This window comes from Thermosediminibacter litoriperuensis (genome assembly GCF_008124715.1).
GTDB classification, from domain to species: Bacteria; Bacillota; Thermosediminibacteria; order Thermosediminibacterales; family Thermosediminibacteraceae; genus Thermosediminibacter; species Thermosediminibacter litoriperuensis.
Genome location: NZ_VNHO01000005.1, coordinates 1 through 57,671 on the forward strand (window position 1 = coordinate 1; position 57,671 = coordinate 57,671).

At 47.9% G+C, this 57,671-nt stretch carries 61 protein-coding genes, 1 tRNA gene and 1 pseudogene (1 of these 63 running past the window's edge); 7 read left to right on the forward strand and 56 right to left on the reverse strand.

Annotation, left to right across the window (positions count from 1 at the left end):
• Positions 1 to 296 (reverse strand): cobalamin B12-binding domain-containing protein (locus tag LZ11_RS02675; protein ID WP_187695048.1); only part of this gene is annotated, 296 nt, incomplete at its 3' end.
• Positions 297 to 498: 202 nt separating this feature from the next.
• Positions 499 to 1,302 carry a formate/nitrite transporter family protein gene (locus LZ11_RS02680; protein WP_148866371.1) on the reverse strand — a complete coding sequence of 268 codons (804 nt, stop codon included), beginning with the start codon at positions 1,300 to 1,302 and terminating at the stop codon, positions 499 to 501.
• A 165-nt stretch (positions 1,303 to 1,467) separates the two neighbouring features.
• Between LZ11_RS02680 and LZ11_RS12670 the strand changes: the two genes are divergently transcribed.
• Positions 1,468 to 1,881, forward strand: coding sequence for an ASKHA domain-containing protein (locus LZ11_RS12670; protein ID WP_281282696.1), 414 nt, complete (start codon positions 1,468 to 1,470; stop codon positions 1,879 to 1,881).
• 180 nt (positions 1,882 to 2,061) lie between these two features.
• On the opposite strand, the gene LZ11_RS02690 is transcribed toward LZ11_RS12670, so the two are convergent.
• The 5 genes from LZ11_RS02690 to LZ11_RS02710 form a co-directional block, all read right to left on the reverse strand.
• Positions 2,062 to 2,808: a GntR family transcriptional regulator gene (locus LZ11_RS02690; RefSeq protein WP_148866372.1), complete on the reverse strand. Its 747-nt coding sequence runs from the start codon at positions 2,806 to 2,808 to the stop codon at positions 2,062 to 2,064.
• A 20-nt stretch (positions 2,809 to 2,828) separates the two neighbouring features.
• Positions 2,829 to 3,482, reverse strand: a complete 654-nt coding sequence (locus tag LZ11_RS02695; protein WP_148866373.1) for a cobalamin B12-binding domain-containing protein — start codon at positions 3,480 to 3,482, stop codon at positions 2,829 to 2,831.
• Between the two features lie 296 nt (positions 3,483 to 3,778).
• Positions 3,779 to 4,657, reverse strand: a complete 879-nt coding sequence (locus LZ11_RS02700; protein WP_222927161.1) for an MFS transporter — start codon at positions 4,655 to 4,657, stop codon at positions 3,779 to 3,781.
• Positions 4,658 to 4,871: 214 nt separating this feature from the next.
• Complete coding sequence (locus LZ11_RS02705; protein ID WP_148866374.1) at positions 4,872 to 6,233, reverse strand: uroporphyrinogen decarboxylase family protein; 1,362 nt, start codon at positions 6,231 to 6,233, stop codon at positions 4,872 to 4,874.
• Positions 6,234 to 6,872, reverse strand: coding sequence for a cobalamin B12-binding domain-containing protein (locus LZ11_RS02710; RefSeq protein ID WP_148866375.1), 639 nt, complete (start codon positions 6,870 to 6,872; stop codon positions 6,234 to 6,236).
• A gap of 471 nt (positions 6,873 to 7,343) precedes the next feature.
• Between LZ11_RS02710 and LZ11_RS02715 the strand changes: the two genes are divergently transcribed.
• On the forward strand, positions 7,344 to 8,039 hold the full coding sequence (locus tag LZ11_RS02715) for a DUF1638 domain-containing protein (protein WP_187695049.1): 696 nt from the start codon (positions 7,344 to 7,346) through the stop codon (positions 8,037 to 8,039).
• Positions 8,040 to 8,149: 110 nt separating this feature from the next.
• Here LZ11_RS02715 and LZ11_RS02720 read toward each other — a convergent pair whose 3' ends face one another.
• The 7 genes from LZ11_RS02720 to LZ11_RS02745 all read right to left on the reverse strand — a co-directional run bounded on the left by LZ11_RS02720 (position 8,150) and on the right by LZ11_RS02745 (position 13,755).
• Positions 8,150 to 8,500 carry an ECF transporter S component gene (locus tag LZ11_RS02720; protein ID WP_222927162.1) on the reverse strand — a complete coding sequence of 117 codons (351 nt, stop codon included), beginning with the start codon at positions 8,498 to 8,500 and terminating at the stop codon, positions 8,150 to 8,152.
• On the reverse strand, positions 8,479 to 8,682 hold the full coding sequence (locus LZ11_RS12495) for an ECF transporter S component family protein (protein WP_222927163.1): 204 nt from the start codon (positions 8,680 to 8,682) through the stop codon (positions 8,479 to 8,481). Before LZ11_RS12495 ends, LZ11_RS02720 begins: the two co-directional genes overlap by 22 nt.
• Positions 8,683 to 8,702: 20 nt before the next feature.
• Positions 8,703 to 9,983 carry a [FeFe] hydrogenase, group A gene (locus LZ11_RS02725; protein WP_148866377.1) on the reverse strand — a complete coding sequence of 427 codons (1,281 nt, stop codon included), beginning with the start codon at positions 9,981 to 9,983 and terminating at the stop codon, positions 8,703 to 8,705.
• Entirely contained in the window at positions 9,970 to 12,021 is a 2,052-nt protein-coding gene (gene fdhF / locus LZ11_RS02730; protein WP_148866378.1) for a formate dehydrogenase subunit alpha, read from the reverse strand. The genes LZ11_RS02725 and fdhF overlap by 14 nt, the downstream gene beginning before the upstream one ends.
• Positions 12,005 to 12,223: a 4Fe-4S binding protein gene (locus tag LZ11_RS02735; protein ID WP_246110689.1), complete on the reverse strand. Its 219-nt coding sequence runs from the start codon at positions 12,221 to 12,223 to the stop codon at positions 12,005 to 12,007. Before LZ11_RS02735 ends, fdhF begins: the two co-directional genes overlap by 17 nt.
• 177 nt (positions 12,224 to 12,400) lie before the next feature.
• Positions 12,401 to 13,342, reverse strand: coding sequence for a YetF domain-containing protein (locus LZ11_RS02740; protein ID WP_148866380.1), 942 nt, complete (start codon positions 13,340 to 13,342; stop codon positions 12,401 to 12,403).
• Positions 13,339 to 13,755 carry a hypothetical protein gene (locus LZ11_RS02745; protein WP_148866381.1) on the reverse strand — a complete coding sequence of 139 codons (417 nt, stop codon included), beginning with the start codon at positions 13,753 to 13,755 and terminating at the stop codon, positions 13,339 to 13,341. Before LZ11_RS02745 ends, LZ11_RS02740 begins: the two co-directional genes overlap by 4 nt.
• Positions 13,756 to 13,905: 150 nt before the next feature.
• Here LZ11_RS02745 and LZ11_RS02750 point away from each other — a divergent pair, with 150 nt between their 5' ends.
• Positions 13,906 to 15,141, forward strand: a complete 1,236-nt coding sequence (locus LZ11_RS02750) for a D-alanyl-D-alanine carboxypeptidase family protein (protein WP_148866382.1) — start codon at positions 13,906 to 13,908, stop codon at positions 15,139 to 15,141.
• 51 nt (positions 15,142 to 15,192) lie between these two features.
• On the opposite strand, the gene LZ11_RS12855 is transcribed toward LZ11_RS02750, so the two are convergent.
• From LZ11_RS12855 to LZ11_RS02855, 21 genes are all read right to left on the reverse strand, one after another.
• Entirely contained in the window at positions 15,193 to 16,152 is a 960-nt protein-coding gene (locus tag LZ11_RS12855) for a resuscitation-promoting factor (protein WP_148866383.1), read from the reverse strand.
• A 105-nt stretch (positions 16,153 to 16,257) separates the two neighbouring features.
• Positions 16,258 to 17,613: an MATE family efflux transporter gene (locus LZ11_RS02760; protein WP_148866384.1), complete on the reverse strand. Its 1,356-nt coding sequence runs from the start codon at positions 17,611 to 17,613 to the stop codon at positions 16,258 to 16,260.
• Positions 17,614 to 17,783: 170 nt separating this feature from the next.
• Positions 17,784 to 19,118 (reverse strand): L-lysine 6-transaminase, encoded by a 1,335-nt coding sequence (gene lat, locus LZ11_RS02765; RefSeq protein ID WP_148866385.1) that lies wholly within the window; start codon positions 19,116 to 19,118, stop codon positions 17,784 to 17,786.
• A gap of 252 nt (positions 19,119 to 19,370) precedes the next feature.
• Positions 19,371 to 19,465: transfer RNA gene (locus LZ11_RS02770), tRNA-Sec, on the reverse strand.
• Positions 19,466 to 19,571: 106 nt separating this feature from the next.
• Positions 19,572 to 21,491: a selenocysteine-specific translation elongation factor gene (selB, locus tag LZ11_RS02775; RefSeq protein ID WP_148866386.1), complete on the reverse strand. Its 1,920-nt coding sequence runs from the start codon at positions 21,489 to 21,491 to the stop codon at positions 19,572 to 19,574.
• Entirely contained in the window at positions 21,488 to 22,894 is a 1,407-nt protein-coding gene (selA, locus tag LZ11_RS02780; protein ID WP_148866387.1) for an L-seryl-tRNA(Sec) selenium transferase, read from the reverse strand. Before selA ends, selB begins: the two co-directional genes overlap by 4 nt.
• A 19-nt stretch (positions 22,895 to 22,913) precedes the next feature.
• Complete coding sequence (locus LZ11_RS02785; RefSeq protein ID WP_148866388.1) at positions 22,914 to 23,549, reverse strand: helix-hairpin-helix domain-containing protein; 636 nt, start codon at positions 23,547 to 23,549, stop codon at positions 22,914 to 22,916.
• Positions 23,550 to 23,675: 126 nt separating this feature from the next.
• Positions 23,676 to 26,129 (reverse strand): leucine--tRNA ligase, encoded by a 2,454-nt coding sequence (gene leuS, locus LZ11_RS02790; protein WP_148866389.1) that lies wholly within the window; start codon positions 26,127 to 26,129, stop codon positions 23,676 to 23,678.
• 237 nt (positions 26,130 to 26,366) lie between these two features.
• The gene (gene rsfS, locus LZ11_RS02795) at positions 26,367 to 26,744 is read right to left on the reverse strand and encodes a ribosome silencing factor (protein WP_148866390.1); all 378 of its coding nucleotides are present in this window, start codon (positions 26,742 to 26,744) and stop codon (positions 26,367 to 26,369) included.
• A gap of 14 nt (positions 26,745 to 26,758) precedes the next feature.
• Positions 26,759 to 27,937 carry an LCP family protein gene (locus tag LZ11_RS02800; RefSeq protein WP_148866391.1) on the reverse strand — a complete coding sequence of 393 codons (1,179 nt, stop codon included), beginning with the start codon at positions 27,935 to 27,937 and terminating at the stop codon, positions 26,759 to 26,761.
• The gene (yqeK, locus tag LZ11_RS02805; protein WP_222927166.1) at positions 27,921 to 28,520 is read right to left on the reverse strand and encodes a bis(5'-nucleosyl)-tetraphosphatase (symmetrical) YqeK; all 600 of its coding nucleotides are present in this window, start codon (positions 28,518 to 28,520) and stop codon (positions 27,921 to 27,923) included. Before yqeK ends, LZ11_RS02800 begins: the two co-directional genes overlap by 17 nt.
• Before the next feature lie 6 nt (positions 28,521 to 28,526).
• On the reverse strand, positions 28,527 to 29,141 hold the full coding sequence (nadD, locus tag LZ11_RS02810) for a nicotinate-nucleotide adenylyltransferase (protein WP_148866392.1): 615 nt from the start codon (positions 29,139 to 29,141) through the stop codon (positions 28,527 to 28,529).
• A gap of 60 nt (positions 29,142 to 29,201) precedes the next feature.
• Complete coding sequence (obgE, locus tag LZ11_RS02815) at positions 29,202 to 30,470, reverse strand: GTPase ObgE (RefSeq protein WP_148866393.1); 1,269 nt, start codon at positions 30,468 to 30,470, stop codon at positions 29,202 to 29,204.
• Positions 30,471 to 30,531: 61 nt separating this feature from the next.
• The gene (locus LZ11_RS02820) at positions 30,532 to 31,218 is read right to left on the reverse strand and encodes a Spo0B domain-containing protein (RefSeq protein ID WP_148866394.1); all 687 of its coding nucleotides are present in this window, start codon (positions 31,216 to 31,218) and stop codon (positions 30,532 to 30,534) included.
• A 19-nt stretch (positions 31,219 to 31,237) separates the two neighbouring features.
• The gene (gene rpmA / locus LZ11_RS02825) at positions 31,238 to 31,531 is read right to left on the reverse strand and encodes a 50S ribosomal protein L27 (RefSeq protein ID WP_148866395.1); all 294 of its coding nucleotides are present in this window, start codon (positions 31,529 to 31,531) and stop codon (positions 31,238 to 31,240) included.
• Positions 31,524 to 31,862 (reverse strand): ribosomal-processing cysteine protease Prp, encoded by a 339-nt coding sequence (locus tag LZ11_RS02830; RefSeq protein ID WP_148866396.1) that lies wholly within the window; start codon positions 31,860 to 31,862, stop codon positions 31,524 to 31,526. Before LZ11_RS02830 ends, rpmA begins: the two co-directional genes overlap by 8 nt.
• Positions 31,859 to 32,173, reverse strand: a complete 315-nt coding sequence (gene rplU, locus LZ11_RS02835; protein ID WP_148866397.1) for a 50S ribosomal protein L21 — start codon at positions 32,171 to 32,173, stop codon at positions 31,859 to 31,861. Before rplU ends, LZ11_RS02830 begins: the two co-directional genes overlap by 4 nt.
• Before the next feature lie 92 nt (positions 32,174 to 32,265).
• Complete coding sequence (locus LZ11_RS02840) at positions 32,266 to 32,475, reverse strand: hypothetical protein (protein ID WP_148866398.1); 210 nt, start codon at positions 32,473 to 32,475, stop codon at positions 32,266 to 32,268.
• Positions 32,450 to 32,683: a NifB/NifX family molybdenum-iron cluster-binding protein gene (locus LZ11_RS02845; RefSeq protein WP_148866399.1), complete on the reverse strand. Its 234-nt coding sequence runs from the start codon at positions 32,681 to 32,683 to the stop codon at positions 32,450 to 32,452. Before LZ11_RS02845 ends, LZ11_RS02840 begins: the two co-directional genes overlap by 26 nt.
• A 155-nt stretch (positions 32,684 to 32,838) precedes the next feature.
• Positions 32,839 to 33,252 carry a DUF5320 domain-containing protein gene (locus tag LZ11_RS02850; protein ID WP_148866400.1) on the reverse strand — a complete coding sequence of 138 codons (414 nt, stop codon included), beginning with the start codon at positions 33,250 to 33,252 and terminating at the stop codon, positions 32,839 to 32,841.
• Between the two features lie 144 nt (positions 33,253 to 33,396).
• Positions 33,397 to 33,858: a DUF134 domain-containing protein gene (locus tag LZ11_RS02855; RefSeq protein WP_148866401.1), complete on the reverse strand. Its 462-nt coding sequence runs from the start codon at positions 33,856 to 33,858 to the stop codon at positions 33,397 to 33,399.
• Between the two features lie 262 nt (positions 33,859 to 34,120).
• Between LZ11_RS02855 and LZ11_RS13135 the strand changes: the two are divergent.
• Positions 34,121 to 34,252 (forward strand): annotated as a pseudogene (locus LZ11_RS13135) (integrase core domain-containing protein); the annotation flags it as partial.
• Between the two features lie 22 nt (positions 34,253 to 34,274).
• Here LZ11_RS13135 and cooS read toward each other — a convergent pair.
• Positions 34,275 to 36,188, reverse strand: coding sequence for an anaerobic carbon-monoxide dehydrogenase catalytic subunit (gene cooS, locus LZ11_RS02865; protein WP_148866402.1), 1,914 nt, complete (start codon positions 36,186 to 36,188; stop codon positions 34,275 to 34,277).
• A gap of 267 nt (positions 36,189 to 36,455) precedes the next feature.
• Here cooS and LZ11_RS02870 point away from each other — a divergent pair, with 267 nt between their 5' ends.
• Positions 36,456 to 37,133, forward strand: coding sequence for a DUF3786 domain-containing protein (locus LZ11_RS02870; RefSeq protein WP_148866403.1), 678 nt, complete (start codon positions 36,456 to 36,458; stop codon positions 37,131 to 37,133).
• Here LZ11_RS02870 and LZ11_RS02875 read toward each other — a convergent pair.
• From LZ11_RS02875 to LZ11_RS02890, 4 genes are all read right to left on the reverse strand, one after another.
• On the reverse strand, positions 37,106 to 37,792 hold the full coding sequence (locus LZ11_RS02875; RefSeq protein ID WP_148866404.1) for a TIGR00266 family protein: 687 nt from the start codon (positions 37,790 to 37,792) through the stop codon (positions 37,106 to 37,108). The two genes, LZ11_RS02870 and LZ11_RS02875, sit on opposite strands and share 28 nt — an antisense overlap.
• A gap of 223 nt (positions 37,793 to 38,015) precedes the next feature.
• Complete coding sequence (locus LZ11_RS02880; RefSeq protein ID WP_148866405.1) at positions 38,016 to 38,375, reverse strand: hypothetical protein; 360 nt, start codon at positions 38,373 to 38,375, stop codon at positions 38,016 to 38,018.
• Positions 38,376 to 38,629: 254 nt separating this feature from the next.
• The gene (gene ypeB, locus LZ11_RS02885) at positions 38,630 to 39,982 is read right to left on the reverse strand and encodes a germination protein YpeB (RefSeq protein WP_148866406.1); all 1,353 of its coding nucleotides are present in this window, start codon (positions 39,980 to 39,982) and stop codon (positions 38,630 to 38,632) included.
• Between the two features lie 19 nt (positions 39,983 to 40,001).
• Positions 40,002 to 40,496: a cell wall hydrolase gene (locus LZ11_RS02890; protein WP_148866407.1), complete on the reverse strand. Its 495-nt coding sequence runs from the start codon at positions 40,494 to 40,496 to the stop codon at positions 40,002 to 40,004.
• A 291-nt stretch (positions 40,497 to 40,787) separates the two neighbouring features.
• Between LZ11_RS02890 and LZ11_RS02895 the strand changes: the two genes are divergently transcribed.
• Together LZ11_RS02895 and LZ11_RS02900 are read left to right on the forward strand one after the other, a co-directional pair.
• Positions 40,788 to 41,105, forward strand: coding sequence for a hypothetical protein (locus LZ11_RS02895; protein ID WP_148866408.1), 318 nt, complete (start codon positions 40,788 to 40,790; stop codon positions 41,103 to 41,105).
• A 114-nt stretch (positions 41,106 to 41,219) separates the two neighbouring features.
• The gene (locus LZ11_RS02900) at positions 41,220 to 41,594 is read left to right on the forward strand and encodes a hypothetical protein (RefSeq protein ID WP_246110682.1); all 375 of its coding nucleotides are present in this window, start codon (positions 41,220 to 41,222) and stop codon (positions 41,592 to 41,594) included.
• A 23-nt stretch (positions 41,595 to 41,617) separates the two neighbouring features.
• Here LZ11_RS02900 and LZ11_RS02905 read toward each other — a convergent pair whose 3' ends face one another.
• The 16 genes from LZ11_RS02905 to LZ11_RS02980 form a co-directional block, all read right to left on the reverse strand.
• Positions 41,618 to 43,309, reverse strand: coding sequence for an Rne/Rng family ribonuclease (locus tag LZ11_RS02905; RefSeq protein ID WP_148866409.1), 1,692 nt, complete (start codon positions 43,307 to 43,309; stop codon positions 41,618 to 41,620).
• A 25-nt stretch (positions 43,310 to 43,334) separates the two neighbouring features.
• The gene (locus LZ11_RS02910; protein WP_148866410.1) at positions 43,335 to 44,009 is read right to left on the reverse strand and encodes a TIGR03936 family radical SAM-associated protein; all 675 of its coding nucleotides are present in this window, start codon (positions 44,007 to 44,009) and stop codon (positions 43,335 to 43,337) included.
• Entirely contained in the window at positions 43,987 to 45,843 is a 1,857-nt protein-coding gene (locus LZ11_RS02915; RefSeq protein WP_148866411.1) for a TIGR03960 family B12-binding radical SAM protein, read from the reverse strand. Before LZ11_RS02915 ends, LZ11_RS02910 begins: the two co-directional genes overlap by 23 nt.
• A gap of 37 nt (positions 45,844 to 45,880) precedes the next feature.
• Positions 45,881 to 46,747, reverse strand: coding sequence for a site-2 protease family protein (locus LZ11_RS02920; protein ID WP_148866412.1), 867 nt, complete (start codon positions 46,745 to 46,747; stop codon positions 45,881 to 45,883).
• 10 nt (positions 46,748 to 46,757) lie between these two features.
• Entirely contained in the window at positions 46,758 to 47,468 is a 711-nt protein-coding gene (locus LZ11_RS02925; protein ID WP_246110683.1) for a M23 family metallopeptidase, read from the reverse strand.
• A gap of 125 nt (positions 47,469 to 47,593) precedes the next feature.
• Positions 47,594 to 48,691, reverse strand: a complete 1,098-nt coding sequence (gene rodA / locus LZ11_RS02930; RefSeq protein WP_148866413.1) for a rod shape-determining protein RodA — start codon at positions 48,689 to 48,691, stop codon at positions 47,594 to 47,596.
• A gap of 74 nt (positions 48,692 to 48,765) precedes the next feature.
• A complete protein-coding gene (locus LZ11_RS02935; RefSeq protein WP_148866414.1) occupies positions 48,766 to 50,529 on the reverse strand; it encodes a cell division FtsA domain-containing protein in 1,764 nt (587 codons plus the stop codon).
• Positions 50,530 to 50,551: 22 nt separating this feature from the next.
• Positions 50,552 to 50,833 (reverse strand): cell division topological specificity factor MinE, encoded by a 282-nt coding sequence (gene minE / locus LZ11_RS02940; RefSeq protein ID WP_148866415.1) that lies wholly within the window; start codon positions 50,831 to 50,833, stop codon positions 50,552 to 50,554.
• 15 nt (positions 50,834 to 50,848) lie between these two features.
• Positions 50,849 to 51,655 (reverse strand): septum site-determining protein MinD, encoded by an 807-nt coding sequence (gene minD, locus LZ11_RS02945; protein WP_148866416.1) that lies wholly within the window; start codon positions 51,653 to 51,655, stop codon positions 50,849 to 50,851.
• 33 nt (positions 51,656 to 51,688) lie between these two features.
• Positions 51,689 to 52,297 (reverse strand): septum site-determining protein MinC, encoded by a 609-nt coding sequence (locus LZ11_RS02950; protein WP_148866417.1) that lies wholly within the window; start codon positions 52,295 to 52,297, stop codon positions 51,689 to 51,691.
• A gap of 106 nt (positions 52,298 to 52,403) precedes the next feature.
• Entirely contained in the window at positions 52,404 to 54,491 is a 2,088-nt protein-coding gene (gene mrdA / locus LZ11_RS02955) for a penicillin-binding protein 2 (protein ID WP_148866418.1), read from the reverse strand.
• An 18-nt stretch (positions 54,492 to 54,509) separates the two neighbouring features.
• A complete protein-coding gene (gene mreD / locus LZ11_RS02960) occupies positions 54,510 to 55,010 on the reverse strand; it encodes a rod shape-determining protein MreD (RefSeq protein ID WP_148866419.1) in 501 nt (166 codons plus the stop codon).
• A 3-nt stretch (positions 55,011 to 55,013) separates the two neighbouring features.
• On the reverse strand, positions 55,014 to 55,823 hold the full coding sequence (gene mreC / locus LZ11_RS02965) for a rod shape-determining protein MreC (RefSeq protein WP_246110684.1): 810 nt from the start codon (positions 55,821 to 55,823) through the stop codon (positions 55,014 to 55,016).
• 54 nt (positions 55,824 to 55,877) lie between these two features.
• Positions 55,878 to 56,912 carry a rod shape-determining protein gene (locus tag LZ11_RS02970; RefSeq protein WP_148866421.1) on the reverse strand — a complete coding sequence of 345 codons (1,035 nt, stop codon included), beginning with the start codon at positions 56,910 to 56,912 and terminating at the stop codon, positions 55,878 to 55,880.
• A gap of 40 nt (positions 56,913 to 56,952) precedes the next feature.
• Positions 56,953 to 57,645 carry a RadC family protein gene (gene radC / locus LZ11_RS02975; RefSeq protein WP_148866422.1) on the reverse strand — a complete coding sequence of 231 codons (693 nt, stop codon included), beginning with the start codon at positions 57,643 to 57,645 and terminating at the stop codon, positions 56,953 to 56,955.
• Between the two features lie 16 nt (positions 57,646 to 57,661).
• Positions 57,662 to 57,671, reverse strand: the 3' end of a protein-coding gene (locus tag LZ11_RS02980; protein ID WP_148866423.1) for a Maf family protein. 569 nt of this gene lie beyond the right edge of the window; 10 of the gene's 579 nt are visible here — the last part of the coding sequence; its start codon lies off the right edge, out of view; it ends in the stop codon at positions 57,662 to 57,664.

A 57,671-nucleotide genomic window follows, 5' to 3' on the forward strand; every position in this document is an offset into this window, starting at 1 on the left:
TTGTGGACGTCCTCCTTTACCGTCCCCAACACTATCTTTCCAACCTTTTGCACATCCTGCTGTTTTATCTTGGGCAATGTGAATTCCATTATGCCTTTGAAAATTTCTCCGCCAAGGATAAGTTCAGAAAGGAAGTATTCCCCTTTTTCAAACCTGCTGCCTATTTCTCCCATCGCGTCCCTGCATACTTCCAACAACTTCTGGGCGTCCCCTCCACCTTCCAAATACTCCTTCGCCTTTTTTACCGCCTCTTCTTCTTCCATTTCTACTATTTTTTGAAAAATTTCGTCTAACATTTTTTTAGGCCTCCTTTTTATTTTTAATTACAATTTTATAGAAAATTATACTTTTTATTAATTTTATCAACAATAATATTGCGTCCCGTTCTCCTTTTATTAATAATATTTATTTGTAAAATTATTCTTTTTATTTTTTCCGCCATTATTCTGATTTTTTAAAAAATAGTACTTTGAGGAAAGGACTTCAACCTTTAAGCATTTATCCCTTTATGCTTACCTTATAATCCTTTCTCCCCTCAGCAAAGTAAGCACGGGAATACATAAAAGGTATAACAACAGCTCCGCCGACTATATTCCCCAAAGTAACGGGAATAAGATTGTTTAAGAAAATCTGTGCCCAGCTTATATCCATTCCTCCGAATTTAGCTAAGGGCATGAAAAACATATTGGCGACACTGTGTTCGTAACCCGACAGTACGAAGAGCATTATAGGAAACCAGCAGGAGAATATTTTTGAAATTATATCCAAAGATGCCGTTGCCATCAACACCGCTAAAACCACTAATATATTGCAGAGTATCCCTCTTATGAAAGGCACCACGGGATCTTGGAAAATTTTATTTTGGGCAATTGAAAAAGTTAAATTTAACACATCACCTTGCAGCAGACCGCTTTTAGAAACTAAAAAAGCAAGAGTCACCGATCCCAAAAAATTAGCAAAATACACGGTACCCCAATTTCTCAAAAGAGCACTTACCGTAATTTCTCTTTTCAGCACCGCAAACACCATCAAGTTGTTGCCCGTAAAAAGTTCCGCGCCGCAAATTATAACAAGCATTAGTCCTACGGGGAATACCATTGCTCCAACAAATTTCATTAACCCTGCATCAATGTTTTTGATGGTCTGCATAATTGTAATGCTGGCAAATCCCCCAAATCCTATATAAACTCCTGCAAAAATACCTAAAAACAGCATCTGTTCAAAAGATAATCCTGCTTTTTTAACCCCATTGGATATGGTTAGATCGATAGTTTCTTGTGGTGATAAAAATCTTTTCTCCACACTCAAAACCCTTTCTTTAATAACATGTATATACATCTTATTTTGTAATATACTATACTTCCCGTTATTTGTCAATATTTTTCAATAATTATGAGCAGGAAAACGGTCGTTTTGTCAAGGCGGAATTAACTTGTATCTATATCTAAAACCAGTTCTGGTTGCCAAATTACTACCAGCCAGGCGGCTCTCCCCCTCCTCCTTGGAAACAAAGACAGAATACTCGCCGCCTCAACGGCAGCAGGACCGGCTCTAGAAGGAGCCGGTATACGGTTTGGTATGCGAGGAGCCACCGAGGCCGTAAAAAGGGCAACTCTTCAAAACGGAAACGTCACCGTTAAAGTAATAGAGGCGGGAAACCGCTCGGTATGTGGTTCCGGATTGATCGACGCCGTAGCGGAAATGCTGAGAGTGGGTATTATCAGAGAGAATGGAAAACTGCTGAATAAAGAAGAATATCTTCACACGTGCCCTGCGGAATACAGAGGACTGGTAGACCGGTTAGAAACAAAAAACGATATGAATTGCTTCGTTCTCGTTCCTGAAGAACAGTCTCAAAACGGTCAAAAGATATATATGTAGCAGGGGCTGGAGTTCAGCTTTTCATGTTGTCAAAAGAAATTCGTAACCGGCGATCTTCGAAGAAAAGTAACGCATATAGAGTTAGCTTCAAATCCACATTTCCAAAATGAGTACCTTAAAAATTTGAATTTCTCAAAGTGTAATAATTTATATCGTTAGAACTATCTTTCACCCGGTTTGTCAAGTTTCGGCCTCGTTTTTGTATTTTTCACATATTTTACTATCTGAAAAATAAGATTCGGCATACAGCTTGCAGTAATCCCCTCTAAAATACGTTATTCCCATTCCGATCGGCTTTCCTTCTCTATTATAGAGTTTCTGTTCTACCACCATTAAAGGCAACTCGTTATATATATTGAGATACTTTTTCGTTTCCTCGTCAGGCATTTGAGTATAAATTATCAGCTCTTTTTTTATCGCAAAAAGGGAAGTGCTTTTTGCAACCATCTCCGGAAAAGTAGCATACCGTATCTCTTTTTCGACAATCGGCATTCCCTTACAATAAGGCAGGTATTTTACGTCATAGGCTACAGGTTCTCCCCCGGTAAAAAAGAGCCTCCGGATTACAATTACCTTCCTATTCCTGGTGATCTGCAAACTATTTATTAATTTATAGTTGGGCAAAATTATATTGACTTCCAAAAGTTTTGTTTTGTCCACACTGTTGATAAAATTTTTCATTTCATTGTAATACAGTGTATATGTATCATTATCCGGCTCCCGAACAAAGTTTCCTTTCCCGGGGATAGAATATATATAACCTTCATTGGCAAGCAATGCCAACCCTCTCCTGACCGTCATACGGCTGGCTTTATATGCCCTGCATAAAGCATTTTCGGAATAGATAGCATCTCCCGGCTTAAGTTCGCCTTTATTTATTTTTTCTTTAATATCTTCGGCAATTCTAAGATAGATAGGCAATCGCATATTTATCCCACCGTACTCCATCATATTTTGCCAAGCATTTGTTTACACAATTTGACACCAGCAGAAGCATCATTGGCGTAACAATCAGCACCTATATAATCGCAGGCTTCCTTCGTTAAATGACTTCCACCTAAAATAATCTTAACATCGTTTCTTACTCCCGCATCAACCAATGTATCAACAATCTCCTTCATCGAGTCTATTGTAGACGTTAGAACACCGCTTAATCCTACAATGTCGGGTTTATATTTAATGACGCCTTGTGCGAACACCTCTTTTGATACATCGACCCCGAGGTCGACGGCCTCAAAACCGTTCACCTCCATCAAGCCTTTAAAGATGTCTTTCCCAATATCGTGCAAATCGCCCTTAACCGTTCCCACTATCACCCTTCCCAATATTTTACTATTCCTTCTACGAAATTGTACTTTCATTTCTTCCAATTCCAAAACCTCTTTGAAAATAAGACCGGCCATGATTAAATCAGCTATAAAATATTTTTGATCTTCATATAATTTCCCTACCCTTTTTACGCCTTCTTTTATCAAATCCAGCAAAAACAGCGGCTCCATTCCTGCCTTCAGCGCTTTGCTTGCCAATCGAATTACTTTCTCTTCATCCAATTCTTCTACAGACTTTATTATCAGGTCTTCTACAGTTATAAGATTCTTCATTAAGCCCCCTCCTTGTATAATTATATACTTTAAATTTACGTTCTTCAATTCCGGCGCAGAATTAAGTGCGTATAATTGTGCAAAAAGAAAATTTTAAAAAGATTGAGCCACTCCCCGCCCTCTGACAAAACTAGACCTAACTGGAGGGATGAGAAATGGCTCTCTATATATATACTTAAGCAGTGTGAAAAGAGTCGGCAGCGTTTTTGGAACGGGCCTTCACGCCAAGTTCAGGGAGGAACAAAAATACAACTGCAGCCAATAAAAAGCACACAGCAGCTAAACCAAACATAAGATTAAAATTTGTACCCGCCAAAGGGGTGATGACAAATGTTGGGATGCAAAAAGCTCCAATTAGCTGCATGGTGGCAATGAGTCCACCGGCGCTGCCGGCATAGACTGGACCTACTTCGGGAAGCAGCATGGGGAAGGGACGCCAAAAAACCGGCCTTAACGGGATCTATACCCCTCACTGCATATAGCGCATTGGGGAGAAAACCGGAAAAGGCCATCATTGCACCCATTATGAACATCATTGCTAAACCCACCAGCCATATACTTCTGCTTCTGGCAGCAACACCTAAGTAATTGATCACCGGCATGGCCTGCAAATCCGGTGCACCTTCGGGCTTATCCTTCATGAATAATATCCAGAGGGCGGCGATTACCGCACACATTACACCCGCGGTGATGAATGCGCTCTTCATGGAGGGGAACATCGCCGATGTAGCTGTACCGACGGTCATGGCAATAGTAGCGGAAGCCAAGACTACTCCCATGGCGCTACCGATTTTCTCCGGAGGAAACCATGCTCCCAGCAGTTTGGAGATATTGGCATTCAGGAAAGCCGAGCTGCAACCTGCCATGGCCATCAGGATTAACATCTGCCAAAAGTTTTTTGCTGTAAAACGAAAGGTGATCCCCACTATCGCAAAGAGGAAACCTACGGCAACGACCTTTTTCACTCCGAAGCGGTCTGCCATTGCCCCGGCTGCAATACTGAAGAAAATAGCCGGCAGCATAGGCGCTGATAGGATACTGGCATACTGGGAAGGTGTTAAATTGAGGGCGGGGATTAGTTTATATGCAAGCGATGGGATCTGAAACTGCGCATAGCATCCGATAAATATCGCCAAACACGTAATAGTCAGAATAACCCAACGGTACGAAGTCATCAATCGCATCCTCCTTTCCAAACTGAAAGGAAAATGCCATCACGCTTCTCGGTATTTACCTTTAAAATGGAGGGTGGTTTTTCCCGGGAAATAGCCGCCCGCGGTGTTTCCGCACTGAGCGTGATGGCAACTCGTTTTTTTTATTATCGGGTATGTATTTTTCTTTTTTAAGATGCAAAATACCGCCACATAAGATCATTAGTCTAAATTGTTTTTACACAAGAAGGAACATTAAATAATGGAAAATAGTTTCTTCCAGGTTCTGAAGTTTCGGTCTGCCAAAATCCGAAACTTCGGGATTCAATGCCTTGTATTGCTCCCAGGTCTTATAGTATTTGCTTTCAAGATTCCTTGAAGGTTCCACTTTATAATCTGCTTTATTAAATACCATGCCGGCAGTTTCACCCGCATTGCTGTAAACGGCGTAATCCCTTACGGTTTCGGCCACCGCACACAGGCATTCTAATTTAATATCGCTAAATAAAAGAGGACTTTTATCGAAGTTAAATATATATTTGCCGCCCGGAGCAAGAATATCGATGTACCTTTTGACTTCTTCCACACATTGTTCTTTAGTTTTAGTCTTAAGATTCATTACCGGATAAAGGCCCGTAATTATGTGCTTCTTGCCCAGCTTTTCCTTTATGAGCTTCGGATCACCGTATTCGAACCATAAAGTCGTATCAGTCGGAAGTTCATAGAGATAATCAAGGTATCTCGTCCAATCGTGCTCACAGAATATGGTGCAGTGAATACCCATTGATGCGTATTCATCCAGCAGCCTCTTGAAACTCGGCCAATAAAGTTTGGCAAAATCCTTTTCCCTCATGAACGGCGGCATGTGCAAGGGGATAAATACCTGGGTATAATTTGAAATTATCGGCGGCAAGCCCATTTTGAATACTATCGGATAGAGGGCGTCGCAGGCAGCCGCAACTTTTTCGGGCATTCTTCTTATATCCATGCTTATTCCCTTGAAACCCCTCAATTGATCTGACAAAAAATCAAACGGAGCTTCCGTAAAGCCGCCCGAAAGCAAGCCTCCTGGATAATACCCGTATTTTTCTTCCATTTTATTTATGATCATTCCCGATTGCATAAAATCGTTGTTGAACGCCAATATGCTTTTGGCAAAATTAATGGCACAATTTATTGGATCATCCGGATTAAACGCTTTGTACTGTCTCGGAATAACTCTTTCAAGTAGACAGTCATAAGGCTTTTCGATGAGATAGTCATAGTCTTCCGGAAGCATGCCCGTTACTTCTGGATGCTGAATAAATCCGTTCGAAGCCATTTGAAAGGACTGGGACTTGAGTATTTGATAGAAAGAAGGATATCTGAACGATCCCATAAAGACGCATACGTCTGAGTATACCGTCTGGCATATTTTGTCAACGGCTTCTTCTATAATGGCCGGATTCCACTGGGCTTCACACAAGTCCAGACCGCCAAACTGGGCTATAACCTCAAAGGGAAGGCTTATATTTACAGGCACTCTTTTCGGAATTTTATCGTCGTAGACATCGTGATATATGCTTATCCTTTCCTGCTGCAGCGCCTTTACATCCGTCATTTATTTCACCCACCCCTGGCATATTTTCACGCCTTCCGCGGCGTTGGTCGTAAATGCATCAGCTCCCACATATTCGCATGCTTCTTTTGTTACGGGATTACCGCCGATTATGATTTTAATCTTATCTCTCAATCCGGCTTGTTTTAGTCCTTCCACCGTGGCCTTCATGGATTCTATGGCGAGCGTCAGAACGCCACTCATTCCCACTATATCTGGTTTGACTTCTTTTACTTTTTCCACAAAGGCACTCACCGGCTGGTCGATCCCCAAATCGTACACCTCAAACCCGGCAGCCTCGGCCATACTGCGGAATATATTTTTTCCGATGTCATGCAAGTCTCCGTGAACCGTGCCCAGTACTATCGTCCCTACCTTCGAAGCACTTTTACCGCCTATGACAGGTTTTAGGGTATTGATGGCTTCCGTCAGCAGTTCACCAGCGAAAATAAGGTCGCCCACAAAGTATTCGCCTTTTTCGAATAAATCTCCGACTATTCCCATCCCTTCCTGACATGCGTTAACTATTTTCTGTGCTTCCTCTTCGGTGGGATTTGAATCAACGAACTCCGTAAGTATTTGTATTACCTTTTCCTCATCCAATTCACCTATTGCCTTTTTTAACTCGTCTAAATTTATCATGATTTATTCCTCCCCGTTAATATTGCATAATGCTAATTTCACAATTTACTGTATTTTTTCTGCTCATAATTACGATAGCCCTTCATGACTTTATATTCGCGTTTACCGCTCCTATGTACCACTATCGCCCCCCTTTGCGGAGCCCTTTCTTTAAACTTCAAGATATAAGTTGTATATACATGTTTTAAAACAAGTATATACTAGTTCGACTGAATTGTCAAGTGTTTTTAGAATTTAATTTATCATTATTTTAAATTGAAGAATACAAAAATACCTATTATGGATAGCGTCAAAAAATATATGCATCTAACATATTTATTAAACATATTTATTTCTTGAATTTTTATATTTCTTACTTGATAATATTATTAGGAGTGTATAATGTTTAAAAAAAATTTACGAGCCACTCTCCCCACAAAATCTTACACGCAGGGAGAACATGGCTCGTTACCGCGGGAGTGAGAAAACCTGATGAAAAATATCGTCATTGCTTGTCAGACGATATACGATGAATTGAACTTGGCAATTAATGAAACGCGTAGTGAATATCCCGTCATCTGGGTAGATTCGGAATACCACTCAGACCCCGATCGTTTAAGATTAAAGCTCCAGCAGGAAATAGATTCTCAAAAAAACGTCGACAATATAATATTGGCATATGGATTTTGCGGCAATGCCATATTAGGATTGACAGCTTCTACTGCAAATTTGATTTTCCCTAAAACCGATGATTGCATTTCCATGCTATTGAGTAAACCGGGAGAAAAGTCTCAACGTGTAAAAGATGCTTATTATCTGACCAGAGGCTGGATAAAAAGTCCCAGAAGCTTGATGATGGAATATAAAAATGCTTTGAAGCGTTATGGTGAAGAAAAGACGAAAAGGATATTCCAACGCATGTTAAAGAATTATAATAAATTAATGCTTATAGACACAGGGGCTTACAACGTAGCAGATTGTTGGAATGAAGCTCAAAAAATTGCTGGAACTATCGGGTTAGAGCTGGTCACAGAAAAAGGTGATTTATGGCTGTTGAAAAAAATGTTAACAGGCCCTTATGATGATAATTTTAGCATAATTAATAAAAGGGAAAAAGTAAATATCGCTCACCTGGGATATAATTTCAATGAGCAAACCAACTACCAAACATTAAAGCTCTCTCTTTAAGCGCGGAATGGGTCCACCGGGTATGGTCCATCTGGCCCCGAGCCGCTTCAAATCTATAGATAATTTTTCGCCTCGGGGCTGAAGACCAAAATTATCAATCATTATTCTACTTAATTTTTTGAAAGCACTGGCTTAAGGTTGACCCTTTTTAAAAGCAGCCTGGTAAATACGGTATATATAGGTACATTAAAAGCCTGGACCAGAAAAGCCGTGGACATTTTGTAGACCAGCGGAACACCGAACAGTTTATAAAGAAAATATGGGACGAGCAGAACCGATGTTATTATCTGCCCCACTGCAATAGCTAAAAACAGCTGCCAAAGAGCGGGTTGTTCATTTTTAAAAATTCGCATCACAAGCCCTGGTATTATACCGGTTAAGGCTGCTGTCACCGTAAAATGAGGCATATAAGGCCCCATGGGATTTATCCAGTAACCGATCAAATCCCCCACAGCACCCACGACACCCCCCCCGCTACCGGCCCCATTGCCATGCCTGCCAGTATAATAGGAAATCCTCCAAATCCGAGCCTTATAATCTCAACTCCTCCAATGCCTATCCGTATACTGGCTACTCTGGTAAGCACTATGTTAAGTACGATGAACATGGCAATATAGGTGATTTTTCTCGAGTTAAAATTCATTATACATCCTCCTTCTGGTATTATCTATTATCAGAATGTACCACATGCAGGAGCTCATGGGACTTCTCTGAAAGGGGACTGCCCAAAAATTCCACGTATACAGCTTTTATGGAGGGGTTATCCCCGGCCTCTATCTTAGGTAAGCCCAGTTCATAGTAGTATAACGCCTCTTTTCTTTTTCTCACCGTCTTTTGCCTCAAAGACCTTTTTGGAATTCGCGGCTGGCCTCCTCCCCCGATACAACCGTCCGAGCATGTCATTACTTCTATAAAATGATAATCCGAATTTCCTTTTTTAATCTCTTCCAGCACCGGTATTATATTCTTAAGGCCGTGGACTACTGCGGTTTTTATCTTCCTGTTCCCGATATATATTACGGCTTCTCTGAACCCTTCGCTTTTCCTTAACAGCTCAAAGGCACTGCTTTTCAAGGGTTTCCCGGCGAGTTTCTTTGCCACGGTCCTCAGTGCTGCTTCCATCACGCCTCCACTGGCTCCAAACAGGGCTCCGGCACCGGTGTACTCTCCAAAGGGAATGTCAAAATCCTCCTCCGGCAAGTCAGCCAGCTCCAACTGCCTGTCTTTGATCAATTGCGCCAGCTCTCTCGTCGTCAATACAGCATCCACGTCTCTCGCTCCGGACAAATTCATCTCGGGCCTTGCCGCCTCGAATTTTTTTGCAGTACACGGCATAGCCGAAAGCATAAAGATCCTCGCCGGATCTATACCCTCTTTTTCCGCCATATAAGCCTTTACCAGGGCTCCAAACATCTGCTGGGGCGATTTGCAGGAAGAGAGGTGATCCAGAAGATCGGGATAGTATTTTTCCATAAAAAGCATCCAAGCCGGGCAGCACGATGTAAACATGGGAAAAGGTCCGCCTTTTTCCATTCGTTCCAGAAATTCATGCCCCTCTTCCATAACGGTGAGGTCTGCAGCAAAGCACGTATCGTACACCCTGTCAAAACCCATCTTCCTGAAGGCTGAAGCCATCCGGCCCGGAACTATCGTACCGGGTTCCATGCCGAACTCTTCCCCCAGGCTCACTCTCAAAGCGGGAGCGCTCTGGACGACTTTAATTATACTGTCATCCTCCAGGACTTCTTTAACCCTTTCCAGATCTGACCGATCTTTTGCTGCGCCTGCAGGGCAGGTTACTACACACTGACCGCAGTTAACGCAGCAGCGTTCGTCAATCCCATGCGGTATTAATGGTTCGCCGGAACAGGCCTCCACGCCGCAAACCTGGGAACATAACGTACATCCTTTGCAAAGTTCCTGATTTATTTCAATTATCGCCATGCTTTTCACCCCCGGCGGAGATATTCACAGCACAAGCCTTTAATTGAGGTGTCTTGGCCACCGGATCCAGGACATCAATAGTCAAATAATTGGCTGCCGCTTCAGCAAAGTGAAACGGTACAAATACAACGCCCTGTTTTATTTTTTCAGTAACCCTGGCGGGGGCCTTTATTTCTCCTCTTCTCGACTTAATGTAAACTACATCACCGTTAGAAATCCCAAACTTTTGCGCATCCACAGGATTTATCTCAACAAAAGGCCCGGGACATTTTTTATTGAGAAAATCGATTTTTCTCGTCATAGTGCCCGTATGATAGTGATAAAGCACTCGCCCGGTTGTAAGTACGAGCGGATATTCTTCATCGGTCTTTTCGGCGGGAGGCGTGTACTTTACCGGGATGAATTTCCCCTTACCCCTTGCAAAGGAGTCCTTATGAAGATAAGGTGTCCCCGGATGGTCCTTATGAGGACATGGCACCTGAATACCCGGACCCTCCAACCTGTCATAGGATATTCCTCCGTAAGACGGAGTAAGGCTTGCAATCTCATCCATTATTTCGGAAGGATGTTTGTAAGTCATGTTATAACCCATGCGTGCAGCGAGTTCTACTATGATCTGCCAGTCCGGTTTGGAATTTCCCAAAGGTTCAACGGCCTTTCGCAGTCTCTGGACCCTGCGATCGGTCGTTGTGAAAGTTCCATCCTTTTCTGCAAAGGAACAGGCCGGAAGCACCACATCGGCAAATCTTGCAGTTTCCGTTAAGAATATGTCCTGAACCACCAGGAATTCAAGTCCTGCGAGTGCCTTTTCGACATGAGATAGATGGGATTCACTAACCGCAGGATTTTCGCCTATTATATACATAGCCTTAATTATTCCTTCTTCTGCGGCTTTAAACATTTCAGGCACAGTCAATCCTGGAGTATCCGGAATTTCAGCACCCCAGGCTCTCAAAAATTTTTCGCGGACATTCGGATCTGTCACTTTCTGGTAACCGGTAAGGACATCGGGAAGCGCACCCATATCGCAGGCCCCCTGGACATTATTCTGGCCTCTTAACGGGCAAAGACCCGTCCCGGGCCTTCCCACATTTCCTGTGAGCATCACCAGATTTGACAGGGCGATTACGTTGTCGGTGCTGCAGTTATGCTGTGTTATGCCCATGCAGTAGAGAATCATAGCCCTTTCCGCCCCGGCGTAAATGCGAGCGGCCCGCCGTATATCTTCCGCTTTTACCCCCGTTATCCTTTCCGCCCTTTCGGGCGTCCACTGGAGGACGTCTTGTTTCAGGACTTCAAAGCCTTCGGTGCGTTTTTCAATGAAATTTTCATCAAAAAGCCCGTCTTCTATTATCACATTTATCATGGCATTTATCAGAACCACATCGGTACCGGGCGAAAGACAAAGGTGGATATAGGCCCTCTCCGCAAGGTAGGTCCTCCTTGGATCTGCCACGATCAACTTTGCCCCGTTCTTTACGGCCTCAATTACCCTGGAGCCTATTAAAGGATGCTGTTCGGTAGTATTCGACCCTATCACGAATAAAACCTGGCTTTCGGTTATCTCTTCTATCGAGTTGGTCATCGCTCCGGCACCCATTGTCTTGGCCAGACCGGCCACAGTGGGGGCGTGTCAGAGGCGGGCGCAGTGGTCTATGTTGTTCGTAGCCAGAACGGCCCTGGCTAATTTTGACATAAGATAATTCTCTTCACATGCGGCTCTTGCCGAGCTTAAAACGCCAAAAGCGGCACCGCCGCTTTCTTCCTTTATCTTGCGGAATCTATCGGCGACAATGCCCAGGGCTTCATCCCAGGTGGCCTCTCTAAAAACTCCGTTTTCTTTGATAAGCGGTGTTTTCAACCTTTCAGGGGAATGAACGAATTCATGGGCCAGCATTCCCTTAATACAAAGCGTCCCCTTGTTTATTGAATCTTTGACCGCCGGAGATGTCCGGACAGTCCTCCCGTTTTTCACGTGAAGGTTTATCGAGCAACCGCATCCGCAGTAGGGACAAACCGTTTTAACATAATGAGTCAACACCGCCACCGCCTTTCAAATTAACTTCTTTCCAATTTATCGCTCTAAGCGGGCAGGCTTTAAAGCACAGCGAACACTCCATGCACATCTCTTCGGTGATCTCATATACCCCATTTTCTCCGAACCCCGTTTCCCCTATTGCATCGAAGGGGCACAGATTGTAACACGTACCGCACCCGATGCATCCGGCCTTATCTATCACGAACAATGCCCCGACCCCCTATTAAACTTTGTTATTACATTCACAATTTTATCCCTTCGTTATTTTATTGTCAAGCAACATTATTTGAATTGTAGTAATTTTTGTCAAAAATATTTGCCAAAAATGTAAAGCGGCATGAAGTAAAACCTCATGCCGCAGATTAAAAGCCAAAACCCGCTATACGGGCAGGTCTTTTTTGTAATAAAGGCCTATTTCGCTGCCCACGGCGCCCAGGCGTTCCCTTAGCTCTTTCACCTTTTTGAGCTCGTAACCCAGCAGCTTCGATATTTCCTCATCTCTCAACCCCAGAGAAACAGCGTCGAGGAATAAGTAAGGGTCAATGCCGAACTCCCTTTTTATTTCATCGGTGCTGATGCCCAGTTTGCTGTAAAACCCGTCGTGCTTTCTTACCCTTCTACTATGACCTTGGCCGAACCTGTCGATTTCGAGCTTTCCCTCTTCGTCGATCCAGGCCGCCTTAATTTCTGACAGGCGGTTGACTCCCTTTTTTCTCAATTCCACCAGCAGCCGGTCTATCCCCACACCGAGGGTATCCAGGTTGTTTTGTGCAACCCGCCCCTGATGGACCACCATTGTGGGGAATATACCCTGGGACGGCTTTAGCCCCAGGTATTTCGGGGTAACGGGCTCGCTGTCCTTTTTCTTCAATATGCTCAGCTTGCCGTTGGGCTCAATTGTGGCTTCCTGGACTTCATTTATGTCGGTCACATTTTTTTCGCGCAGCAGAATCAGCAGGTCAGCGATGGTTATGCGCTCTTTTTTAAGATTTTGTACTATGACTTCTCCGTCCTTGACAAGTACGGTGGATGTTCCCTGAAGTACGTTTTCCAATTTCCTGTTTTTCATTATAAGTATTGCCAAAAGATAATTCAATATGGATATCACGATTACAGGTATGATGCCGAAACTCAAAGGAATACTAAAATCCTCAAGAGGTATAGCAATAGCGGAGCCCATTATGATTATGAGTATGAGATCAAAAGGAGAAAGCTGGGCTATGGTCCTTTTGCCCATGATTCTGACGAGCACAAGGCTGATAGTAAAAAGTATTACCGAGCGGTAAGCAAGCAGCAGAAATTCCTTCAGCAAAGCATTCACTCCCGCATCGTCCTTTCCAGTACTTCTAGATTTTTAAGAAAAGCACCGAATTTATCGATCATCAAAAGGCCGTTTCCGGCATCACTAAGGGCTTCCACCGCCTTTAACATGCTCTTTTGAACCTGGAAGATCAAAAGCCCTGTGCTCTCGTAAACCCTCTGCCTTAAAGCCCTTACCAGATTTTTTACCCTTTCCCCATCCTCATCCTTGCCGTATTCCTTTAGGAATTCCGCTATCAATTCTATCTCGCCGAGTTTTTTGCTCAGTTCGATATGACCGGAGGATTTAACCAGCAGCTGCTGCAGGGCTTCGTCGAGGTCCGTTTCAATAGCCTTCAAGTCGTTTAACAGTTTATCCACCTGGGCTTGGAAGTTCATGATAGCACCCGCGGTTTTGACGGCCGTCCTTCCCATAACACGCCCTCCGAATAATTTACTGCTTGTTTTATTTTTCAGGATTTCAACGTTTTTTATTCAGGGCATTGGTCGCCCCCGGGCTTTGCTTTTCCCACTATTTTTGCTATACTAAAAAAGGTTGAAAATTTCGGGGCCGAGAGGTGTAAGATGAAACGGTTAATATGTTGTAAACTAATCCTTATCCTAAGTTTGTTAATAGCTGCAACCGGCAAAGCCGCCGCAGCGCCTTCCCCACCCTCTATTGTGGGTACTGCCGGGATACTCATGGACGTCAAAACCGGCAAGGTGCTCTATGAGAAAAACGCCCACCTCATGCTGGAACCCGCCAGCACCACCAAGATAATGACCGCCGTTATCGCTCTTGAAAAGGGTAAACTCTCCGATAATGTTGTTACCGGCAGAGAACCAACTCTGGCCGATGGAACCCGTATATACCTGGAGGAAGGGGAAAAACTCACCCTGGAACAGATGCTCTATGGCATGATGTTAAACTCCGGCAACGACGCTGCAGTAGCCATAGCCGAGCATATAGCAGGTAGCGTCCCCGAATTTGCAAGGTTAATGAACGAAAAGGCCAAAATACTGGGCGCCAAAAACACCAATTTTGTAAACCCCAGCGGTCTCCCCGACGAAAACCATTACACGACGGCCTACGACCTGGCTATCATAGCGCGATACGCCCTGCTGAATCACCCTGAATTCAGGAAAATAGTATCCACCAAAACCTTCAAAATACCCTGGCAGGGCAAGGAATGGGATAGGCTCCTGATAAATCACAATAAATTGTTGTGGAACTTTGAGGGAGCCGACGGGGTAAAAACCGGCTATACCCGTTCAGCCGGGCAGACTATTGTAGCCTCGGCAACCAGAAACGGGTGGCAGCTTCTAGCCGTGGTGCTTAAATCCCAGGGCAGAAATATATACAGCGACGCTCAAGCCCTGCTGGAGTATGGGTTTGACAACTTCGAAAAGAGGGATATTATAAATAAAGGTCAGGTCGTCGATAAGGTCAATGTAAAATACGGTACTCCGGTGGACTTGGTAACTGCGTCGGATTTTTCCACGGTTGTGGAAAAAGGAAGCGGTCCCATAGATATTAAGAAAAATATATTTGCCGGCGTAAAGGCTCCTGTTGTAAAAGATCAGGTTCTTGGAAATCTAGATTTTTATCAGGACGGCTTCAAAATCGGAAGTGTGCCCCTTGCCGCCGTCGCCGATATTCCCCGTAAGATTTACACCAGGTGGTGGTTCTGGCCGTCGGCCCTGATAACGCTAGTCTACGTTCCTTTCAGGATATCCGTCGGGATCAGGAGGTACAAGAGGCGCCTGCGAAGACCTAATTATCTTTACTATTACAAAAGTGAAAGAAAGAAAAGGTGGTAATGAAAAATAGGGGCTGTCCCGTAATTGAATCCGGGATAGCCCCTATTTTTTCTACTTTTTCAAGATATATACGGTCACCCAGCGCCTTCCGAACCGGCGGGCTAAGGATTCGGTTTCAACGAAGAGATCGATTCTATTGCCCTTTATAGATCCGCCGGTGTCTTCAGCCCTGGCAAAGCCGTAGCCTTCCACGTAGAGCTCGGTTCCCAGAGGTATAACTCCCGGGTCAACGGCGACGACGCCTACCCGGGGCATCGTGCCCGTCGCAGTGCGGTTGCCGGTATGAGTATAAGCCGTAGCCAGCATTTTCAGCTTTTTCGTATAGGCAAATTCAACCCCGCCGCGGGAAGCGAGCATCAACCCACCTTTTAACACTATCTCCGGTTTGGCCGGTTTCAACGTCACCCTCTCGGTGGTCTTTTCGACCACCTTTCCGTCTTCTAACCTAATCCTGGTTATGAGCTTTTCCTGGCCTTCTTCACCTTTCTGGACCAGCTTTGTTTGCCCCATGGGAAGGTTATTGTCCACCTTTGTAACCGTTTTAAAGGGAATCTTTTTGACCTCTTCTACAACCTTTTCTTCAACCCTGATAACCTTAATATCCGCCGGTCCTTCTATGTATGCCGTCCTGGAAGGTTCAACTTTGTCTTTATCTTTAAGTTCTATACCGGCCTTTTTTACAATGTTTTCTGCGGTATCCGGCTGCGTCTTTACATCGACTTCTCTTCCGCCGGCGATTATTTTTACGTCAAAAGCACGCTTTATATGTATTATACTGCCGTCACTAAGCTTAGATGAAATATCCGGTGTTACCACGTCTTGTGCTGAAACGGATATATTTTTCTCATCTAAAAGATCTTTTACTGTGGCGCTGAAGGTCTTAACTTCGATCTTTTTTCCACCATCTATTATAGTTACACTTTTCTCTCTGTAATAGTATCCCCAGAGGGCTGCCGCAATTCCTGCTGTGACTACCAGGATCAGTATAGCCCGTGGAGACCTTTTCAGCAATAAAACTCCTCCTTTAAAATGTAATTTTTAAAAAACCCTGTTATAAGCTTACATTATTATTATATAATATGTGTCAAGCCATCATATATATACAATTTTGTGAAATCACATCTTAATTCGTTTCCAGTAGCCCTTTTTAAACCTGTACACCATTAAAAGCGCCTCAATGAAATACTGTATAACCGTTGCCGCCCAGACGTATTCAAGTCCCGCCTTCAATACAAACACAACGGTAAAAATCAGGGGAAGTCTCACCAGCCATAAGGTAACAAGGGTGACTCCAAACGGGCTCTTCGTATCACCGGCTCCCCTCAAGGCTCCGGATAGAGTCATCGCCACCGCTATGGTAGCCTGCTCAAAGGCGCCGATCCTCAAGCAGCGGGCCGCGAGATCTCCAACCTCCGGTATATTTGTAAAAAGGCCTGTGATTCGCCCTGGTACGAGAAAAAACGCCGCCCCTACAGCGCTCATGAGCATAACGGAGAGTCTAGTGGCTTCCCAGGCTGCCGTTTCCGCCGCTTTCTCATCCTTCGCCCCGAGGCTCTGCCCCACCACTGTGGAGGCAGCCACAGAGAAACCGTATCCCGGCATGAAAGACATGGATTCAGCAGTCACCGCCACCTGATGGGCCGCAAAAGCCGCGGTACCCAGGCGGTTGATCCAAATGGAGGAAATCAGCCGGCTGGCGCTGTAAGAAAGTTCTTCCATTGAAGCCGGTACGCTCAAGGAGATAATGCGGCCCATCAATTTTAAATCGATGCGGGACAGTTTTTTTATGTCGAGTTTTATGCAGCCGAATCCTGAGGTTACATAGCCGAAAGTGACAGCCGCTGCGGCGATCTGCGCGAAGGCCGTTGCGATGGCCGCTCCCTTTACTTCAAGCCTCGGGAACCCCAGATTTCCGAATATCAGGGCGTAATCCCCTATAATGTTCAGTATATTCCCCATCGCCGCCGAAATCATGGGAATGGCTGTGTTTCCCGCCCCCCTCAGAGCTGAATTCATAACAAGGGTGGGCACCATAAACGCCACACCTACAGCCACAATTTTCAGATAATCGGCGCCGAGGGAAGCTACCAGTGGATCCCGAGTAATGGTACGGAAAATTGAAACTGCCCCCAAATTACACAATAACCCCAGTATTGCGCCCAGAATCAATGATACCAACACAGCCTGCCCCGCAATGTAACCGGCTCGCTCGTTTTCTCCCGCCCCGATGTACCTGGCCACCATAGCCGAAGTTCCTACCCCCAGGGCGCCGAAGACGAAAGTAACGGTAAACGCCAGCTGACCTCCCAAACCCACTGCACTAAGGGCTCCGGCGCTCAAACGCCCGATCATGGCTGTATCGACAGTCCAGACGATCGTGCCCGATATCATCTCCAGGATAGCGGGCCATGCAAGGCTCATGATCTGCCTGCGCAGCAAATAGCGATATTCGGCTTTAGATGCCATCCTCATAATAAGCCTCCGGAAAGGTTTTTAACGACAACTGACTAATATTATACCCTTTCTATCATATTTTGCCAACAAGAAGCAACAGAAAAAGACCCACCGAAATTCGTGGGTCTCTTTTGCCGGCAGGGCCTTCCGCCGGCCGCCATTAATAAAGTTTCTCCTAAAAGTATCGTTTATCTTTGAGAGGTCATCTTCACCAGCACGTTTCTCATTTTCTTATAGCCCTCGTTCAGGTCCTCTTCGGTCACCGTCAGTACCGGCCTCAACCTGATTCCTTTAGTTCCGGTGGGAAGCACCAGCATTTTCTCCTCATAGCATAATTTCTGGAATTCTGCCCTCAACGCCGCATCGGGTAAGTCGAAAGCGGCCATTAAGCCCTTATACCTCACATTGCTGATAAGATTGGGGAATTCGTCCTGCAGGGCGTGCAGGTGCCTGTGAAGCACTTTAGATACGCTGTTGACGTGGTCGAGTACCTTATCTTCAATCATGATTTCCAGGATTCTGGTAGCCCTCACCATATCGACTATATTTCCGCCCCAGGTAGAGTTGATCCGGCTACTCTCAACAAAACAGTTCTTTTCCACTTCGTCGACCCGCCGGTTGGCCAGAATGCCGCATACCTGGGACTTTTTGCCGAAGGCGAAAATATCCGGTTCAACGCCGTAATGCTGGAAAGCCCACATCTTCCCGGTGATACCCATGCCGCACTGCACTTCATCGAAGATAAGCATTATTTCGTTTTCGTCGCAGATTTGCCTCAGGCTCCTCAGGAATTCAGGCCTGAAGTGGTTGTCACCGCCTTCGCCCTGGATTGTTTCTATAATAATTGCGCAGATGTCGTTGGGATTTTCGGCTATTGCCTGTCTTATCTGGCGCAGGGCTTCCTCTTCGGCTCTTTTAACCTCTTCAAGGTGTTCTTCAAGAGGCCATATAATTTTCGGGTTTAAAATCCTGGGCCATTCGTTAAATTTAGTAAAATACATGTACTTCCTGGGGTCTGCCGTGTTTGTAAGCGAAAGGGTATAGCCGCTGCGGCCGTGGAAGGCTTCTTTAAAATGAATCACCTTGGTGCCCTTTTCGGCGCTTCCGGTATACCCGCGAGCCAGGTTCTTGCGCACCTTCCAGTCCATTGCCACCTTCAGGGCGTTTTCGACGGCCAGGGTGCCGTAATCTATCAGGAAAAGATGGACGTACCCTTCCGGTGCCGCAAATTCCATGAAAGTCTTGACGAATTGTGCCATCTCCACTGTATAAATATCCGAATTGGCAACCTTGTTGACGGCTGCCCTGAAGACGCGTTCTTTAAACTCCTCGTTGGCCAGCTTCGGGTGGTTTAACCCCAGGGGCGACGAAGCAAAGAAGGTGTAAAAGTCCAGGTAATCGGTGCCATCCCGGGCATCGACGATGTGACTTCCGTGCGATTTTTCCAGATCGATAACGATAGGGAAACCGTCGACCAGGATGTACTTCTCAAGGGTTGAAAGGACCTCGTCAGGTTTTACCATAATGACCACCTCCATTATTTTAATATTTCTAAAGTTTATAATGGAAAACACTTTCGGTATATAAATATACTTTGCAATTTTCGTGCCACAATCGAAGCGCCTTTTCCCGGCACTTTTAATAATTTACTTCGCCGAAAACATTGCATTATTGTGCAAAATTTACGGCACTTCCCGGCACTGCTTTGAGAAAGTCAGACATCAAGTTATAAAAAAAGGCTTTCAGCTTAACCTGAAAGCCCTCGATTCGTTAACTGGCGGGAGTATGTGGGAATCGAACCCACCTCGGAGGTTTTGCCCCCGATGCTGGTTTTGAAGACCAGAAGGCCCACCAGGACCTATCTACTCCCGTACATAAAATTATGATAGCAGAAAATAATACTTTTTTCAATAGTGATTGTCAGATGATCGACAATCAGCATGTTATGCAGCGGCTGTATTTTTGTATGATCTGTTTTATTCATATAATCTAATGCCGGCGGCCCGGGTATCCTTTAAGCGCCTTGTGACCTTTATCCCGTCCATATATTCCAGCAGGGGCAGCGCGTACTTGCGGGTAGTCCCCAGCATATCCCTGAACTGGGCCACCGTAAGCTCGCTGTTCTCCGCAAAAAACTTCTGCAGAAGGTGACGGGCCTTCTCGACCCATTCCCTGGCCATATAGATTTCCTCGTTAATTTTTATTATATCTCCCCTGGAAACGAGCCAGTTTAATACCTCTTTCACGTCCTTAGCTTCCTCCGAAAAGGACGCCGTCAGCTCATTGAAGGTTGGGGGAGTCCATCCTTTTTCCCTAAACACCCGGAGCAACTTATCAATGATCTCCTCCTGCTTTTCGCTTACCTTTACGATAAACCCCTTCAGGTTAACGGTTTTGCCCCTGCTTTCCAGCAGTCCCTCGGTCACCCACCTGTCCAGCACGGCTTCAAAAACTTTCCCGTCCAGATTGAGGCGGCTTCGCAACTCCTCTTTTGCCATTCCTTCGCTCAGCGGGAACTTCCTGTGGTAGTTTTCAAGTATATCCCTTACTTCGGCACTCTTATCCTCGTAAAACCTTTTGTCAAACACCTCGTCTTCGGGCCCTACCCGTAGCACCAGGGCTTCTCCTCCAGCAGAAAGGCATTCGGCAGCGGCCCTGATCTTTTCAAGGCACCTACCCGTATACGGAACAAGACTCTTTAGGGGAATATGGGACCTGCCGAAAACCGACACAAATCCTAGGATATACTCGCTCAGATCCCCTTCTTCGGCTCTTCGCAGAGCGTCCAACACCCTATCCCTCATGCTGCGCTTGAATCTGGAAGGATTTACGAAGAGAATCTGTCCACCGCCTATGGTGGTTATGGGGGAATAGCTTCTCACCACGTAATAGTCCTTATATGAAACGGCCACGGGTTCTTCAAAATCCAGACTCACAAATGCCTCCTCACCCGGCAGGAGTTCATCCACATCGATTAGATTTACCCTGGCCATCACTTCTCCGGTGCCGGCATGAAACCTAACCCTGTCCCGGTTTTTGAGAGTCCTTGGCGCGTCCTTCAGGAGTCTGAATGAACCAAGGGCCCTGCTCACCGGAAGCATGGCCCCTGCCCGGGAGACCACGTCACCCCTGGATATATCTTCAGGCTTTACATCGCTGAGGTTTATCGCCGTCCTCTGACCCGCCTGGGCCGACTGCCTGCTTTCTCCGTGGATTTCGATGGACCTCACCTTGCATATTAGGCCTTTGGGGAAGATTTCTACATTTTCCCCAACGCTTACCGAGCCGCAGAGAAGACTTCCGGTCACAACGGTGCCTATACCCGGGAGGGAAAACACCCTGTCGATGGGGAGGCGAAAAGGCGAGTCCAGGTCCCTCTCAAAGGCTTCTTCCGTCATTCGGTCTATAATTTCAATCAGTTCTTTTATTCCTTCCCCGGTAACGGATGATACGGGTATGACCGGCGATTTTTCCAGAAAGGTGCCGTTTAGCTCTTCGCCGATATCCTCCTTTACCATCTCCAACCATTCTTCGTCTACCAGGTCTTTTTTGGTTATAACGACGATGCCCTTTTTTACGTTAAGCAGCTGGAGGATATTCAGATGTTCCCTTGTTTGGGGCATTATACCCTCGTCGGCGGCTACCACCAGCAGCACCAAATCTATACCGCCGGCCCCAGCCAGCATATTTTTTACGAATTTCTCATGCCCGGGTACATCGACTATGCCCACCCTGCGGCCGCTGGGGAGTAAAAGATAGGCAAAACCGAGGTCAATGGTGATGCCCCGTTCCTGTTCCTCTTTCAGCCTGTCGGTATTTATGCCTGTCAGGGCCTTTATCAGAGTGGTTTTCCCGTGATCTATATGACCTGCGGTACCTACGATTACGTTGCTCATAACACGCTCCCCACCATTTCTACAGCGGTCTTCAGGTCTTCCTCCGACATTGTCCTGACGTCCAGCAGGAATCTATCCTTCTTTACCCTGCCTATGACGGGAATCCGGGCCTTTCTCAACCTTTCGGCCAGCTCTTCCGGTCCCATTTCTCGAAGGCTCAGGGCTACGGCTTTCGTTGGGAGTTCCACGCCCGGGAGTGATCCTCCGCCTACCTGGGATACATCGTCTATAATTTCCACCGTTCCGCGTTCCCGGATCACTTTTTGGAGTCCCGCTGTAAGCTGCCGTGCATCCTTTTCCATGTCTTCCGGAGACTTTGAAAGCATTTTTATCACCGGAATCCTGTCCAGACTGTCGTCCCTATAAAGCCGAAGAACAGCTTCGAGGGCGCTCAGAGTGAGTTTATCTATGCGGAGGGCCCGGGTGAGAGGATGACGCTTGATGTTTTCGAGAAGCTCTTTCCTTCCCACTATTATACCCGCCTGAGGACCACCCAGCAGTTTGTCCCCGCTGAAAGTAACAATATCAGCCCCTGCCCGAATCGATTCCTGCACTGTGGGCTCCGGGGGAAGCCCAAATTTCCTTAGATCTACCAGGACTCCGCTGCCCAGATCTTCCATAACGGGTATGCCGTATTTTAACCCGAGGGACTTGAGCTGGCCAACTCCCACTTCCGCCCAGAATCCTACGAACCTGAAATTGCTGGTGTGAACTTTCAGTAACAGGGCGGTATCCTGGCTTATAGCCCTCTCGTAATCGCCGATATTAGTTTTGTTGGTGGTGCCCACCTCCACCAGCCTGGCACCGCTCTGGGCCATGACATCGGGTACCCTGAAGCTGCCGCCTATCTCCACCAGCTGGCCTCTGGAGATTATCACTTCCTTGCCGGAAGCCAGGGCCGAGAGTACCAGTAAAACCGCTCCGGCGTTGTTGTTGACAACAATGGCGTCTTCGGCACCGGTTATCTCGCATAAAAGTTCTCTTATGTGGGAGTAGCGCTCACCCCTGGAACCTTCTCTCATGTCGTATTCAAGATTGGAGTAACCCGAAGCCACATCCAGCAAATTTTTCAAAGCCTCTTCCGGAAGCGGTGCCCTACCGAGATTTGTATGCAGCACTACTCCGGTGGCGTTGATAACCTTTTTTAGATTATAGGACCGGTACTCGTCGACAAGCCTGATCGCCCGCTCCACCGCTGCTATTTTCAGGCCCTCTTCATCTACGGCATCGACAAAGCCCCTTTCCATGGACTCTTCCAGCGAGCGCCTGATTTCATCGATACTCTGCCTCACGGCATTTACCACGGCCCACTTGCCGTACTTTTCCATCAAATCTTTGACAGGGGTTTCACCCAGGAGATCACCAACCTTGGGCAGTTTTCTCAGAACCTGATTTTTCTCCAAAAAGGAAACCTCCTTAAAACTAATTTACCTTTACGAGATTTTTCAGTTCCTCAAATCTCTTTTCTCCTATTCCTGAGACGCTTTTAAGCTCCTCGACGGATTTAAAAGGCCCGTGCTGGTTCCTGTAATCGATGATCCTCTGAGCCAGAGCGGGACCGATTCCCGGCAGTTTGTCCAGTTCTTCAAGCCCGGCCGTGTTTATATTTATCCTCCCGTCCGTTATAGAACTTACTCCAGCATTCCCCCCGTTCGAACCGGCGTTGCCGGTAACGGGAGACTCTCCGATCTGGGGAACGTAAAGCTTGTCTTCATCCCGCAGCTTCCTGGCCAGATTGAGACTCGCCAGGTCAGCTTCGGAAAGACATCCTCCGGCGGCTTCTATGGCATCGATCACCCTCCGGCCTTCTTCCAGCACATAAACTCCTGGTCTTTCCACCGCTCCGGCCACGTGCACGACGATTTTTGCGGGCTGGGCCGAATCCTGTGCCGTATCCCCGGTGGGCTGAAAAACTGTCACCGCCGGCCCGTTCTCCAGCCTGAAGGCCACATCGGGGCTTTTCTCAAAAAGAGCGTAATAGCCGGACACGGCGGCTAAAATGCTCACCGCTGCCAGCAGTAAAAGGAGTATCTTTTCTCTTTTTGTAAATTCAGGCATACATTCCCTCTCCCCGTTGTCGGGTCCTGGGGCCTCTTTTGGTAAAGTCCCGCCGGCCCCACAACTTCTCGATCCACATCTATTTTATCTTAAATTCCAGAAAAAATAAACGGTCACGGGGACCGTTTATTTTACAACTATATTTACGAGTTTTTGGGGCACCGTTACCACTTTAACTACGTTTTTCCCTTCTAGAAGCGGTAAAACTCTGTCATGCCTTAAAGCGGCCTCTTTCATTTCCTCTTCGCTTATGCCGGCGGGCAACGTGATCTTCCCTCTCACCTTGCCGTTGACCTGTATGACCACTTCTACCACTTCTTCGGCCATAGCCTCTTCATCAGCCTCGGGCCAGGACATCAGGTGAATGCTTTGCTCGTGACCCAGCCGCTCCCAGAGCTCTTCGGCAATATGGGGCGCAAAGGGAGCCAGCATCACAAGCAGGTTTTCAAGAGCTTCTTTTATCACAGGCCCGGAAATCGATTCTTCTTTGCGGGAATTGAGGCCGTTTACCATCTCCATGATAGCGCTTATAGCGGTATTGAAGTTGAATCTCTCTTCGATGTCGTCGGTTACTTTTTTAATGGTCTTATGCACCAGGCGCCTTACTTCCCTGTCCAGCCTTTCGTCGGCGGTGGGGTCTTTTACCCTGGGCGCCAGCTCCTCCACAAGCCTCCACACCCTCTGGAGGAACCTGTAACATCCCTCGACTCCCTGGTCGCTCCACTCCAGGTCTTTTTCCGGCGGTGAGGCGAACAGGATGAAGAGCCTGGCCGTATCGGCGCCGTACTTTTCGACGATCTCTTCCGGACTGACTATGTTACCGAGGGATTTGGACATCTTGGCGCCTTCCTTCAGCACCATGCCCTGGGTCAGCAGGTTGGTAAAGGGCTCATCTACGTGAACAAGACCCGCATCCCTCATGACCTTGTTAAAGAACCGCGAGTACATCAGGTGAAGAATAGCGTGCTCCACGCCGCCTATATACTGGTCTACGGGCATCCAGTATTCCAGCTTTTCCCTGTCGAAGGGCTTATCGTCGTTTCTCGGATCGGTATACCTGTAGTAATACCAGGAGGAGCACATGAAGGTATCCATGGTGTCGGTCTCGCGCCGTGCGGGCCCGCCGCATATCGGGCAGGTGGTGTTCAAAAATTCCTCGCAATCAAGCAGCGGAGAAGTGCCCTTCGGATTGAATTCCACGTCGTCGGGCAGCATAACCGGCAGCTGGTCTTCAGGCACCGGCACAATGCCGCATTTTTGGCAGTAAACTATCGGAATTGGGGCGCCCCAGTAGCGCTGTCTCGATATGAGCCAGTCCCTGAGCTTATAATTTACCTTGATTTTCCCTATTCCCTTTTCTTCCATATACCTGCCTATGGCCTTAATGGCATCCATGCTGTTCATACCGTCAAACATACCGGAGTTTACGAGGATGCCCTCTTCCACGTAAGCCTGAGTTATATGTTCGGGACAAAGCGACTCTCCCGGCGGGTTTATTACCACCTTCAACGGCAGCCCGTACTTTCTTGCAAACTCAAAATCCCTCTGATCATGGGCCGGAACTCCCATCACGGCGCCGGTGCCGTAATCCAGGAGCACGTAATTTGCAATCCATATGGGAATCCTCTCGTTGTTCACGGGGTTTACGGCATAGGCCCCGATAAAGACGCCTTCTTTTTCCGTTTCCGTTGAAGTGCGCGTTATTTCGTTCAGTTTCTCCATTTTTTTCTGAAATTCCCTGACTTCATTCTCGTAAGGCGTGCCGGAAGCGAGTTCGTTGACCATGGGGTGTTCCGGTGCCAGAACCAAATAGGTTACCCCGTAAATCGTATCCGGCCTCGTAGTAAACACCGGAATTTTCTCTCCGGTTTTTTCCGCAGTAAAATAGACTTCTACCCCTTCGCTGCGCCCTATCCAGTTTTCCTGCATCACCTTTACCTTCTCGGGCCAGCCCGGCAGCTTTTTTAGATCCTCCAGGAGCTGGTCGGCGTATTCGGTTATTTTAAAAAACCACTGCTCCAGGTTTTTCTTGCCTATTTCGGCCCCGCAGCGCTCGCAGCGTCCATCGACCACCTGCTCGTTGGCCAGCACCGTGGCGCAGGACGGGCACCAGTTGACGAAGGATTTTTTGCGGTACGCCAGCCCTCTCTCGTACAGCTTTAAGAAAAACCACTGGGTCCACCTGTAATAACCGGGATGACATGTGGCGATTTCCCTGTCCCAGTCGTAACTTATACCAAGCTGTTTGAGCTGGTTCCTCATGTTGGTGATATTGTCCCATGTCCACTTGGCCGGGTGAATACCGTGCTTTATGGCCGCGTTTTCCGCAGGAAGGCCGAAAGCGTCCCAGCCCATTGGATGAAGCACGTTGTACCCCTTCATCCTCTTGAAACGGGCCACCACGTCGCCTATGGAATAATTCCTAACGTGGCCCATGTGTAGTTTCCCTGAAGGATATGGGAACATCTCAAGGCAGTAGTACTTAGGCTTTTTGTCGTCTTCATCGACCTTATAAAGCTTCTGTTCTTCCCACCTTTTCTGCCATTTGGGTTCTATCGTCTTGAAATCGTAATGAGTCACGCCCAATGCCTCCTTTCAACTAGATTAGAAAAATTAAAGGCCTCTCGTCGGTTTAGGGACGAGAAGCCTCTTTCTCGCGGTACCACCCTAATTGGCAGAATGCCCGCTTTTCGCATTTTAACGCCTGCCGGCAAGGTTACCAAGGCGAGTTCGAGGTTTCGTCCTCCGGATTCCCACCAAACCTCCGGTCTCTGAAAGGACTGACACCCCTACTACTCCTTGACGCCCTCTATGAATTTACTGTTTATTATACGCAAAATCCATATCACTGTCAATATCCACCTTTACGGCGTCGGCCCAGAGCCTTTCAAGGTCGTAATACTCTCTTCCCGCTTCATCGAAAATGTGCACGATCACATCGGCGAAGTCGAGCAAAACCCACCTGGCTTCCTCGTAACCTTCTTTGCCTATTATTTTGCATCCGTTTTCAGAGAGCTTTTCTTCCACTTCATCGGCCAGAGCCCTGACGTGAATTGAAGATCTTCCCGTGGCTATTACAAAGTAATCGGCAAAAATAGAAATCGAACTAATATCGAGCACCACCAAGTCTTCAGCCTTTTTATCGGAAAGAATTTTTGCTGCAATTAAAGCCACATTCCTGGGGTTTTTTATCATCCATTTCCCCTCCATTAATCACCTTGGGCATCCTTACCCACAATTATTGTGGTGAGATTTTCTTCCGGGGATTCCTCCTCCTTCATCCGGGCGTTGGCGAAAACTTTTGCGATTTTTTCTGCATCCTCGCGCTTTTCCCTGGGGTATATAATTGTAGTGGTATCGTAATCGAAGCTGTCAGCGTTGGCCACCCTGACTACGGTAAATCCCATTTCTTCCAGCTTTTGCGCCACTTTTCGGGCGATGCCCGCATAACCGCTGCCGTTCAACACCGCCACCTTTACATTCGCGTTTTCGCCGTGAAACACCTCTTTTACGACTTTGGCCATCTCGGATTTATAGGGTATGAAATAGCTGACGCCGCCTATATATTGGCCCTCACCCGGAAGGATGTACATCTTAACGTTGTCATACTGTATCTGCCGGGCTATATTGGCCAGTTTCATCATCTGGATAGGTTCTATATCGGTACTGACGCTTTCCTGGACTGCCTGCACTATCTGCGGGAGTCTCAGCAGCGTGGAAGGCTTCAGGAGGGTCTTAAGAGCCGCCTCCATAAACTTTTGCTGGGCCTTCACCCTACCCAGATCACCTTCAGGATACTGGCGAAATCTAACAAACTGCTCGGCCTTTTCGCCGTCCAGCACCTGAAGGCCCGGCTGCAGGTCTATATGAAGCCCGCCGGCGTTGTCGTGGTATTCCCTCCTCTTTTCTATGTTTATCTCGATGCCGCCCATGGCGTCGACTATCTTGCGAAATCCACTGTAATTAACGGTTACATAATGGTGTATTGGAACACCGAGAAAATTCTTTACGGTCTTGACGGCAAGCTCCGGCCCTCCGTAAGCCGTGGCGGCGTTTATTTTCTGATAACCAACTCCCGGAATCCTGACCCTGGTGTCTCTGGGAATCGAAAGCACGTTAACCTTTTTCTCCTTGGGGTCTACGCTGAAGACCATCATCGTGTCAGACCTGTGGCGGTTGTGCTCTTCATCGGCACCTATAGTGCCGGCATCCAGTCCCAGCACCAAAATGTTCAGCCGCCCTTCCAGATACTCGTCAGTTCCGGAACTATCTCGCGGTGAAATGTCGCTGCCGTTATTCAGGCTGCGCAGGGTAAAATAAAAACCGCTTCCAAAAGCCAAGACCACGAAAAGTATGGCAAAAACCGCATATTTAATTACTCTTCTCATCGACCTCTCCCCTTTTCCCCCTCTGCAGGAGAAGATGATTTCTCGCGTCGACCGTCCTCGGATGCAGTAACCCTCTTTTACCCAGCACGTACCTGATGGTCGAATCGAAGGCCATGATCACAGCCTCGTCCAGATCCTCAAAGGACGCCTTGCGCAGTTTTTCAACACCGGGAAAATCCCTGCCCGGCTCTATATAATCCGCCAGGAAAATTACCTTGTCCAGCGCGCTCATCTTTATGTCTCCCGTGGTGTGAATGCTTACGGCCTTCAGTATCTCCGGGTCCTCCACGCTGTATTTTTTTCTCGCCAGCGCCGCCCCCAGCGGGCCGTGAATCAGTGCTGTCTCTACCCTGGAAATTTCATCTAAAAGTATACCAAACTCCAGGGCTAAATTCAACTGCCGGGCTACCGGGATGTCCTTGGCGCAGTCATGGATCAGGCCGGCAAGCTCGGCTTTTTGCTCATCTACCCCGTACCTTCTCGCGAGGGCGACCGCCGTCTCCATCACCCCCAGAGAATGAAGAAACCTCTTGTGCGTCATGTTTTTCTTCAAATCTTCCAGTATTAATCTTTTAGAAATCACGCGGGATCACCTGTAAAGGCCGTTTTTTATAATATACGCTTCCACGCTCTCGGGAATGAGGTATTTAATTGAAAGCCCTTCCCTGATGCGCCTTCTTATTTCCGTCGACGATATGGCCATTGCCGTCACTTCGAGAAGATAAACATCCTTGCCGTAAAGCTCCTTTATTTCCGCCAGTTTCTTTTTAAGCCGGTCTACCGGATACCCGGGCCTTGTGGCAGCGATAAAGTTACAGTAGCTGAGCACATCCTTTACATCCTTCCACGTCAGGATGTCCAGCACCGCGTCCGCACCCGAAATAAAAAATAAGGAAGTGTCCCGGCCGTAAATGTCGGCAAACTGGCGCAGTGTGTCCACCGTATAGGTGTAGCCCGATCTTTCTATTTCAATCCTCGAAACTTCAAAATGCGGGTTGCTGTTTGTTGCAAGGGCGGTCATCAGATACCTGTGCTCGACGTCGCTAACTTTATAGTCCTTTTTATGGGGAGGATTTCCCGCGGGGACGAAGACCACCCTGTCCAATTTAAAGTTAATCCTGGCCTCCTCCGCTGTTATCAGGTGGCCGAAATGAATAGGATCGAAAGTTCCCCCCATTATCCCCACCCTGTTCAGCTTCTCCAATATTTCTCCCCTCCACCCTTTAATGGTTTGATTATACCATTTGACGGTGTTGTTTTTCAATTATTCGGTATAGTAAAACTCCGCATCGCCGATCCTTACCGTATCCCCTTCTTTGATTCCCTTTTCTTTGAGAAGTTCGTCGACGCCGAGACGCTTGAAAGCCCGCTGCAGCCTATTCACCGCCGATTCATTATCTAGGTCGGTCATCGCCACCAGGCGCTCCACGACCTTCCCCTTTACCTGGAAAACTTCACCGACCCGCTCAACCCTGATTTCATCCTCATCCTTAACGGTATATTTTTTCACCCCGACTGTTTCGGGCAAGGCGTCCCCTATTCTGTCCAGATACTGGATTATCCTGTATATCAAATCCTTCACGCCCTCCCCTGTGGCCCCCGATATAGGGACCACTTCATAGCCCTGAGATTCCAGGTGGGATTTGATCCTATCCAGGTTTTCCCTGGCCTGTGGAAGGTCCATCTTATTGGCCGCCACAATCTGGGGTTTTTGAGCGAGCTTCCCGCTGAAGGCCTCCAGCTCCTTGTTTATAGTATAAAATCCCTCTACCGGATCGTTCTCCAGGCCTGCCGCATCTATTATGTGAACAAGCACCTTGGTTCTCTCCACATGCCTTAGAAATTCATGCCCCAGCCCCAATCCTTCGTGGGCCCCCTCTATAAGACCGGGTATATCGGCCACCACGAAGCTCCTGCCTGTAGGACCCGTATCCACGACCCCAAGGTTAGGCGTGATGGTGGTAAAGGGGTAGTCGGCTATTTTGGGCCTCGCCGCCGTCATCCGGGAAAGAAGGGTGGACTTACCCACGTTCGGAAAACCTATGAGGCCCACATCAGCCAGTAGCTTTAGTTCCAGCAGTATCCAGCGTTCCTCTCCCGGTTCTCCCTTCTCGGCAAAATCGGGAGCCTGGTTTACCGCCGAAGCGAAGCGCGCATTCCCCCTGCCTCCCCTTCCTCCCCTGGCCGCAATGAAGGTCTGTCCGGGTTCAACCAGGTCTGCCAGTATTTCCCCGGTTCCAGCATCCTTTACCACTGTTCCGGGAGGCACTTTTATAACCAGGTCCTCGCCGCTCTTACCTATTTTATTGGAGCCCTGGCCATTCTGCCCGCGTTGGGCTTTGTAGTGCACCCTGTATTTGAAATCCTGCAGGGTGGAAAGATTGGGGTCGACCATGAGCACCACATCTCCGCCCTTGCCGCCGTCACCCCCGCTCGGACCACCCCGGGGCACGTATTTTTCTCTTCTAAAGGCAACAACGCCGTTGCCTCCGTCGCCTGCTTTAACGTATATTTTAGCCCTGTCCACAAACATACTCCATCACCTTTTTTTTAAGGATTCCCTTTTAAGTTAAATTATATCAATTTCATGCGGTTTAAATAATGATAGTCCTGCCTTCAAGGGCATTTGAAGATATTTTCACCTTATCCGGCTCCGTATAGCTTATATTCAAATCCCGCTCTCCGGGAACGCTCTTCAGTTCCGCCATAAGGGCCCGAACCTGTTCTCTCAATGATTTGATGGTACTTTGACTTATTTTTTCCGGGTTAAAATCGTCGGGTATATCGAGGAATATACTGATTCCCTCCTGTCTTGCGGAGAGGATGATGTCAGAAACCTCACTTATAATCCGCGGATTTTCCAGCCTGCATATGGTGGAAAACACCTCATTTTCCCTTTTTATAGTATTTATGTACTCCAGCGCTTTTTCAGATTTACCCAGCTGAATCATGGTGTAGATAATCTGCAGGTGGTTGTTGAAGTCGTGCCGCTGAAGTCTCCAGCAGAGGAAGATGCTGTCCCAGTCCTCTTTCGCCACGATTTCAGACGAACCGCGTACAAGGAAAACAGCCCCTAAAAAAAGCGCCACGCAAAGGACCGCTGATAAAATGCCTATCCCCGCGTTATATCCTTCTCTAATCAGAATCCCCGATAGAAAAAGGCACACAGCCAGCTGGCCGCCGGCGGTCAAACATATCAACCAGCGCCCTCTCAATGCCATCATACCTTTCCCTATATTTGACACCATTAATATTCTCCACCAGCGCCTGATTTCCTTCATCAGTAAAAAAGCTCCTCGCTTATCCGAGGAGCTGCATTTCGGGGTAAACGCTTACTAATTTTTTATCCTTACCCTTCTGCTCGAACTTTACAAAACCGTCGATCTTGGCAAAAAGGGTATGATCCACTCCCATTCCTACGTTCTTTCCCGGGTAGATCCTGGTGCCCCTCTGGCGCACGAGGATGCTTCCGGCGCTTACAAACTGACCGTCAAACCTCTTGACTCCGAGACGCTTCGATTCGCTGTCCCTGCCGTTCCTGGTGCTGCCTACTCCTTTTTTGTGGGCAAAAAGCTGAAGATTCACCTCAAACACCTCCTCTTTTCGTTTCGACTTTTATATGCGACGGGTAAGTCCTCGCGATATCTTTCAGACCTAAAACTATGGTATCAATTATGATACCGGCCTTGGATAGTTTTTCTTCGCTATCATCTTGGGGAACTGTTAAATGAAAATACCCTTCCCTCTTTACCAGTGAAGCATTTACCCCGGCAACTTCTTCAATGCCGATAACCGCGGTCTCGGCCAAGGCCGAAACCGCCGCGCATACTATATCCTTGCCGTATTCGGCATATCCCGCATGTCCTCTGATCAAAAGTTCCCGTATTTTTCCGCGGGCATCCAGGACAACGGTAACCTTTATCATGACAGCGCGATATTTTCAATTCTTATCTCAGTATAGGGCTGGCGGTGTCCCCTCTTCCTGCGGTAGTTCTTCTTGGGCTTGTACTTAAAAACGATGATTTTCTTGCCCTTGCCGTGCTTCAGTACCGTTGCGGTAACCTTCGCATTTTCCAGCACCGGCTGTCCAACCAGCAACTTGTCGCCATTGGATACGGCCAGCACCCGATCGAGCTCGATCGTCTCACCTTCGGCAGCGTTCAATTTCTCGACGCGAATCACATCGCCTTGAGAAACCCTATACTGTTTTCCGCCGGTCTCTATCACAGCATACATCTCTATCATCCTCCTTACGTCTCGCCGGAATCCAGGTAATAATTTTTAAACCCGTCCCGTGCGGTGGCCGGCGCAAAACCACGTAGTTTATTTTAGCACAAACTCCGGGGCTCTGTCAACTTTCTTAAAGCCTCGGCAGCCGGTCCGGAAGAATATTCAACCGGCGGAACACCTTTTGATATGGCTTTTACGACTTCTTCGTCAAACGGGATCTTGCCTATGACCTCGATGCCTTTATCAATACAGTATTGTTCGATCTCCTCACTTTTCTCTTCTTCAAGGTCGAATTTGTTGGCCCACATTCCCCGTTATAAGGGCGGAAATCCCATTATCTATTATGAACTGGGCCACCTGGACGCCCGTGCCGTGGGCGCCGCTCATACACTCATTTTCCACTGCTTCAAATTCTTTTGTTTCGGGGTCAATAAAAATAAAATACTTGCAGCGCCCGAATCTCTCATCCAAAATGGAATCCAAATCACTACCCGTAGAAGTAACCGCAACTTTCATTTCCAATCCCCTTCTAGATTTGTTTTTAGAAAAGAATTCGATATTCTCTTGATAATATGGTATAATATTTTCATATCATAATACTGATAACCTGTTTAACTTTAAAGGTCTGGCAGGGGAGGGCGGCTACCCGCCCCTGCCGGTAAGTCCATTTCCTATTCCCGGCCTTTTTCTTCATCAAGGCCTTCTTTTTTTGACTTTCTGAGCTGTTCCAGTCTCTCTTCTATTACTTTTAGCTGTTCCTTTAACAGCCTGGCCTCCTGGGCGAGGATTTTCGCCTCATACTTTCGTTCATTCTCGGTGGCAGGCTCCGCATCATCGGGATAAAGCGTTGCAGGATCATAATGATAGGAACCTACTGCCCAGAAAGGCAGCCCCGTGGCATAGTAACGCCACCTCCATCCGTGACCGAACCCGAAGGCACCCAGCCCTGGTCCGAAAGTCCTGCGCCAGAACCTCCTTCCCACGGGGTTCATGAAGCCCGGCACGGGAAAGCCTGCGCAGAAGCCTGCAGCTCTACCGGTCATGAGGCCAAACCCCAGGGGGCCCGTTCCATCAACTCTCGGCATATTTTCACCTCCTTTCGGTAAAATTAACCCCGCTGCTTTCAATGGCTGAAATAATGGCCCGGCGCTGACGTGTCCATCGAAACCCTTTCATATTCATATTTTCGGCAGCAGTTGATTTCATCGCAATCTTCCACCACCTTGGGGCTAATCCAAACAATCTAACGGTCCTCTTCGCCTCTGGCCATGACACCATCCCCTGTGATTTCCTGTTGGGACCCATTCCCTACTGTGACATTCCGGGCATTCGGCGTCCTGGATATTATTTTTTTGGGTTTCTTCCCAAACATGGCCGCACTTTAAACATTTTACATGCCGCGAAAATTGAAAATTTCCCCCTTCGATTCTAATTGCTTTACCCTTTACCAGCGCATCAGCTACTTTGCTGCGGGCCGAGTTTATTATCCTGAAAAATGTGGGCCGGGAGATGCCCATTTTATCGGCACATTCTTCCTGCTCCAGACCCTCCAGATCCTTCAATCGAACGGCCTCTAGCTCTTCCACCGTCAGTACAACTTCTTCCAGTTGTCTAAGCGGCACTCCCGCAGGCTTAAAATATGTTACATCGGGCAAAAACTCCACTCTACGCCATTTCGGTGGTCTCGGCACCCTTTCTCTCCCCTCTCGTTATGGTCATTTGTTCATAATTCTGTTATTTATTATTTTATACATATTATGAACATATGTCAATAAAAATATGTGCACTTTCAGTAGAAAACCAGAGTTTCGTTTACCCTACTTTTTAAAGTAAAAAATACATTGCAAAGGGTGGGTATCCCCGGGGTCTTATGGATATGTAGCAACAAAAACCCCAAAAATAGGGAACCCACCCAATGACATTATGCCAAAAATTTAAAGTATTTTGCTGCTTTATCATCCTGCAAGTGATTCTATGCTCTTAGTTATTGGTTTCCAATTACGCTTCCTTGCTTTTTGACATTTCTTCTGGGATAACCTACACAGAAATAAAAAGCTATTTAACGAAACTATGGTACATTACACTCAACTACAGTTTGCTAAGCTTATCATTTCAGGCCTAGGGCTTTTCTCTTTCTTAAAATGTGGGATTCAATTTTATCGGCTGCTTCTTTCGGGTCATCCCCAAGGGCTACCTTACCGCCGGTAAGTTCCTCCAGATCCTCCGTAAGCAGTTTTACAAGCCTTTCGGCTCCCGATATAAACGGCACCGGGGAAATGTGGGTAAGAGCACCGTATGCCAGCGCAAAAACCCCATCGATAGTGGCTTTCTGCTCCATCCACTCGGGAGCAGTAATCGCAATGGGAAGGTCGGGTATATCCAGGTCCATATGGTCCGCCAGGGCGGTCACCAGCATCGATATTCTTCCCGTATCGGTACAGGTGCCGAAGCTCAGGACCGGAGGTATATTAAGTGACCTGCACACTTCTTTTAGGCCGTCTCCGGCCATCTCAACGGCATCCATGTTGCAAAGGCCTGCTACTTCCAGGCCGTGGTTGCCGCATCCAGCGCTTACTACCAGGATATCCTTTCTGATAAGTTCCTTCGTTAAGTTGACCGTCATCCAGTCCTGCGGGCCATTTCTCAGAGTAGAGCAGCTCGCCAGAGCCACAATGCCCTTTATCTTCCCGTCGGCTATCACCCGGACCAATGAATCCAGAATGTTTCCAAGCGCTTCCAGAACAGCCTCAGTGGAAAAACCGGCAATCGCCTTCGTTTTAATAAGCGGAACCTTCGGCGTTACTTTGCCCCTTCTCTTTTTGAAGTTCTCTATACCGAGCTCGATTAATTTGTCGGCGATGAAGCTCGCCTCGGGCGGCTTGTAGTCGAAAATGTAATGTAAATCCGGCAGCCGCACAATATCATTGATACTGACCAGAGTCACCTGATACTTATCGGCATAAGGTCCCAGAGCCGGAGGAGAGCAGTTTTCTTCCATCGCAAACACATCGACGGTCCCGGTGGCTAAAAGCGGTTCTATAGCGAGCCAGTTTCCGGTTAATCCTACAAAGACATCATCTATGTTAAATCTCTGTATAAGCTCCTGCCCTGTTTCGATACAACCCACAACCCGCAGCCCTTTGGCACCTGCGGCTTTTGCCTTTTGCTGGACCTCCGGAGTCCTGGCTTTTAAAAGGGTTGCCACACCGACCCAAGGCTGGTGGCCGTTAAATACGATATTTACGTAGTCCGGATCCATAATGCCGAGATCCACATCGACCTCGTGGGGTTTCGGTGTCCCGTACAATATGTCCTGGACCATTTCAAGGCCTATTTGGGCGGTGTAAATTGTCGCAAGCCCGAGTCTCAGAGCTTTCTTTGCCAGTGAAATGTAATCGCCGTCCACGTTGGTAAGGCAGCTTGCAACGGCATCCCTTATTTCGCTGGTCACCCCTGTCGGGTAAATGCCCAGTTTTCTCCAGACTTCCTTCCTTTTCATTGGAGCAAAGGTTTCTACCATAACGCTGGGATTTTCATCATCTCTGTCCATCTCCGCCTGCAAAAAATCAGCCAGTTGAACAGCCAGGTTATTGACATCCTGATTGGTGTTTATGCCTACTTTTTCACACATCCACTTTAACTTATTGACATCGGTGAAGGTAAAAGGCGTTTTCCCCTCTCCTGTAGCTTTGAAGGTTTTGTATGCCTGATAGGCATGATGGCTGTAAGTGGCGGCTCCCATGGCATTTTGAAGCAAAAACTTCCTTATGGCCATGGCATCGGCATCAATGCCGCAGACGCCGCGGGTCATCCTGATTTTGTCGTTGATGCGGCAGGGCCCCTGAGAACACAGTTGACAGCTCAGTCCCTGAAGGCAGAATTTACACCTGGCCTTTTCCTGCACAGCCCAGCGGTCGAAGACATTTGTAAGGCCGTCTTCCCTAATCCGCTTTAACATTTCTTCAACCGAATCGTGGTAGCTTACGCGCCCTTCGGATTTTTCCATGACGGTTTCAACCATGGGCTAACCTCCTTAATTCCAGATATGCTATATCAAGTATGTTCATAAATTTCGGTTTATATGCGAAAGGCACCGGATAATTGTTTTCGTAAATATCGTTTAAAAACAGTGCAGGGCTAGGGGGTAGAACCCATGACGGAAAGAAGGACTGCGCCCGCTACATATCGAATATATATACACTTCTTTATGTACTACTGCTTTTTGTGGTGGTAAGGTTTTTTTCACCCAGGCCGGAATTATAGGCTTTGACCGGAGGGATATATTTTTATGGACAATAAAAAAAACGAAGGAGCATATTTTTCCGCTTTCTCAAAAAGCAGGAAAAATCTTGCGCGCCTTACACCTCAAGATATTGCAAGATCGGCTCTTTGCGAATACGATGGTCCCAGGATGTGTTTCTATTTGAAAAGCTTTAACCACAGCTTTCAGATATCATACCCCGAGGGTAAAATTTCCTTTTTGGACTCAAACAATAAACCGCCGTTAGAATGGGGGCTGATACTGCTCAATTACCTTTCCGGTGCGAAAGATATACCTCTCGCCGGAAAATGGGTCAGCTACAGGGAACTGCCCGATGGGAACGTATTTTTCCCCTCGATTAAAACCCATGTTTTGGATGTCCTAAGCAAGTATTACACTACCTGTAATAAAGATTTACTTCGTGAGAGATTGGTGCATTTAGGTTTCAACCCTGAAAAAAATAAAGCCGATTTATCGGCAGAAGGCCTTTTTACCCCCAGGATACCAATTAAAATACAATTCTGGGAGGGTGAAGACGTTATACCTCCATCATGCCAGATTCTTTTTGATTCCAGTATATCCTGTCACATGCACATAGAAGACATTGCGGCACTGTGCAGCGTAATCAGGGATTTGCTTATTAACGCTGACTTTAGCTTGTCCGGAAGAAAATGCGTTCATTTGGAAGATGATGAAGGCAGATAAGGTATCAACCTTCCGGCCAAGTTTTGTACAGGCATGGATTGAAGCCAAATCCTGCCGGGCCCTCTTAGAGTAGATAAAAATAAGCCCTCGCCGCCAAAAAATATATTTGTAAACCCCTTTATCATTTCTATGTCAAAATCCACCGTGGGTTCAAACATAGCTACATGTCCGGTGTCAACCTTCATAACCGCTCCAGGTTCCAGGTCGTATTCCACCACTTCTCCGTCCATTTCAATGAAACAAAGCCCCGGCCCTGTTACTTTTTCCAGAATGAAGCCTTCACCGCCGAAGAGGCCGGCCCCCAGTTTCTTTCTGAAGAAAACCTCCAGTTTTACAGTCCTCTCGGCACATAGAAACGCCTTTTTTTGGCAAATGATGGACTGCCCTGCGGCAAGCTGCAGCGGGATTATCTTCCCCGGAAAGGACGATGCGAAAGCGATAGCGCCCCGCTGCTTTTTGCAGGTATAAGTGGTCATAAAAATTGTCTCCCCCGCCAGTTTCCTGGCGATACCTCCAAAAAGTCCCCCTTCCATATTGGTCTTCATTTCGAATCCATCAGTCATCCAGGCCATACCGCCGGATTCGGTAAAGACGCTCTCCCCTTCTTCCATAGTCAGGATAACCACCGGCAATGTCTCTCCTCGGATTTCATACTTCACAAAACTTCCTCCCCCGTTTGTTTTCGTTCCCCAGCCCTTGCTTATGGTTCCAATAATTCTGCACTTATACCCCAGTCCCGCCACTTTAACTCTAATAGTATCTCTATTATATCATTAGTTATATAATCGCTAAATCTTTTTCTGATTAACTTGCGATTATTTTATGATAATGTCACCTTTGTTTCGTATTGCCGGACTTGAGGACAATATACTATAAATGAATTCAATTAGCAGGGAAGCGCCACACCAGCGGTTTCGACCGGACTTTTTCCAGATCTATCACTTTGTCTTTTTGGGACTGCTCGACCGGCTGTTCCCGGACGGGCACTTCGACACCGCCGTGGGCTGCAGCCGCCTGGGCTTTTTCTATAGGTTCTTCCAGAAACCGTTCAACCGGAGGACTGTTCGAAGGAGCGGGATTTTCCCTTTCCCCGGCGTTAATCATGACCGGATCGGATTTTGAACTTACATCCCCGGAAAGAAAAACCGCAAGGCTCAATGCGTTCGCCATAAGTAAAAGATAGACGAGAGAATATTTATCCTGCCGGTATATGCCGTCGACGAGGTCCCGGGTAAAAGACACAGAGATCCCTCCAAAAAAGTTTATCTTTTAATATAATATTCAATCCCGCCTGCTTATGTGCTTTTATAAAAACAAAATTTAAAGCGGGGAGTACCCCGCTTAATTTGCCAGGAGCAGCAGTATCAATACCAGAAAAACTATAAAAACATCCCGTTTTGTCTCGACCGACAGAACCAAAAAAGACCCCCTCCTTCCACCCGTTAAGTTTCTAATAATAGGCTATTCATGTCAAATACAATTTGTTCTTCTACAGGCTACATAGTCATGGTCCCGCTGTCGGTCTCCACTACTTTCAGTACCTGCTCCTCTCTGCCGTTCTGGGCGTTGATGTAGATGAGATAGCGTTCGTCGTCCAGATTCGCGTCTACTTCGTAGCAGAACCTTTCCTTCATAGCCGGATCGGGGATAATCACCTTGCGAATTCTCCTGACCTCTAACCTTTTGTTCAGGCCGTCCCGAACTTGTCTCTCGCTTATACCGGTTGAGGGAATTTTCCTCGTCGTATGGTGCGTAAGATAGCCCATGGCATCGAAACCGACTACCTGCCCGTCGTCGAGAGCCACTTCCACTTTTACAAAATCGGGGTACACCAAGACGTCTCCCTGTTTATAGGCAAAGGTGACGGTAACGGTATTGTCTTCCCTCAGAGAACCGGTCGGCTCCATATTTCTATAACCCCTGGACTCCAGAAATTTATGAGCTTTATCGACGGCTGTCTCGATGTCAATTTTCTGCTCTCCGATATCCCTGGTATTTAAGAACCAGATGACATGGCCTCCCTGACGGCTTACGTCCATCACGATCTCCGCACCCTCTGCTCCGGGCTTGGCAAACTTCAGGGAATAAGCGTTTACCATCCCCCGGGTGCGGCCGTAAACCGAAACATCGTAGCGCACATTTGCCGGGTTATCTATGAATTTCCTGCCTTTTTCGATGGCCTCTTGTTCATCGATGGGGGAACCGGTAATCGCTTTCGGCGTTATCTCCTCCACATGGTCCGAGAAAGGCCCGTCATAGGTGATTGTCGGGGCTTCTTCCTTGAGCCTCTGGTCGATGGCGGCGAATCTGTCCGCCATGACCTGCTGAACCCTACCGCCGAGACCTGGAGCAAAAGAACCCCTTTCCCACCTTATCCTGCCTTTAACCACGTTGTCCTGCAGCTCCCTCAAACTCCTGTTGAGATTCTGGGTATTCTTTTTGAACTGCTCGATAATATTCCATTCCTTATCGGAAATCTGCTCGCCCAGAGAAACTTTTTTAGCCAGGCTGTGGGAAAAATCCCCCATCTGGGCGAAAAATTTCTGCAGGTTGGTCATGTCCCTGCTGCCCAGCGGCAGGGATGCCAGGCTGGACCTGGCGTTTTCGGCTTCATGCCATATGCTGGTCAGAATCATTATCCGCTGACTGTCCGATGATGTCACAAGACTCTTGGACAGAAGTATGTTAAGCGTGTTCACGTCGTCGACCAGGTTGTAAAAACCCTTCTGGTAGCTGGCTTCCAGAAGGTTTTCTGCAGAATACGCCCTGCTGCTCATCGACCATAAAGCCAGAGCGATTACGACTATAGTGAGTATACCCAAACCCCATATGACATATCTATTCTTCAAGAACATCCCTCCTTTTCAATCACTTGCCGAATACATGGTCACCGATCTGAGTAATTATCCTGCGGGTCCATATCCAGGGACTTACCCTTTTATAAGGATTCCAGAAGAAAAGGCTGCCGTAAGTAGGGTCCCACCCGTTCAGTGCATCCCGGGCAGCCTTGTAATTGGTCCTGCTGGGATTGCGGGCCCATATCTGTCCGTTGCTTACCGATTCAAAGGCTCCGGGCTGATAAATGACCTCGGGCACCGTATTGGGAAATTTTGAACTTTTTACCCGGTTTAAAACCACCGCCGCGACGGCCACCTGGCCGATATAGGGTTCTCCGGTTGCCTCGCCAGATACAAGCCGGGCCAGCAGGACGTAGTCACCACTTCGCACCGAAACGGCATAATTCCCCGCCTCCGCACGGGCTTCTGTCGCACGGTCCTGCCGGCTCAAAACGATTCCGGCAGTAAGGATTAATATCAGTACCAGAGCCGTTACCAGCCGTATTTTTATAACAAACCTGTCCATAACACCACCCTCTTTTACAGATTAATCATTTTTAGTTTTGCTGATTTTCGTACCCCTTATTCCTTCACTCCCTGAACAAAAAAATCATATAATAATCTAGAAAAAATTTATGAAAAGCGGGTGTTGAACAATGGCCGGCAATAGTGAAGACAAAAAAAGTGAAGACAAAAAAAATGAAAACAAAAAAAAATCCTTTAACCCCTATACGCTTTTCCTTATATTGATTCTGCTCATTAAGTCCTCTGAAGTGTCGGGACTATTTAAAAAAAACAGCGACAGGAGGGAGGTACTTTGAAACTACTTTCGGTATCGGATGACGATTTAAAGCTGTTGAACGCACTAAAGCCTTTCTTGAGCCCTAGAGGACAGGAAGTATTAGAAATTTTCTCCACTGTCATCAACGTGTTTCGCCCATCGGATCCGGAACAAAAAATTAACATCGAAGCGCTGAGCACGCTGCTTTCAATAGTCGCCGAGCCCTCAGAGAAGGAAAACAATGAAAATGAAAAGGATGAAATCGAACTGGCCAACGGCTCAACGAAACCTGAGAAGTCTCAGGAGCTGGAAACTCTTTTGAACATACTGGCCGAAAAAGAAAAACGCGCGTAAAGAGAGCCGTCCAATGAGCAACGGGGCTTAGAAGCCCTGTTTTTTATTCTTTTTTACTTCTTACGAGCATATATTAAATTAACAGAACAGGCTCGCACAAAGGGGTGGTTAAAATTGTCTGACGGAAACAACAGCAGGTCTGACTTTGGTTTGCTGGAAATGGTAACGGATGTGATTCAGGGGAAGCGGGGCAATAATATCAACGAACTCATCAGCCTCCTCGCTTTGAGTAATATCCTGGGGATAATAACGTACCTGAATTCTCAGGAATTAAGAACCGGAATAAAAGGCTCTTCCTCCTCAAAATCTGGGTCTTCAGACATTAAAGAACTGGCATCAACCCTCCTGGGAGTACTTGGAAGCTCCTCGGATAAGAAGATAAATCCCACAGCGCTGGTGAATTTGGTTAAAACCCTTTCTTCCAGCGAAGGTTCATCTTCTGAAAGTAAAGGCGGTAAAAGCGGTGAAGAAAAGGTAAAACAGACGTGAAGCCGTGCTCTTTTGCACGGCTTTTATATTAGGCGGGCTTTTGCATAAGTGCGGTGGGTTTTATATACCTGGACCTTAACCTTTTCGCCAAGCAGCTTGGCCGCATTCTCTATATCTATAACGTATCCATCGATCCGCGCTATTCCGTGGCCAGGTAAAGCGGCATGGGCTTCCTCTATTACGACTTCTATAACCTGTCCCTCCCTTACTGGCACCGCTAGATTTTCAAGTTTGGCCTTGCTGCCGACGGCTCTTACCTTTATTTCTTCCGGGTGAAGGGTGGCATTGCCCTTTATGAAAATATACTTTTCGTACCGCTGCTCCAGCTGTGCAAGCCTGCTGCCTCCCGCTCCTATAACCGACGATGCCACCGACGGGTGGACCTCCATCAGCACCGCCTCTCCCCGGCTGTTTCTGAAAATCCGCGAAAGCTCCCGTTCCACTCTCTTGGCCATGGCTTCTTCAGATAGGATCCTACCCTTGCCTTCACAGTAGGGGCATACCTTTTCCAAAACTTCGTCCAGGCTTTGCCTGACCTTTTTTCTGGTCATCTCCACAAGGCCGAGGGAAGTTATACCCAGTATATGAGCTCTGGTCCTGTCCTTTTTCAGTTCGGCTTCGAGCGCGTCGAGCACCATTTTCCTGTGTTCCGGGGAGTTCATATCTATAAAATCGATAATTATGATTCCGCCGATATCCCTCAACCTCACCTGTCTCGCTATTTCCCTGGCCGCTTCCAGGTTGGTTCTCAAAACCGTGTCCTCCAGATCTATACTGCCCACAAATTTACCTGTATTTACATCGATCGCGGTCAGGGCTTCGGTGCGGTCGATTACGATGTAGCCTCCTGACTTGAGCCATACCTTTCGGCGCAGGGCCCTTTCTATTTCCGGTTCAATGTTAAAGTACTCGAAAATTTCTTCCTGTCCTCTGTAAAGACTTATCCTGTCTTTTAAAGAAGGGGATATCATAGATACGAGTTCCAGTACTTTCTCATAACCCGAGGGGCTGTTGATGTAAAACCGGCTAACTTCGGGAGTGAATATGTCCCTTACTATCCTGGCCAGGAGGTTCATATCCTTGTATATGAGCCTGGGGGCATTGCCTCCCGTCTGCCTGAGCTGGATGTCCTCCCAGAGCTTTTTAAGGTAATCGATATCCGCTTTAAGTTCCTCTTTTCCCCTCCCTTCAGCTGCTGTGCGCACTATCACTCCCACGTGAGGCGGGCGCAATTCTTCGGCGAGGGCCCTCAGGCGATTCCTCTCTTCTTCCTTTTCAATCCTCCGCGAGATTCCCACATAATCAACCCGGGGCATAAGCACCAGGTACCTGCCGGGCAGGGTTATATTGGTAGAAACTCGTGCACCTTTGGACCCCATGGGTTCCTTAACTACCTGGACCAGCACATCTTGACCGACCCTTAAAATATCCTTAATCGAAAGTTTTCTCAAACCCTCTAGGAGGTCCTTATCCTCCGGACCTAGTGAGTCAAAATTTATATCCCCCACGTACAAAAAAGCATTTTTCTCAAGGCCAATGTCCACAAAGGCGGCCTGCATCCCGGGAAGTACGTTGGTCACCCTGCCCTTATAAATATTTCCCGCCACCCGCTCTTCAAAACTCTTTTCAACAAAAAATTCCACGAGCTCCCTGTCTTCTAAAATTCCCACTCTTATTTGATCTCTTCCTACGTCGGCTATAATTTCTTTTGACATTAATATTCCAGCTCCCTTAAAACCGTTAAATAGGATCGTTCCTCTTTCCCTCGCGAACCAGGAAAAGTTCATCCCGGTTCATGCGGCACACGGTGATAGTCGGGATGTACTCCAGGAGAGCCTTTATAACCACCGGCGGCGTAACATTCCCCTCCTGCCCGGCGGCAAGTTCCATCCTGAGCTCGGCCCGGCTGCCCTCGACGCGTGTTATTTTTATGCTGTAAATCAGCGGCGAGATATTGATATTTTTAACCTTACCCTTGGACGTCTTTGTGACCGTTATCTCCGGGCGAGCCAGCAATTCAGCTATAGCCTTGTCCAGGAGTTCCGGCGTTGCATCGCCTCCGGCATCAACCACCACAGTATATATAGCCCTGTTAACCGATGAAAGGGGAATCTTGCCTTCAGCAGTGTCTGCCTTCAATACGGAAATTCCCGGGGGAAGGCAGGAGTTTAACCGGGCAAGAATCCGGTCCAGCGGCAACTCTCCCGCGAATTCCACGTCCATGTATTCGGCGTCACTGGTCATTCCCACTGGAAGCGCGGGGGTAAAGGATATCCTGGGGCGGGGATTGAAGCCCTCGGTAAATTTAACGGGCAGTTCGGCTCTCCTTATGGCCCGCTCTAGCGCCCTCATCAAATCGAGCTGGGAAATAAATTTAACTTCTTCTCCTTTTCTAATCTTCATTCTTACTCTCACAAAAGATCCCGCCTTTTAACTTCATAATTCCGCAGCCATGACATCTATCGAAACGGCAGTCGGGGGTGGGTTTAGCCTCCCTGGCTTTTTTCAGTTCCCTTAAAAGAAAACTCCTCTCAACCCCGGGGTCGATTACCTCCCACGGAAAAACCTCGTCCTCATGTCGGGAACGGTTGGCGTAAAACTCGGGGTTAACCCCTGCCTCTCTAAAGGCTTCCATCCATTTGGAGAAAGAAAACATGTCGCTCCATCCGTCGAACCTGCATCCTTTCTCGCGGGCTTTTTTGAGCACCAAATTAAGTCTCCTGTCGCCCCTTGAAAACACCGCTTCCAGGAAGCTCAACTTCCCGTCGTGCCAGTTATATGAGATGTTTGGGCCTTTGAGCTTTTTCTTCAGAAACCGCTGGCGCTCTTCTATCTCATCAAGAGGGATCTGGGCTTCCCACTGAAAGGGGGTAAAGGGCTTTGGCACGAAAGTGGACGTGCTAACCGTAACTTTTAAGCCTTTTGTATTGCCTCTTACTTCCCTGTACGCATCGACCACCCTGTACGCCAGCCGTGCAATTCCCTCCAGGTCTACGTAGGTTTCCGCCGGCAGACCTATCATAAAATAAAGTTTTACCGTATTCCACCCGGCCTCAAAAGCTCCCTTAACCGAATTCAGGAGGTCCTCCTCCGTAACCCCTTTGTTTATCACGTCCCGGAGCCTCTGGGTGCCCGCTTCGGGAGCAAAGGTGAGACCGCTCTTTTTTATCTCCTGGATCTTACGGGCCAGATCCAGCGTGAAGGAATCGATCCTGAGCGACGGAAGCGAAAGACCCACCATGCACTGCCTGAACTCGCCGATCAGGATCTCTACAAGCTGCTTTAAGGCCGAATAATCGCTGGTACTGAGCGAAGCTAGGGATATTTCTTCATACCCGGTCGACTTTATCATTTCCCGGGCAATGTTTGTCAACTTGTCCACCGATTTTTCCCGCACCGGCCTGTAGATCATGCCCGCCTGACAGAAGCGGCACCCTCTGGTGCAGCCCCTGAATATCTCCAGCACAGCCCTATCATGAACTATGTCCATATAAGGAACTATAAGTTTTGTGGGATAATAGGCCCTGTCGAGATCTTTTATAATTCGCTTTTGAACCCTTTCGGGTATACCCGGTTTTGTGGGAAGTATTTCCTTTACAGTGCCGTCCTCATTGTAATTTACCCGGTAATAGGCCGGCACGTAGATACCCGGTATTCCGGCTGCTTTTTCCAGGAAATCCATTCTGCTCTTTGAGCTTTTTTTGTGGTCCAGATAAAGATCTATCAGTTCCAGGATTACCTCTTCAGCCTCTCCTATGACGAAAAGGTCGATAATTTCCGCCAGGGGCTCCGGATTATACGCACACGGACCGCCGGCTATCAAAATGGGATGCCGGTCAGTGCGATCTCTGGAAAAAAGCGGTATTCCGGCCAGTTCCAGCATGTTCGTCACATTGCTGTAGCTCATCTCGTACTGCAGGGAAAAACCTACAAAATCAAATTCAGAAAGGGGGGTCTTGCTCTCCAGGCTGAAGAGCGGTATCCCCCTCTTGCGCATTACATCCTCAAAATCAACCCACGGTGCAAACACTCTCTCGGCGTAGACGTCTTCGCGCTCGTTCAAGAGGTGGTAGAGTATTTTTATCCCCAGGTGGGACATTCCAACCTCGTATACATCGGGAAAAGCCAGAGCGATATGAACTTTGACTTTTTGCTTATCCTTCTGTACGCTGTTTAGCTCATTGCCCGTATAACGCGTCGGTTTCGAGACTTCCGGTAGAACTTCATCCAGGACTTTTTTTATTTCCAAGTCTTTTTGCCTCCCTGTTTTTCTTATGCCCTTTATATTATAACAGGTCCTCCACCTTAATATCCAACCCCTTGTCTATAATAGTGTCAAATATTTCCGTTTCGGTCAAGCATTTTTTTAGTTTCCACCCTTTGTCTAATACATATACGAGATAAAAATTCTGCGGGTTGAAGCGGTACAGGATCTGCTTTACCGGCACTCCCGCCAGCGTTACTAGAGCCTGAATAGGCAGTATGCCTCTTTTCAGCAAATTCTCCCTCTTCCGGGCCATATGGCTGATAAATATCATGGGAGCTTGCTTTTCTTCCCCAGCGGCGGAGAAAAAAAGAAAAATTCCGGCGACCAGGAAACTCACATTGTACCTGGCTTTAAAGGCGGTTGCAGCAAATAACGCCAACAAAAAAAACGCCAGCACTTTACCCGCTCTGGCTGCAATCCTCACAGCTGAAATAAAGCTCACCATCTGGCTGAGCCAGAGCATGAATATCCTTCCACCGTCCAGCGGCAGGGCGGGGAGTAAGTTAAAAAGCCCCAGAGCCAGCTGATATTTGATAAACAGGTATCCCGTTTCCCAGGGGATAAAGTTCTGATAGATCAGGGACATGAACATAGCCGCCAAGGCCAGGTTGCCCATGGGACCTGCGAGGATGATCATTATTTCTTCCTCGCAGGTGGAATAGTAAAGATCTTTCAACCTCATCCGGCCGCCAAAAGGCAGCAATTCCAGCTCTTCTACGGCGATACCGAGCATGCGAGCGACAAAGATGTGAGAAGCCTCGTGTACCGCCAAGGCCAGGATGGCAGCTGCAACTTCCACAAGAAAACCCGCCAGGAGACCCGCTGTTAAAACCATGAGAAATAAAAAATGCAATTTTACTTTAATCCCCCAAATTAAAAAGGCCATAGGTCTCCCCCTAGGGCTTCTCAGGAATTTTTATCCAGAGCTCGGGGTCTATCGCTGTTCCCTTTTCCCAAATCTCAAAATGGAGGTGCGGAGTTTCCGCGAGGCCGGTTTTTCCAACTGTGCCGATAATCTGCCCCTGCCTGACCTTATCGCCTGCTTTTACGTAGACGTCTTTGAGGTGGGCATACAGCGTGACCAGGTCACCGTCATGCCTTATCTTGATCAACCGGCCCATCTCCGCGTCTTCCGCCGCCAGCATCACCGTACCGTCCCCTGCAGCTTTTACCGGACTGCCCTCCACCTGTTCTATATCTATGCCGTTATGCATCCGCTCTACCTTCAGGAGGGGGTGGAACCTTCGTCCAAATCCCGAGGTCACCCTGCCGTAAATAGGAGCAATCAAAGCTCCGGAAGTGGCCGGGGGAGATTCCTCTTCCCTAAGAAAATTCTTAAAAACCGGGACCTGCTGATTCAAAAAAGAGAGGTTTTTCAGGCCGTCCCCCAGTTTGTTGAAATCCCACTCGTAAGATATGGCTTGATTTACTCTGGAAAGTGCCGTAGCAGCCATGGGAAAATTGACCTTTTTCATCAAAAGTACCACACATAGTATTATTAGCGAAATTAATACCTTCTTCAGGCTTACAAAACGGCTCCAGTCCCTTTCAGAGGAACCTGTATAATACGGGTAGTAGGGATCCGCATCCTGTCTCTGCCACCACATGAATGACCCCTCCCGAAAAAATCCTTGATATATATCTATTTCAGGGAGGGCTCGTTTATTCCATAATATATGACCATATAAATAAATAGCCAGGGGCCGGTATTGGACCTTTGCCCCTGGTAGAATTAGAACAGTATTTTTTGCCTTCGCATCCCTATATTCAGTACCAGGCCAACGGCCATCATGTTCATTAGAAACGAGCTACCCCCATAGCTCATGAACGGCAGGGGGATACCCGTAACCGGCATAAGCCCCATGGTCATGCCTACGTTGACCAGCACCTGAAAGACCCACATCGACGCAACCCCAGCAGCCATATAAGAGCCCAGGATGTCCCGTGACCTGAAGGCTATCCGAATAGTGCGGTATAATAGAGTGAAGAAGAGCATCAGCAGAACCATACCCCCGATAAATCCCAGCTCTTCGCCCAATACGGCAAATATAAAATCGGTCTGCTGCTCGGGAATAAAATCCAACTGGTTCTGGGTGCCCTGGAAAAGGCCCTTTCCCAGGAACCTGCCGGAACCGATGGCAATTTTGGACTGGATCACGTGATAACCGAACCCAAGCGGATCAAGATTGGGATTCAAAAATATAAGAATCCTCATCCTCTGATAATCGTGAAGAAACTGCCACAATACCGGCAGGGCCGCCACTCCGGCCGCAACAGTGCCCAATAGCAGCTTTAAGCTTGTTCCTGCTACAAAAATCATGCCGAACATTATGGCTAGCAATACCAGGGATGTACCCAAGTCCGGCTGTTTCATGATCAGCACCATGGGGATTCCCACGTGGACAAACACCAGTATCAGGTCCTTCAAATTGTTAATCGTCTTCTTCTTATCCAGGTGCTTCGCCAGGGTTATGATAACGGCAAGTTTGCTGAATTCCGAAGGCTGAAAGCTAAAGGGCCCTATAGGGATCCAGCGCTGCGCTCCCATTGTGGTTTTGCCCATGAATAAGACCACTAAGAGCAGGACCAGATTGGCGATGTATATAGCGTTAGAAAGCATGCCGATAGTATGGTAGTCTATCATCAGGACTACCGCCATCGCCACCAGGCCCAGGAGAAACCAGATCAACTGCATTTTGGTATAATGGAAACTTCCTCCGGGGGCGGTAGCATGGGTGGCGCTGGTTATGGTCAGTATGCTCAGAGCTGTTATCAGGAGAATTACGATTATAATTTGGTATTCAAGATTTTTTAAAAGCTTCGGATCCATAAAAAAGCCTCCCGAAAATCCGTTAACCATTATACCATACTTTGACGGCGTCCATAAGGCCTTTTTTAAGGAGGTTACACAGGAACATTTTCCCAAAAAATCTCTACCGCGTCACCGTTGCTCAGCGGGGTCGTAAAAGTTGCGGGTCTTTTATTTACCTTTATGACCAGACAGCCCGACACCCCCCGCAAATCGAAATCAATGATGTTAAATATATCGCTTACAATGAGTTCCCGCTTCCTTATAACCACCGATGAATCACCGGTAATTTCGTCCTGGGGCCCGGCTTCCCTGTCGTTAATCTCCACCAGCGGTTCTACCGGTATCTCACGGCCGTTGATGTAGATTAAAACCCTGTGTTCGTCGTTTATGAAATCCCGGACTCTGGCCCGGCCAGGGTCTCCGGGTCTGGCTTCTTCAATCATAATTCTCGCGCCTTCCTTCACCGGATCATCGAGTCCAGCCTGCAGCCCGTCCACGGTTATAACGGCAGGCTTCCCCAGGCTGCCCGGAACAACTTTGAGTTCGCCGTTGAGCCTGAAGGTGAGGGCCGGCCCGGGAAGACCGAATATCCGGGCGGAAGAAAAACCGGCGTGGATCAGGGCCTGAAATACGGTGGGTTTATCCCTCCCCAGGATATGGACGGCGCCGTCGTTTACGTACACCTTTATGAAGGACAGTGTGGTACCCTCCAGGGCATTGGCCCCTATTCCCACCGGTGTTACGGCAAAGGGCCCTGATAAACCACTGCCGCAGCCCTTTACAAACTGAATTGACTCCAGAGTTTTTACCCCAACCCTGTCCTTCGGAATTTCCAGGTTTGCCGCTATGGCTTCCTGTAAACCGGGCAGTAAACTGCCTCCGCCGACGCAGAGCACCGCCGCCGGAGGCCTGCCGTTGAGTTCCAGTATCCTCCCCGCTATCCGCGCAGAAAGGTCCCATACCGCCTCTTTTACGGTTTCCATAATTTCCCGCGATTCCAGTTGCCTACAAAGCCCCAGAATATCGGTAAACTCTATCCTGTCCCGGGTTAAAAGTTCTCTCTTGACCCTCTCTCCCTCGGCAAAATCCAGGAGGAATGCTTCACATATTTTCTCGGTTATCTCATCGCCCGCCATGGGAACCATTCCGTAGGCAAAGATACTCCCATCTCTGGACAGTGCTATATCCGAAGTGCCGGCGCCTATATCCACCAGGGCTAGGTTTAACCTTCTCATGCCGGGAGGAACTGCCAGAAAGCTGGCAGCAATCGGCTCCAGGGTAATACTGTCCAGCTCCAGGCCGCACCTTCTTAAAACCGCAATAAGACTTTCCACTACCGAGCGGGGAAGAAATGTGGCCACTATATCCACCGAAATGTTCCTGCCCTTTTGTCCCAGCAGATTCTCTATAGGCTCTCCTTCAAGGTACCACCTGATCACGCTGTACCCTACGCAGTGATAATCCAGGAAAGCCTCCTGGGTATTTTTACCCGAAATGGACTTTATTGCCTTTCCCAACGCATCAGCTTCCAGACTCCTGATATCGTTGCCGTCGATTTCCTTAAAAGGGGAAATCGTTTTTTCCGCTCTTGCTTCGACGGTAACCAGAGCTCGTCCTGCGGCGGCCACCGCCGCCTTCTTCAGCTCATACCCCAGCCTTTTCTCCAGGTTTTCCTTGACGCGGCGTACGCTTTCGGCTACCACTTCCACATCGTGGATCTGGCCGTCGTACATCGCCCTGCTTTCGTGCTCCAAAACTTCGTAGTCCTTTATTATAAATTCTCTGCCTTCTTTGTATAAAACTACGCCCACAACGGTTCTAGTGCCGATATCGAGGGCAAACACTTCGCGGTCCATTGCCCCAAAATTTTCCTCCTTTTTATGCCCGAGCAACGTGCTTGATCCTTTTAATCGGTATATTGGCCACCAGAGCCGGCACCGTTATTTCTTCGTCTTTTTTCATCCTGGTAAGTTTTACTTCTAGCCCCTCTTCTTCTATATCCACGTAGTCGGAAATTATATTTATTATCTGGCTCTTTATCATTTCGAGAAACTGCGGGGAAACGTTGGCCCTGTCATGGACGAGAATGAGCCTCAGCCTCTCTTTGGCTATATCCTTACTGGATACATCTTCCCTGCCGAAAAGTTTCAGAAAATCCATTTACCAATGCCCCCCTTACTTTCTAGGTTTTAATCCGAACAACATCCTGAGCCTTTCCATCAGGGTCGGCTCCACGTCCAGGGACATTATGGGCACATCTTCTCCCTCTATTCTGCGAGTCACGTTTCGGTAAGCCTGCCCTGCTTTTGAATTTTCATCGGCCACCGCCGGTTCTCCCCTGTTGGTGGATATTACTATCCTCTCATCTTCGGGTATGACGCCCAACAGGTCGACAGCCAGTATATCTATAATATCGTCTATATCCATCATATCGCCGCGCTTGACCATGTCGGGCCTTATCCTGTTTATTATGAGCTTGGGCTCTTCGAACCCGGCGGCTTCCAGCAGGCCTATCACCCTGTCGGCATCCCGGACGGCAGAAACCTCGGGTGTCGATACGATGATCGCTTTATCGGCGCCGGCTATGGCGTTTTTGAATCCCTGCTCTATACCGGCCGGGCAGTCTACCAGCACGTAATCAAACTCCTCTCTAAGCTGGTCGCATAAGTCCTTCATCTGTTCGGGAGATACCGCAGTCTTGTCCTTGGTCTGGGCTGCCGGCAAAAGGTACAGATTTTCAAAACGCTTGTCCCTTATCAGGGCCTGTTTGAGCCTGCATACACCCTGAACCACGTCCACCAGATCGTACACGATGCGGTTTTCCAGGCCCATCACCACATCGAGATTTCTAAGGCCGATATCGGCATCTATCATGACTACCTTCCTGTGCTTTAAAAGAGCAAGACCAGTTCCGATGTTGGCGGTAGTGGTGGTTTTCCCCACTCCGCCCTTTCCGGAAGTAATAACGATTACCTGACCCATTGGTTCCCCTCCTGTCCTCTTTTTATACCGTCGTTAAATTAAGTAGTAAGGTTCGATAATTATGATTCCATCTTTCAATCGAGCCACTTCCGGGCCCTGGGGCATGTCGCTTTTTTCTTCGGGAGGCCTCGATATAACATGGGCTATTCTGAGCTGGATCGGTTGCAGTCTGTAGGCTGCCACTATCGAATTCCCGTCGCCCTCGGCTCCTGCATGGGCCATACCCCGTAAAGTCCCAAAAACCAGTATATCTCCTTTTGCTATTATTTCGCTCCCCGGATTGGCATCACCCACGATTACTACATTGCCCCTATAAGCGATCCTCTGTCCAGAACGCAGCGTCTTCTTCAGAATCAGGGTATCCGGTTGTGGTGAACCGGGGAAGGTGATTGTGCGCAGCGGTTTATCCTTTCTGAGGTGCAAACCGAAATCCCGCAGCATTGTTTCCAGCTGCTCTAATTCGTCCTGGCTTACGTATCCCTCCTTGACCAGCAGGCGTGCCTGGCCACCCTTAAAAAATTCTCCGCCCCTCTGGAGTTTTTCGAAGATCTTGTTTTTTATCGTATCAAAGTCCGATTGGTGGCGTAAAATTATAGAAATTCCATCTCTTGTCCCTTTTATTACCACCGGTTCCTGATTCATCTATGCTCCCTCCGCAGCCTCGTCTTCTATCAATATTCTTCAAAAAATAGCCAATTCCTTCTTACGATAACAAAAAAACCAGAATCTGTAAGATTCTGGTTCATGGTCAATCGGAAATTTCAAGGGAGCTTTGATTTGACTGTTCAGTATTTTCGTCCAGGCCAAAGTAAGCGTTCAGGATTGCTTTGGCCACAGGCCCGCCGGTGGCTCCTCCGGATCCGGCCTGCTCTATGAACACCACTACAGCTACTTCCGGATCTTCAAAAGGGGCAAAGGCTACAAACCAGCCGTGAGGCGTTTTTTTTACGTCCCACTGAGCCGTACCGGTTTTGGCCCCCAGGGAAACCGGGAAATCAGAAAAAACCGAGTGAGCGGTACCTCCCGGGAGCACAACCCCCCTCATGCCTTCTTTTATAATCTCGAAGGTTTTTTTAGAGACTTGGACCTCGCCGGCGACTTCGGGTTTTCTTTCAAAAATCACATGTCCATCGGCATCTACAATACTTTTTACAAGATACGGTTTCATCCAGCGGCCTTCATTGGCTATGGCGGAAATATAAGTCGCGATCTGCAGCGGGGTATACTGGTGGTAACCCTGTCCGATGGCCGCATCGAGAGTTTCCGCCGGGTACCATATCTTGTCCTGCGCCTTCTTGAAAACTCTGGCCTTGTATTCCCTGCTTGCCACATTACCTGCTTTTTCTCCGGGCAGCTCGATCCCGGTAATATTTCCGAGGCCGTACATGCGGGCGTATTTTTCAATAGTATCGATCCCGAGGCGCCTTCCCATTTCATAAAAAAATATATTGCATGACTCCGCTATGGCCTTTACCACATCGACAATGCCGTGACCGCCGGGCTTCCAGTCCTTTTTCGGGGCTATGGTCCAGTATACCCCTGGGTCGCGAATTTTCTCCCTTTCGTCGGTGACCTTTTCTTCAAGGGCAGCCGTGGCCGTGACCATTTTAAACACCGAACCGGGCGGATATACTTCCGATACGGCTATATTGACCATCGGTTTCAGCGGGTTATTTACCAGGCTTTCCCATTCCGCCTGGGTAATCCCCCGGGCAAACATATTGGGGTCGAAACCGGGAACGCTTGCCATGGCCAGCACTTCTCCAGTCTTGACGTTGAGCGCCACCACAGCTCCTCGCTTGGCATTGGGAAAAGGGTTTTTCCTGTCGGTCTGCAGCTTTATGAGCTGTTCCTGGAGGGCCTCCTCTGCCACCTGCTGCAGTTCTGCGTCGATAGTCAGACTTACCGTAGCCCCCGGTACCGCCGGCTTTTCTCCCAGGGTCCTGATGGGCTTGCCCGTAGCGGTAACCTCCACCTGTTTACCGCCGTCTTTACCCTTCAGGTAGGTTTCCAGCACCTTTTCCAGGCCCATCTTACCCACCAGGTCCCCCGGCCGGTACCCTTTTTCCCTAAGGATTTCGAGCTCCTGCTGATTTATCTCGCCCACGTACCCGAATATGTGGGATCCCATGCTGCCGTATATGTAATTCCTTATGGGCTCAACCTCGATATATACACCCGGAAGGCGGCGCTCTTCGATTTTAGCCACCGTCTCCATATCCACATTGGTCTTCAACCTGACAGGCATGTATTTTTTATATCCCTGGTCCCTAATCTTATTTCGAAAGGTGTGAAATGCATAGGATACGAGAACCGGCGTATCAGCGGGAGCATCTGCTACAATTTTCCCATTGGTAACGTCAACAGTTTTTACTTCAATCCTTTTTCCGGTCTTTTCATCGATTACCTGGATATCACTGGTGTCCACTTTTCCATCGCCGTTCACGTCGTATAGCGGCAGCTTTTCCAGGAACACCTCGCCCTTTTCATTTACCGTGTACCTTTCCTTAACCACATGGGTTACTTCGGGCATGTTCAGGATCTGGCTCAAAGTCCGGAAGACCTCTTCCTGCTCTTCAAGAGACGAGTTCACGTTCATGTAGGAAACTGTATAACTCGGCTTGCTGTTCACCAGTTCCTTTCCATTCCTGTCTTTAAAAACACCCCGGGGAGCCGTCACCGGCACAATCCTTATTCGATTTTCCTGGGCAAGCTTTTCGTATTCAGCGCCGCTGACTATCTGGAGCATAAAAAGCCCTATACTTAGAAAAAGAAATATGCCCACCGTTATCCACGTATAGATATGGAGTCTTCTTTCCATTTTCTTGGCATCCACGGGTATTCTCCTCTGGACTTAATATTTGGTGACAAAATAATAATTCAGCAATTTTTCCAGCCTCAAAATAGCGCTGTACATCACAGGGCCTATAACGGCGTTGTAAAGCGCTGAATATACCACTACAGGCATAAAAAGGCCGATCTTGTATTCGGGAGTTAACAGTAGAGCGGCCAGAAAAAATATGAGGTTATATAGCAACGTTCCCATGAAAACAAAGCCCATGGTAAACACAACGGGACCCTTGAATAAGTCCCTAGTCCCGTAACCTACGAAATATCCGGTGAGGAGCTTTACCAGTGCGCTGAATCCCAGAAATTTACCGTAAACTATATCCTCAATAAGCCCGCTTATCAAACCGTAGGCGGCTCCCGAATTCTCGCCTTTTATCAATGCCATACACAGTACAAACGCCAGTACAAAATCGGGCTTTACGCTCCCTATTTTAAAAAGCACTCCCAGGGTGGACTGCGCGATGATCAATAAAATAACGATCATCAAATAGAATAACCACCTCAAAGACTATTCCCTCCCCGGGTCAGTGTTTGCGTTTTTGATGACGAAAACTTCTTCCAGTTTTTGAAAATCCACCGCCGGCTTTACTATCGCGTACTGGGTCAGGTTATCCGATTCCTTTTTCACTTCGACTACCTCGCCTATGATTATCCCTTTGGGAACTATACCACCCAGCCCGGAAGATATCACCACGTCTCCCTTGACTATAGAAGCATCAGCCGGCAAAAATACCATTTTAGCGTGGCCCGGCGGTGCCGGAGCTATATTCCCCTTAAGAATGCCGTTATCCCGGGTCCTCTGTATCATGGCGCTTACCGACATCCTGTTATCCAGGAGCATAAGCACCTTCGCCCAGTTGTTTCCTACATCTATAGTATAGCCCACCAATCCCCTTTCGGTGATGACTGCCATATCCTCCCGGATGCCGCTGCTCTTTCCCTTGTTTATTATTATCACGTTAAACCAATTGCCCGGGTCTCTGCCAATCACTTCAGCGGCCACCATGTCGTACTGGGGATTTTTTTCCTCAAAATCCAGCATTCGTCGAAGCCTGGCGTTTTCATCCCTGTATTCTAGAAATCGGTGCTTGTATTCCATGAGCTCCGCCAGCTGTTTTTTCAAGGCCTCATTTTCCCTTTTCAGGTAAAACACTTGGGAAACCGATTCAAGACCGCCCCTCACTCCGTGGGATATCCAGGAAAAAACCTCCTGGGCGGGTTTCATCAATGAGATGGCAGGGCTTTCTATTTTGTTAAACAATAGGCCGTTCCGTGCCGTGATATTTACGGTAAAGCTCAGAGCAGCTACCAGCAACATTAACAAAAAACCTTTTTTATAACGCCCAAGGCGTAACAAAAATCACCACGTCCTTTAAACGACTTTTTTGGATGACACCTGCACGCGCTTCAAGAGATCCAGTTCCTCGAGGGCTTTACCGGTCCCAAGCGCAACGCAGTCTAATGGGTTCTCGGCTATATGGACCGGCATTCCCGTCTCGTGGTTGACTAGTTTATCAAGCCCGTATAGTAGCGAGCCGCCACCGCTCATGACGATACCCCGGTCCATTATATCAGCGGCAAGCTCTGGAGGAGTCTTTTCCAGCGTAACCTTTATCGCATCTAATATGCTGTTCACCGGTTCCATGAGCGCTTCCCTTATCTCCTCGGAAGTCACCTTTATGGTCTTCGGCAGGCCCGTTACCAGGTCCCTACCCCTTACATCCATTGTCTCCTCTTTGGGTTTAGGAAAAGCAGAGCCGATGGCGATCTTGATTTCTTCCGCCGTACGTTCGCCAATCATGAGATTGTACTCTTTTTTAATGTAGTTTACTATTGCCTCATCCATCTCGTCGCCGCCCACGCGGATGGATTTGCTTGTCACTATTCCTCCGAGAGAAATAATAGCCACTTCGGTGGTACCGCCGCCTATATCCACGACCATATTGCCGGTAGGTTCCTGCACTTCAAGCCCCGCGCCGATGGCCGCCGCCATGGGCTCCTCTATGAGGTAGGCTTCCCTAGCTCCGGCCTGAAGGGTGGCATCTATAACCGCCCTTTTTTCCACTTCGGTGACACCCGAAGGGATACCGACGACAACGCGAGGCTTTACAAAACTCCGGCTCTTTAACGCTTTTGATATGAAGTGTTTGAGCATCGTCTGGGTTACGTCAAAATCGGCGATTACCCCGTCTTTCAGCGGTCTAATGGCCACTATGTTCCCCGGGGTGCGGCCTATCATGTGTTTGGCCTCTTCCCCTACGGCGAGAATCGCCCCCGTGTCCCTCTGGATAGCCACAACCGAAGGTTCCCTAAGTACTATTCCCTTGCCCTTAACGTGCACAAGCGTGTTTGCCGTACCCAAATCTATTCCTATATCTTTCGACAGCGCCCTGAAAAGCCCAAACATGAAAGTTACTCCTTTCCATTTCTTGTTGAATTTTCCTGTTTCATAGCAGTCCTTTTTCTTTGAAGCTTACGTAAGACGGGTTTCCGATAATTACGTGATCAAGGACATCTATCCCGAGGATCCTGCCTGCTTCCACCAGTCTCCGGGTGATTTCTATATCCTCCCTGCTCGGCGTCGGATCGCCGCTCGGGTGGTTATGCACCAGTATTATTGCTGCACTGCTCCTTTTGATGGCAGGTTTAAAGACCTCCCTCGGGTGGACGATAGAAGAGTTGAGGCTACCGATGGAAATTTCCTCGATGGATATGACCCGATTTTTTACGTTGAGCAGGATAACCTTGAAGTGCTCCTTTTCCAGAAATCGCATTTCTTCCATTAATAATTTTTTCACATCGACCGGCGACGATATTACGATGTCATCACTCCTGCAAAAGGCGGAAATCCGGCGACCGAGCTCAACAGCCGCCTTGATCTGTACCGCTTTTGCCGGACCGATGCCCTTTATTTTTGACAGCTCTTCGATGCCGGCCCGTGCCACAAATTCCAGCCCCGTTTTGCCGCCATCGCCCTTCAGGACCCTGTGAGCCAGCACCAGGGCTGATTCGGAAACGGTGCCGGTCCTTATTAAAAGGGCCAGGAGTTCAGCGTCGCTGAGCACTTCGGCTCCGTACCGCTGGAGGCGCTCCCTGGGCCTTTCTTCCCTGGGCAAATCCTTAATCGTCAAAGATGACACCGCAATATCCTCCCGATCACAGGATT

Bases quoted from the DNA above. Each gene is read 5' to 3' on its own strand.
- LZ11_RS02725 (WP_148866377.1), bottom strand. From the start codon at position 9,983: ATGGCGATAATTGAAATAAATCAGGAACTTTGCAAAGGATGTACGTTA.
- LZ11_RS02750 (WP_148866382.1), top strand. From the start codon at position 13,906: ATGAAACGGTTAATATGTTGTAAACTAATCCTTATCCTAAGTTTGTTA.
- minD (WP_148866416.1), bottom strand. From the start codon at position 51,655: ATGGGTCAGGTAATCGTTATTACTTCCGGAAAGGGCGGAGTGGGGAAA.
- LZ11_RS02745 (WP_148866381.1), bottom strand. From the start codon at position 13,755: ATGGGAAGGACGGCCGTCAAAACCGCGGGTGCTATCATGAACTTCCAA.
- LZ11_RS02695 (WP_148866373.1), bottom strand. From the start codon at position 3,482: ATGAAGAATCTTATAACTGTAGAAGACCTGATAATAAAGTCTGTAGAA.
- LZ11_RS02705 (WP_148866374.1), bottom strand. From the start codon at position 6,233: ATGACGGATGTAAAGGCGCTGCAGCAGGAAAGGATAAGCATATATCAC.
- LZ11_RS02820 (WP_148866394.1), bottom strand. From the start codon at position 31,218: ATGAAGGAAATCAGGCGCTGGTGGAGAATATTAATGGTGTCAAATATA.
- LZ11_RS02935 (WP_148866414.1), bottom strand. From the start codon at position 50,529: ATGGACCGCGAAGTGTTTGCCCTCGATATCGGCACTAGAACCGTTGTG.
- LZ11_RS02710 (WP_148866375.1), bottom strand. From the start codon at position 6,872: ATGATAAATTTAGACGAGTTAAAAAAGGCAATAGGTGAATTGGATGAG.
- LZ11_RS02840 (WP_148866398.1), bottom strand. From the start codon at position 32,475: ATGTGGGCCAACAAATTCGACCTTGAAGAAGAGAAAAGTGAGGAGATC.
- rplU (WP_148866397.1), bottom strand. From the start codon at position 32,173: ATGTATGCTGTGATAGAGACCGGCGGAAAACAGTATAGGGTTTCTCAA.
- rsfS (WP_148866390.1), bottom strand. From the start codon at position 26,744: ATGATAAAAAACCCCAGGAATGTGGCTTTAATTGCAGCAAAAATTCTT.
- LZ11_RS02690 (WP_148866372.1), bottom strand. From the start codon at position 2,808: ATGCGATTGCCTATCTATCTTAGAATTGCCGAAGATATTAAAGAAAAA.
- mreC (WP_246110684.1), bottom strand. From the start codon at position 55,823: ATGTTGCTGGTAGCTGCTCTGAGCTTTACCGTAAATATCACGGCACGG.
- LZ11_RS02905 (WP_148866409.1), bottom strand. From the start codon at position 43,309: ATGTCAAAAGAAATTATAGCCGACGTAGGAAGAGATCAAATAAGAGTG.
- LZ11_RS02950 (WP_148866417.1), bottom strand. From the start codon at position 52,297: ATGAATCAGGAACCGGTGGTAATAAAAGGGACAAGAGATGGAATTTCT.
- LZ11_RS02715 (WP_187695049.1), top strand. From the start codon at position 7,344: ATGAAAAATATCGTCATTGCTTGTCAGACGATATACGATGAATTGAAC.
- LZ11_RS02785 (WP_148866388.1), bottom strand. From the start codon at position 23,549: ATGCCTGAATTTACAAAAAGAGAAAAGATACTCCTTTTACTGCTGGCA.
- LZ11_RS02850 (WP_148866400.1), bottom strand. From the start codon at position 33,252: ATGCCGAGAGTTGATGGAACGGGCCCCCTGGGGTTTGGCCTCATGACC.
- LZ11_RS02870 (WP_148866403.1), top strand. From the start codon at position 36,456: ATGGACAATAAAAAAAACGAAGGAGCATATTTTTCCGCTTTCTCAAAA.
- LZ11_RS02925 (WP_246110683.1), bottom strand. From the start codon at position 47,468: ATGTGGTGGCAGAGACAGGATGCGGATCCCTACTACCCGTATTATACA.
- LZ11_RS02830 (WP_148866396.1), bottom strand. From the start codon at position 31,862: ATGATAAAGGTTACCGTTGTCCTGGATGCCCGCGGAAAAATACGGGAA.
- cooS (WP_148866402.1), bottom strand. From the start codon at position 36,188: ATGGTTGAAACCGTCATGGAAAAATCCGAAGGGCGCGTAAGCTACCAC.
- LZ11_RS12495 (WP_222927163.1), bottom strand. From the start codon at position 8,682: ATGAATTTTAACTCGAGAAAAATCACCTATATTGCCATGTTCATCGTA.
- selB (WP_148866386.1), bottom strand. From the start codon at position 21,491: ATGAGCAACGTAATCGTAGGTACCGCAGGTCATATAGATCACGGGAAA.
- lat (WP_148866385.1), bottom strand. From the start codon at position 19,118: ATGGTAAAACCTGACGAGGTCCTTTCAACCCTTGAGAAGTACATCCTG.
- LZ11_RS02760 (WP_148866384.1), bottom strand. From the start codon at position 17,613: ATGAGGATGGCATCTAAAGCCGAATATCGCTATTTGCTGCGCAGGCAG.
- LZ11_RS02920 (WP_148866412.1), bottom strand. From the start codon at position 46,747: ATGGCCTTTTTAATTTGGGGGATTAAAGTAAAATTGCATTTTTTATTT.
- minE (WP_148866415.1), bottom strand. From the start codon at position 50,833: ATGGATTTTCTGAAACTTTTCGGCAGGGAAGATGTATCCAGTAAGGAT.
- obgE (WP_148866393.1), bottom strand. From the start codon at position 30,470: ATGTTTGTGGACAGGGCTAAAATATACGTTAAAGCAGGCGACGGAGGC.
- LZ11_RS02800 (WP_148866391.1), bottom strand. From the start codon at position 27,937: ATGAGAAGAGTAATTAAATATGCGGTTTTTGCCATACTTTTCGTGGTC.
- LZ11_RS02890 (WP_148866407.1), bottom strand. From the start codon at position 40,496: ATGGACAGGTTTGTTATAAAAATACGGCTGGTAACGGCTCTGGTACTG.
- rodA (WP_148866413.1), bottom strand. From the start codon at position 48,691: ATGGATCCGAAGCTTTTAAAAAATCTTGAATACCAAATTATAATCGTA.
- LZ11_RS02970 (WP_148866421.1), bottom strand. From the start codon at position 56,912: ATGTTTGGGCTTTTCAGGGCGCTGTCGAAAGATATAGGAATAGATTTG.
- LZ11_RS02700 (WP_222927161.1), bottom strand. From the start codon at position 4,657: ATGACTTCGTACCGTTGGGTTATTCTGACTATTACGTGTTTGGCGATA.
- LZ11_RS02845 (WP_148866399.1), bottom strand. From the start codon at position 32,683: ATGAAAGTTGCGGTTACTTCTACGGGTAGTGATTTGGATTCCATTTTG.